Consider the following 56305-nt stretch of genomic DNA (forward strand, 5'->3'; position numbering starts at 1 on the left):
GCACGCACCTACTGGCACCGCCACACTGCAGGTCAGCTCATCGTGGCGACCCATGGTGCCGGCTTCGTCGGCGCCGAAGACGGCCACGGACTGGCGGTGGCGGCGGGGCAGAGCGTGTGGACGCCCGGCGGGGAGATCCACTGGCACGGCGCGGGCCCGGACAGCCTGCTGACGCACACGGCGTATTCCTTCGGCCCCACGGAATGGCTGGCCGAAGTGTCCGAAGAGGACTATCTACGCGCATTCGAGGAGTGCTCATGACGAGCACCACGGGCGGCGAGCTCACCGAGATCGGTCTCTACATCGACGGCCGGATCCAAGCGGCGGCGGGCGGCCGCACCTACGCGTCGGCCGACCCGTTCACGGGCCGGCCGTGGGCCGGCGTCGCCGACGGCACCGCAGAGGACGTCGACCGGGCCGTCGAATCCGCTCGGGCCGCACTGCACGGACCGTGGGGCGGGCTGACCCCGAGCGCGCGGGGCGCGCTGTTGTACGAGCTGGCGGCATTGATCGAGCGGGACGCGGACAAGCTCGCGGAGTGGGAGACCCGTGACAACGGCAAGCTGCTGCGGGAGATGAGCGGGCAGGTGCGCTCGCTTCCCGAGTGGTACCGCTACTTCGGCGGGCTGGCGGACAAGGTGCAGGGCGAGGTGATCCCGACCGCGAAGCGCGACTTTCTGGTCTACACCGAGCACGAGCCGGTCGGTGTGGTCGCCGCGATCACGCCGTGGAACTCGCCGCTGCTGTTGCTGACCTGGAAGCTGGCGCCCGCGCTGGCGGCGGGGTGCACCGTGGTGGTCAAGCCCAGCGACTACACCCCGGCGGCGACCGTGGCGCTGGCCGGACTCGTCAGCGAGGCCGGTTTCCCGCCGGGCGTGGTCAACGTGGTCACCGGCTCGGGCGCGGAGACGGGCCGGGCGCTAGCCGGGCACCCCGGCGTGGACAAGATCGCTTTCACCGGTTCGAACGAGGTGGGACGCGCGGTCGCGCACGCCGCAGCGGACCGGTTCGCCCGCATCTCACTGGAACTCGGCGGTAAGTCCGCGCAGATCGTCTACGACGACGCCGATCTGGAGGCGGCCGCGAACGGCGTGGTGGCCGGGATCTTCGCCGCGGCCGGGCAGACCTGCATGGCGGGTTCGCGGCTGCTGGTGCAGTCGGCCGTGGCCGACGAACTGGTCGCCCGGGTGGTAACCCGCGCCGAGTCCATCAGGATCGGCGACCCCAAGGACCCGCGCACCGAGATGGGCCCGCTGGCCAACGAGCGGCAGTACGAGAAGGTGCTCGGCCACTTCACCGCCGCCCGCACCTGCGGCGCGACGGTGCTGACCGGCGGCGAAGCGGTCGATGAGCTCGGCGGATTCTTCGTGAGGCCCACCGTGCTGCGCGATCTGCCGCCCGATGCCCGCGCCGTGAACGAGGAAATCTTCGGCCCGGTGTTGTCCGTCGTGACCTTCGACAGCGACGAGGAGGCGGTCGGGCTCGCCAACGGCACCGAGTTCGGCCTGGCCGCCTCGGTCTGGACCCGCGACGTCTACCGGGCCCATCGCACGGCGCGACAGCTGCGGGCCGGATCCGTGTGGATCAACGCCTACCGCACCGTCGCGCCCCAGGTGCCCTTCGGTGGTTTCGGCGCGTCCGGGATCGGGCGGGAGAGCGGAATCCACGCGATCGCCGACTACCAGGAGACCCGATCCGTGTGGGTGGAGCTCGGCGGGCACACCCGCGATCCCTTCACACTCGGCTGAAAGGACTGGAAATGCACGACGAAACCTATGAGCAGGGCCTGCGCATCCGCCGGGAGGTCGTGGGCGAGGACTACGTCGACGCGGCGCTGAAGGGCGCCGGCGAGCTGGGCGCCCCACTGCAGGATCTGGTCACGACGTTCTGCTGGGGCGCGGTCTGGGGGCGGCCCGGTCTTCCGCGCGCGACCCGGAGCCTGCTGAACATCGCGATGATCTCGGCGCTGAACCGGCCGAACGAGCTGCGAACCCACATCCGCGGCGCGCTCCGCAACGGGTGCGGCGAGCAGGACATCGTCGAGGTCCTCCTTCAGGTCGCCGCGTACTGCGGGTTTCCAGCCGCCTTGGACGGTTTCCGGACGGCACGGAAAGTGTTCGACGCGGAGACGCGGCGATGAGCGGCGCGCTCGGAATGCTCGGGCTGGGCCGGATGGGGTCGCGGATGGCGGACCGGCTCGTCGCTGCCGGGCATCGCGTCGTGGTCTACGACGTCGAAGCCGAGGCGGTGGCCCGGCTCGAGGCGCGTGGCGCGCTCGCCGCATCCTCACCCGCCGAGGTCGGGGACCGGGCCGCAACGGTACTCACGAGCCTGCCGACGCCCGCCGTCGTGCGGGACGCGGTACTCGGCGAAAACGGGCTCGTGCACGGGCGGGCGATCCGGCGGCTGGTGGAGTTGTCCACGACCGGGATGCCCACGGCGCAGCTGCTCGCGGGCGAGCTGGAGTCACGCGGGATCGCCGTGGTGGACGCCCCGGTGAGCGGGGGCACGGCGGGCGCGGAAAAGGGCACGCTGGCGGTGATGGCCGCGTGTTCCGCAGCGGATTTCACCGCTGTGGAGCCGATTCTCACGATCCTGGGCAGGGTGTTCCACGTCGGCACCGAACCGGGACTCGGCCAGGCGATGAAGCTGGTCAACAACTACCTGTCCGCGGCGGCGCTGGCGACGACGTCGGAGGCCGTGGTCGCCGGGGTCAAGGCCGGGCTCGAGCCGAGCGTCATGATCGAGGTCCTCAACAGCGGGTCGGGACGCAACAGCGCGACGCAGGACAAGTTCCCGCGCTCGGTGCTGCCGCGGACGTTCGACTTCGGATTCGCCACCGGGCTGATGGAAAAGGACCTCGGCCTGTTCGCCGAGCAGGCCGCCGGTTCCGGGGTGCCGCTCTGGGTGGGGTCGGCGGTGCACCGGCTGTGGCGGCAGGCGAAGGACGAGCTGGGTGGCGACTCGGACTTCAGCGGCATCGTCCGCCTGGTCGAGGCCTGGGCGCACGTCGAGGTCAGGGCCCGCGCGGCGGAGGATCGGTGACCCAGGACGGCTACCAGGTCTTCGCGATCCGGCACGGCCACGTGCACCGCACGGTCGCGGACAACTTCGCCGGCGGCTGCCCCGACGACCGGCCCATGCCGATGGACTACTTCATCTGGGTCGCGGCCAACGAGCGCCGCACGATCGTCATCGACACCGGTTTCGGCGCCGGCGAAGCCGCGCGTCGTGGCCGCAGCGTGACCCGGAGCGTCGCCGACGGCCTGCGCGCGATCGGGGTGGACCACGCGATCGTGACCGACGTGATCCTCACGCACCTGCACTGGGACCACGCCGGGAACCTCGACCTGTTCGGCGCGGCCCGGTTCCATCTGTCCGAACAGGAACTGCGGTTCGCGGCCGGAGCGGCGATGACCGACCCGGGCCGTTCGCTCGGCTATGCCGGGTCGGACGTGGCCGACGCGGTCCGGCTGGTGCACGAGGGCAGGGTGCGCTTCGCCGGGGAGGACGAAGAGCTGTTCCCCGGGATCAGCGTGCACCTGGTCGGCGGGCACACGGCGGGCACGCAGGTCGTGCGGATCGCCACCCGGCGCGGTCCGATCGTGCTGGCTTCCGACGCCGCCCACTTCTACGCGAACATGAGCCAGATGCGGGTCTTCCCGGTGACCGACGACCCCGACAAGCTGCTCAACGTGTACACACAACAGCTTCCGGCGCTAGTACAGTCCACTATAGACATAATTCCAGGGCACGATCCGCTCGTGCTCGAGCGGTACCGGCCCGCAGGGGTGGAGCTGCGCGGCTGGGTGGCCCGGCTCGATCAGCCTTTCGACGAAACAGTGAGGTGACGATGGATCAGCCCGCGCCGATCAGCGGTGAGAACGTCGGCCAGCAGGAACGGGACCTCCGGTACGAGCTCGCGACTCTGTCCTTTCCTCTGCTGGAGGGCGAAAAGGCGAGCGCGGGAGTGTTGCCGTGGGTCAACGCTCCCGAAGCGCGCGGACAGCTCCTGGGCTGCTGGCAGACGGAGAACGGCCCGCTCGGCAGGCTCGTCGTGTTGCGTGTCTTCGTCAATGACGCCGAGCTCGCGCGTGAGCGGCAGCGCGCCCGCGCGAGCAGCGAGCCGTTCGGCGCGGGGGAGCACCTGACCGACCTGACTCTGCAGAGTTTCGCGCCGTTCCCGTTCGTGCCACCGGTGCGGACAGGGCGGTTCGGACCGGTGTACGAGATCCGCGACTACCACCTGCGGCCGGGAGGCCTGCCCGCCACGATTCACGGCTGGCGGCAGGCTCTGCCGGCGCGGCACCGGATCGATCCGCTGACCATCGTGATGTATGCGCTCGACGGGCCCGACCGGATCATCCAGATCTGGCCGTTCCAGAGCCTCGACGAACGGGTCGCTCTTCGCAGGGATCTCTACGGTTCGGGTTTGTGGCCGCCTCCCGGCGCCCCTGAGCAGATCCTCGACGCGACCTCGATCATCGCGTGGCCCGCCGGGTTCTCCCCGCTCACCTGAGCGCTCGCCGGTGGTGCCACGGCGGCGGCGGGCCTTCGCACTCCGCGTCCGGCATGGCCGGCGGTCACGATGGGACGTCCTGGCCGAACTCGGCGCGCAGGGTGGCGTTGTGTTCGCCCAGCGCGGGCACCGGACGCATGAGTGCTTCTCTGCCTTCGACCTCGACCGGCGGCAACAGGGCGCGCATCGAACCGCCAGGGGTTTCGACCGCGCGCCAGCGGTCGCGCGCCTCCAGCTGGGGGTGCTCGGTGAACTCGGCCGGAGTGCGCAGGGTCGCGTTGGCGATCCCGGCGTCGTCGAGGAGCTCGATCGCCTTGCCGGCGGTGAGTGCGGCGAACACCGACTCGATCACCGCGGTCAGCTCGGCGTCGTGCGCGACCCTGTCCACATTGGATGCGAAGCGCGCGTCGTCCACCAGTTCGGGCCGTCTGAGCACGGTGCGGCACAGCGTGGCCCATTCGCGGTTGTTCTGCACGCCGAGGAACACCGTCCCGTCGCCGGTGCGGTACGGCCCGTAGGGCGAGATCGAGGGATGTTTCGCGCCGGTGCGTCGCGCGGGTTTCCCGCTGTAGCGCGAGAAGTAGGCGGGCTGGCTCATCCATTCGCCGAGCGCGTCGAGCATCGCGACGCTCAGCGTGGCGCCCCGCCCGGTGCGTTCCCGTTCATAGAGCGCGGTCAGGATGCCGCTGTAGGCGTACATCCCGGTGGCGATGTCGGCGATCGAGAACCCTGCCTTCGCGGGCGACTCCGGCGTGCCGGTGCCCATGACCAGGCCGGCTTCGCACTGCACCAGCAGGTCGTAGGCCTTCTTCGAGCGGTACGGGCCGTCCGCACCGTAGCCCGACACCGAGCAGTGGATCAGCTCCGGCCGCGCCGCGCGCAGCGTCGCGGCGCCGAGGCCGAGGCGGTCGGCCGCGCCCGGCGCGAGGTTCTGCACGAAGACGTCCGCGTGTTCGAGGATGGCGTCGAGCAACGCGCGGTCGCCGGAGTTCTTCACGTCGAGCTCGACGCTTTCCTTGCCGCGGTTGAGCCACACGAAGTAGCTCGACTGCCCGTGCACGGTGTGGTCGTAGCCGCGGGCGAAATCGCCGGCGTCGCGGCGCTCGACCTTGATGACACGGGCACCGAGGTCGGCGAGCTGGCGGGTGGCGAACGGCGCCGCCACCGCCTGTTCGAGCGAGACGACGGTGATGCCCTCGAGTGGATGAGACATCGCCGCCCCTCAGATCTTGTGGCGCTTGACGAGTGCGCGGGCGATCACGTTGCGCTGGATCTCGTTGGTGCCCTCACCGACGATCATCAGTGGCGCGTCCCGGAAATAGCGTTCGACGTCGAACTCGGTGGAGTAGCCGTAGCCGCCGTGGATGCGGACCGCGTCGAGCGCGACCTCCATCGCCGTCTCCGACGCGAACAGCTTCGCCATCCCCGCCTCCAGATCCGCGCGCTCGCCGGAGTCGTACTTGCGGGCAGCGAAGAGCACCAGCTGGCGGGCGGCTTCGAGCTTCGTGGCCATGTCCGCCAGGTAGTTGCCGATCGACTGGTGCTGCCAGATCGGCTGCCCGAAACTTTCGCGTTCCTGGGCGTAGCGCAACGCGTCCTCCAGCGCCGCACGGCCCACACCGAGTGCGCGGCATGCGACCTGGATGCGGCCGATCTCCAGACCCCGCATCATCTGCGCGAACCCGCGGCCCTCCTCGTCGCCGAGCAGCGCGGTCGCCGGCACCTGGAAATCGACGAAGGACAGCTCGCAGCTTTCGACGCCCTTGTAGCCCAGCTTCGGCAGGTCGCGCGACACCGAGAAGCCGGGGCCCTTCTCGACCAGCAGGATCGATACACCCCTGTGCGGGGGTGCGGCCTTCGGGTCCGTTTTGCACAGCAACGCCACCAGCTGCGAACGGCGGGCGTTGGTGATCCACGTCTTCGACCCGTTCACCACGTAGCGGTCACCGTCGCGGCGGGCGGTCGTGCGCATGGCCTGCAGGTCGGATCCACCGCCGGGCTCGGTCAGCGCCATCGTCGCGCGGATCTCGCCGGTGGCCATCCGCGGCAGGTACTTGTCCTGCTGTTCCTTCGTGCCGAAGGCGACGAGCAGTTTCGCGACGACGGTGTGCCCGCCCATCGCGCCGGCCAGGCTCATCCAGCCCCGCGCCAGCTCCTCGGTGACCGCCGCGTAGCACTGGGCGGACACCGCCGTCTCGCCCCACGGCTGCGGGACGGCGAGCCCGAAGATCCCCATCTCCTTCATCTGCTCGATGAGCTTGTCCGGATAGGTGTTGGTGTGGTCCAGCGCCTGCGCGACCGGTTTGACCTCCCGATCGACGAACTCGCCCACCAGCGAGACGATCGCGTTTTCCTCTTCGGTGAGCCCGTCCATGCTTCGTCCTCCACTTCACGAAATCGGTACTGCCATCATGGATCACAATGATCTAACGTGAGAAATACCTTTTCGTCATGGCGATATGCGGGAGCGCGATGGACCTCAAACAGCTGAAGGCACTCGTGACCGTCGCCGAGGTGGGCAGCGTGACCAGGGCAGCGGAGCTGCTCCACCTCGTCCAGCCGGCGGTGACCCGGCAGATCCGGGCTCTGGAGGACGAACTCGGCGTCGCGTTGTTCGAGCGCACCCGCACCGGAATGCGGGCCACGGAGGCCGGGACGTCGCTCGCCGAGCGTGCGCGGCGTGCGCTCACGGAGCTGGAGCGCGCCCGCGCGGAGCTCGCCCCGGCTCCCGGGGTGGTGACGGGCATCGTGACGCTGGGACTGCTGGAGAGCTCGGCCGATCTCCTCGCCGAGCCGCTCGTCGCCCGGCTTGCCCGCGACTACCCGGAGATCGAGCTGCGGCTGCAGACGGCCTACTCCGGGTACCTGCAACGGTGGCTCGACGAGGGCGACCTCGACCTCAGCCTGCTGTACAACCTGACCAGCTCGCCCTCGCTCAACGTGACACCGCTGGTCCGCGAACGGCTCTGGATCGCCGCGCCGCCGGACGAGGATCTGCGCCAGGACGCACCGATCCCGTTCGCCGGACTCGCCGGGCGGCAGCTCGTCCTGCCCGCGACGGGGCACGGCCTGCGCATCCTCATCGACGCGGGCGCGCGGCAGGCCGGTGTCCCGCTGCACAGCACCGTGAACACCAACTCGATGGCACTACAGAAGAAACTCGCGCGGGCCGGGCACGGCTGGACGATCCTGCCTGCGGTGGGCCTCGTCGACGAGATCGCCGCCGGGACGCTGTGCGTCGCGCCGCTGGGCGAGCCCGAGGTGTGGCGGTCGGTAGTGCTGGCGATGCCACGCACCGGGCGCGTCCCGGCCGCGGTCGACGTGGTCGCGCGCGAGCTGAACCGTCAGGTGCGCGTCGCCGTCGCCGCGAACCGCTGGCCCTCAGCCGAACTGTTGTGAGTCAAGACCGTTGTTCCCTTGGCGTTGCGGGGGTCCCTATGTGGTTGTCAAGCCGCTGCGGGCGTCGGAACACGGTCGGGATGCCGGTAGTAGGTCTTGTTGCGGAGCATGGCGTAGATGACGTCGCAGCGTCGTCGGGCCAGGCGGATCAGCGCGGCGTTGTGCTTCTTGCCTTCGGCCCTCTTGTGGTCGTAGTAGGACCTGCTGGTGGGGTCGGCCAGGGCAGCGAACGCGGCGAGGAAGAAGGCGCGTTTGAGCTTGCGGTTACCGGTGCGGGCAGGGTGCTCACCCTTGATCGACGAGCCGGAGGCGCGGGTGACCGGGGCGATGCCGGCGTAGGCAGCGAGGCACACCGAGGACGCGAAGGCCGAGGCGTCGCCGATCTCCAGCAGGATGCGGGCGGCGGTCCTGACGCCGATGCCGGGCATCGAGGTCAGGACCCCGGCGAGAGGGTGCGCATGGAGTATCTCCTCGACTTCGATGGCGACGTGTTTGCGTTGCGCGAGAACGGTCTTCAGGCTGTCGGCCAGCCGAGGCAGCACGGAGTCGGCTGCGCCCGTGCCCGGCACGGTCACCGTTTGTTCGTCGAGCGCAGCGAGGATCGCGGTGGCCAGCTTTGCGGATTCCGGCCGGCCCGCCGCAGCGGGAGAGGATTTCCAGCACGGCTGGGTGGCTGATCCGGGGGCAGATGGCGCGTTGCAAGCCGGGGTGAATGCCGGTGAGCAGGCCGCGGATGCGGTTGGCGATCCGAGTTGCCTCGCGGGCCAGGTCGTCGTCGAATCCGACCAGCACGTCGAGCTCGGCCAGTGCCTCATCGTCGACATCGACCGGGCGCAGGGTATGCGGCAGCGAGCGGGCGGCGATGATGAACGCATCCCGGGTGGCGGTTTTCGCGCGACCTGGATGGAGATCGGCGATACGGCGCATCGCCAGACCTGGCAGGTAGGCCACCTGGTGGCCAGCCGTACACGATGACGCGGAGGCCCTAGATGGCTGGTGTTTTAGGTTGTGAAGGATTTGGGTGTGTTGGTCATCCTGGTCGGGTGACCGGCTCGGCAGGATGACTGCCGTGGCCCTGGGACGCACACCTCGTCAGACCGGCTTGCTGCGCTCGACCGTGGACTACTGCGATGGCCGGGTCGCGCCGGATTCGATCTATGGGATCTTGCACCGGGAGTGTTTCGCGTTGTTCTCGGATGGGATGTTTGCGGACCTGTTCACCGATATCGGGCGTCGGTCGGTGCCGCCGATGATCGTGGCCGTGGTCATGGTGCTGCAACGGATTGAGGGCTTGTCGGATCGGGAAGCCGTGGACCGGTTCGCGTTTGATGCCCGGTGGAAGTACGCCGCCGGGGGTTTGGATTTCGACTATCCGGGGTTCGTGCACACCGTGCTGGTGGACATGCGCGCGAGGCTGGCTCGTTCGGATCGGCCGGACCGGATCTTTCAGGTCGTGCTGGATGTGGCGCACCAGGCGGGGTTGGTGGGGCGGCGGCGGGTGCTGGATTCCACGCCGATCTACGACGCGGTCGCCACGATGGACACCATGACCCTGATCCGCTCGGCGATCCGGGGTCTGCTCGCGGCCACCGACACCGGTCTGACCGGCGAGCTGCGCGCCGCGATCACCAGTGGGGATGACTACTCCAGCACCGCGAAACCGCAGATCGACTGGGACGACGCGGCCGCCCGGGAGGCATTGATCGACTCTCGGGCACGGGACGGGTTCGCGATCCTGGCGCTGGTGGAAGGCCGCCGCCTGGATGCCGGCGTGGATCAGGCCGCGAGGTTGCTGGCCACCGTGTTGGGCCAAGACCTCATCGACGACAACGGCGTGTTCCGCATCGCTCGCAAGGTGGCGGTGGATCGGGTCATCTCCACCGTTGATACCCAGACGCGCCATGGGCACAAGACCAACGCACGCAGCTTCGATGGCTACAAGGGGCACCTGGCCGCTGATCCCGACTCCGAGATCATCACTGCCACGACGGTGACACCTGGCAACACTGGTGACGCCGAGGTTGCCGAAAGACTTTTGGCTGACGTACTCCCACCCGAACCCGAACCCGAACCCGAAGATCGGCCTGCGGTCTACGGGGATGCCGCTTATGGCGCTGGGGATCTGTTGGCTCGACTGGACAATGCTAGCGTCTACAATGGACTAAAGGTGCAGCCGCCGGCGCGGGTGAAGGGCCATTACGGCAAGGACAGCTTCACCATTGATCTGGATGCTCAGACCGTGACCTGCCCGGCCGGGATCACCACGGGCATCCGCGCTCACGGTGGCCGCCACGCCGGGACCGCCGAGTTCGGTGCCGCGTGCGCGGACTGCCGGCTGCGCGGTGAATGCACCACCGCGGCAGCCGGTCGCACCATCAGCATCAGCCCGCACGAGGTGCACCTGGCCGCGGGGCGAGCCCGGCAGGCTGATCCGGTCTGGAAGGCCGATTACCGGGCCACCCGCCCGAAGGTGGAACGCAAGATCGGGCACCTGATGCGGCAGCGTCACGGCGGTCGACGCGCACGGGTTCGCGGACTGGTGAACGTGGCCGCCGACTTCTCATTGTTGGCAGCCGCAGTCAACCTCGCCCGGATGGGCAGGCTTGGGATCACCTCTGCCGGGAGCGGATGGGTCACGGCGGCCTGAGTACCCGACTCTGCCCATTCCGGGTTCACGGTCGGCTCTGACAGGCCCTGCTCGGCGCGTGACCGACCCATCAGCTCGCGACACTACGCTCACGACCACAGATGACGTGACCTATTCCGCCTGACATATCGCCACGTCAGCACCCCTCACGACCCCGTTCGACACCAGCCACCTAGGGCCTGTCTCAAAGTCGTAGCCATTCGTTGATCGCCGCGATGTGGATGGTTGCTTCGTAGCGGAGGGCGAGCTTGTCGTATCTCGTGGCCACGGCGCGGTTGCGTTTGAGCCGGTTGATGCCGCACTCAACGGCGTGGCGCTGTTTGTAGATCTCCGGCTCGAACGTCGGTGGTCGGCCGCCGAGGTGTCCCTTGGCCTTGCGGTGGCGCACCTGGTCGACCTTTTCCGGGATCGTGCACCGAATACCGCGGCTGCGCAGGTAAGCGCGGTTGGCTCGCGAACCATAGGCCTTGTCCGCCAACACCCGGTCCGGCCGGGTCCGCGGCCGACCACGGCCCGGTCGGGCCACGCGAATACGACTCAAGACGACCTGAAACTGTGGCGAATCCCCGCGTTGGCCCGCGGTGACCACCAGCGACAACGGTTTCTGCCCCTGCTCCGTGGCCAGATGCAGCTTGGTGGTCCACCCACCGCGCGATCGCCCCAGCGCGTGATCAGCCGGCTCCGGGTCCCCCACTCCGGCCGGAGGTTCTTTCTGAGCAGCCCCCTTTTGTGGCGCACCAGCCGCATGCTGGTGCGCACGGGCGATGGTCGAGTCCACACTGACATCCCAGGTGATCAACTCCGCCGCGTCCGCACAGGCCTGCAACCGAGACAGCACCGCCGCCCAGATCCCGGCCCGTTGCCAGCGCCGGAACAACCCATACACCGCCTGCCACGAACCATAGGCTGGTGGGACGTCCCGCCAGGGTGTCCCGGCCCGCACCCGCCACCGGATCCCGTCGATGAGCTGCCGTTTGCTCCACTGCGGCGGGCGACCCGGCTTCTTCCCGACAGGCAGCAGCGGCTCCAGGATCGCCCACTGTGCGTCGGTCAGGTCTGCCCGCCCCGCCACCGCTACGCGGCCACGAGGTCTCCGGTGTTCTTGATCGTCTTGGTCGATGATCGATCTACCGGAGACCTCACCTATTCGATCAACGACACGCCGACAACGACCTCACACAGCGACCTCAGCTGGTCAACACTTCGCGACACACCCTAGGCGCTGATTCCGCGTGAAATCATCTCGCGCTCCTCAACGCGGAGATGCTCCGTCCGGGCAACCCGTTTCTTGGGCGCGATCAGTCTCTTCCACCGAACGAGGGGACGCCCACGGTGTGACCACCGTCCACGGGGAGCACTGCGCCGGTGATGAAACTCGCGTCGTCCGAGAGCAGGAACGCGATGGCGGCGGCCACCTCGCGCGGTTCGCCTTCTCGTCCAATGGGGTGCGACGCGCGGATCCTCTCTACGTTGGCCGGATCAGCGAACATCGACGCGGTCATGGGCGTGCGGATCATGCCGGGCGCGACGACGTTGACGCGCACGTGCAGGTGGGCGAGTTCGAGGGCCATCGTCTGCGAGCTGCCGACGACCCCGAACTTCGAGGCGACGTAGCTGAGGCGATTCGGCACCGCACGAATTCCGGCCGCCGACGAGACATTCACGATCGCCGCCGCCTCACCAACCTGCGTAACGGTCCGGACGAATGCCTGGCACATGTTGAGCGTCCCGGCAAGGTTCACCGCCAGGACCTTGTCCAGTTCCTCGGGGCGCAGATCCAGGATGTTGCCGACACCCCGGATGCCCGCGCTGTTGACGAGCCCGTACAACGTGCCGAAACGCTTACCAGCGGCGCCGATCAACTCGGTGGTCTGAGCGCGGTCGGCGACGTCGACCGCCACCGCGTGGAGCCTGTCCTTGTCTACGTGCTCGCCGAAGACCTCCTCGATGTCCGGCAGACGAAGGTCCGCGGCCACGACCGAGGCGCCTTCGCTGTGGAGCCTCTTCGCCGTAGCGGCTCCGATGCCGCTGGCAGCACCGGTGACGATAATCGCCTTGTCCTGAAATCTGGTCATCAGACCCTCGCCTGTCGATGGAAATGCTTGCATGGAGCCGGCCACGTCCGGACGGCATTGGAGACGGACTAGCCGCGGACCGCGGTGATCATCGTCGTAGCGAGCGTGCACGGGCGATCCGACCTGTTGCGCCACGCATGGCGCGTGCCCCGCTGTACAAGGGTGTCGCCGGCCCGCAGGAGGGTCTCACCCTCCTCCAGCACCACCCAAATCTCGCCGTCGACCACAGTAACGACGTCGACCGTGTCGGTCCTGTGCATGCCGGGAATGGCGGCACTGCCGCCGGCATTGCCCTGGTCCCCGTAGATCTGGTGCATGGCCGCCTGGTAGGCGGCGGCTCCCGCTCCGTCGACGTCTTCGTCCGGGGGGAATACCGCCAGCCTCACGCACAGGCCGACGCGAGGTGGCACCAGCTGTGGCCCGTCGGTGTTCTCCTCATCGTCCACGCGGACGGGAAGTGCGCCGGTGGACCAGACGTCCATGATTACGCTACCGGTGGGACGTCGCACCCACCTCGGCGTTGCTCCGTCGGCGACGATGGTGGATCGCCCCTCGGCATTGAGGCCGGTGATGACCCGGCGAGCCAGCTTCGGCTCCGGCTCGGACGACATCCATGCTCCTTACTGCGCGATCAGGAATTGTGAAGGTTTTCGAGTTGGATCGCTCGGGCCTTGCGCTCGCGAGCCCGGGTGGTGAAGGTCGCGACGGCGACGCTGAACACGAGCGCTCCGCCGTTGAACATCTGCGTCACGCTCGCCGGCGCTCCCATGAGGGTGAATCCGTCCACCGCGACGGCGACGAGGAACAGCCCGAACATCGTTCCCCAGACGTTGTAGTGCCCGGGATCGATAGCGGTTCGACCAAGGAACACCGCGGCCAGGGCGGGGAACAGGTAGGAGATCGCGCTGCTGGAGTCGCCACCCCCGTTGCTCGAAGTCAGCAGAGCGCCGGCGATGCCCGCGAGCAGTCCCGAGAGCAGATAGGTGATGGCCACCGCGCGGCGGGTCCGGACCCCTGCCAGCTTCGCGGCCATCTCGTTGCTCCCGATGGCCGCCAGCCTGCGGCCGAAAGGCAACTGAGTCACGAAGAACCAGACGACGACCGCCACGATGATCAGGATCCAGAAAGGTGTCGGTACGCCGAGCCACTTCTCGGTCGTCCAAAGGGAGAAGTCAATGGGTATGCCATTCGAAATGGTCTTGCCGCGCGTGTAGAGGGCCAGCGTGCCGGCCCAGAAGATGTAGGTGCCGAGAGTGGTGATGAACGGGTCGAGGTTCAGGCCCGAGACCAGGAACGCGTTGAGCCCACCGGCGAGCACTCCGATCACGACGCCGGCGATCAGGCTCACGGCGACCGACTGGCCGTGCTGCGCGACGAGGCTGGCGACGGTGACGTTGGAGAGACCGGCGACCGCGGCGGCGGAGAGGTCGAAGTAGCCTGCGATCATGGGAATGACCATCGACAAGGCGATGAGGCCGGTCACCGACTGATTGGCCAGCACGTTGTTGATGTTCACGAGTGTCCGGAAGGCCGGTCCGGTCGCCGGGATCACCGCGAAGACCGCAATGATGATCACCAGGAAGATCGGCAGGCCGGCACGTTCCAGCTGTCCGAACTTCGGACGACGCGTGGCGGCAGGGGCGGTAGATTGTGCCGCGGTATCAGTCATGGCTTGTTCCGCTCTGCATGTGGACCAGTTGGTTTAGCCGGTGAGCTGTCAGTTCCTCGCACGGCACCTCGGCGACGAGTCGCCCGTTGCGCAGGACGATGGCGCGATCGACGAACTGCGCCAACTCCTCGAGATCCGAGGTGACGACTACGGCGGCGCCACCGGCTGCTGTGACGCGCCGGACGGCCGCGTAGATATCCGCACGAGCCCCGACGTCGACGCCTTGACTAGGTTCGTCGAGCAGCAGCAGGGAGGCGTCCCGCCGTAGCCACCGCGCGAGAATCGTCTTCTGCTGGTTGCCGCCGGACAGAGCCCGCATCTGAACCGTGCCTGACGGTGCCTTGACCGCGAACCTCGCGCGCAGCGCGTCGGCGTCCCGGCGCATCTGTGCACGGCGGAATCCCAGCCCTCGCCAGTAGCGGCCGAGTACGCCGATGTCCAGGTTCTCGTCGACGGTCATGTCGAGGAAGGCCCCGCCGCGGGAGCGGTCTTCCGGGATCATGACGACGCCCGCCTCGATGGCCTTGTCCATGCCGCGGAAGTTGGCGTTCCGGCCCCGCAGCCTGACCTCGCCGGCCTTCTTCTTCAGTCCGCCGTAGATGGCGCTGAGCAACTCGGTACGCCCCGAACCGAGCAAGCCGGCCACGCCGAGGACTTCACCGGCGTGCACGTCGAAGGTGACGTCTTGGACCGGACCGGCGGAGAGGCTGTGCACCGTGAGGATCGGTTCTCCCACTGCGGTGGTGGACCGCTGCGCCCTGATTTCCTCCGCCCGCCGCCCGAGAATGGACTCGATCAGCTCTGCCTCGGTGAGCGTCTCGGTGCGATGTTCCTTGAACACTCGGCCATCGCGCATGACTGTGACCCGGTCGGTGATCGACAGCACCTCGTCCAGCCGATGACTGACGAAGACGATGGCATGCCCCATCGCCGCGAGCTGCCGCACCGTCGACAGCAGCAGTTCGACCTCGGCGGCGGGCAGGGCGGCGGTGGGTTCGTCGAGCGCGACGATGCACCGGCCTTCCTGGACGTCCTGCAGCGCTGCGGCGATGGCGACCTGGGTCCTGACCGAGACCGGCAGGTGTTCGATCAAGCTGTCCGGTGTGGCCTGGATGTGGAAGCGGTCGAGCAGTTCCTGTGCCCGGCGCCGGACCTTGCTCCAGGCGATCCGTCGCGGCCACGTCATCGGATAGCTGCTGCCGAGCATCATGTTCTCGGCGACGGTCAGGTCCGGGTACAACGGCGGGTCCTGGTGGACGACCCGGAAGCCCAGCTCGAACGAGGTCTTGGGCGTCAGCTCGGCGGCATCGAGCTCACGGCCGTTGATCGCGAACCGTCCCGAGTCGGCGCCGACCACTCCGGAGATGATCTTTATCAAGGTCGATTTGCCGCAGCCGTTGCCACCGCACAGCGCGTGCACCTCGCCGTAGCGCACCTGCAGATCGACGTCCTTGAGAGCCTGCGTACCGGGATAGACCTTCCGTAAGGCCCGCACCGATAAGGCGACAGGCGCATCTGGGCTGTCGATGCCGCCGGGCACGTGCACGTGCTGACTCCCATCCGCGACGGAGTCCACGGCGGTGACGTCGCTGGATGACCGGCCGGTGCCGGCTGGGTTGGTGCCCACGGCACCGACCCAGCCGACACCCCCGTGATCGGGGTGGTCCGAACTCATCCTTGGCCCACTCCCCAGGCCTTCTTGTACATGGCCTGGTAGTCGACGGTCGTCTGATAGTTCGAACCTGGCTGTGATGGCAGGTTGTGAGTCTTGTCGAGCGAGACGAAGCCGAGCCCCTCCGGCACTGAGGGCTGCCCGTTGAAGTGGCGGTTCAGCTCGTCGATCGCCGCCCAGGATTCCCACTCGGAGGACTTCGCCGACGCCTCGGCGTAGAGCTGTCCCGATCGAATGAGGTCGAGGGCGTTGCCGGAGCCGCTGTTCGCGAGCACCTTCGCCTTGCTGCCACTCTGCAGAACGGCCTTGGCGCCTCCGCTCTCGACCGCGTTGAAGTCGAAGGGGAACCACACGTAGTCCGCATCAGCATTCTTGATCAACGCGTTGCGCAACGCGGTGACCCACGGTCCGTTCGGCGCCAGATCCGCCAACGTCCAGGGAACCTCGGTGACGATCGTGCACTTCGGACACTTCTGTGCCAGAGCGTCCTTGAAACCGGCATAGAGGAAGTCGTACTGCGGATCCCCTTGCCCGGGCGCCGCGATGATCTTCGCCTGACCACCGGAGTCCGCGGCGACGAAGTCACCCGACCACGTGCCCCATCCTGTCCACCAGGCCTTCTGCCCTGGATAGTTCTCGCCGTAGATCAGCGGGACAGTGAATAGCGATGGGCCGGTTCCCGCGTCCGAGCAGTCGGTGGTCTCGACGCCCATGACCGGGACGCCCTGCTGCTTGGCTTGCTGCAGCTCCGGCTGCAGGTTGGAACACGAGAACGCGTCCAGGATGATGGCGTCCGGATGCGCGGCCAAGGCCGTGCGAAATGCGGTGGCCTCCCCGTTGGCCTGGTTCAGATTGCCATCCGCGATATGAAAATCCCATCCGATCGCCTGTGCCGCCGCCTGGCCCGCCGCGGCATAGCCGGAGCAGGCCGCGGACACCTGCCCGCAGGAGATCCACCAAACGTTCTTACCCTTCGCCGCCGGCGGCGAAGACGTCGGCGGCGTTCCCTCGTCGCCCTTGAACAACTGTCCCAGCGAGGCCTTGTCCGCGCTGCTGGACCCGCTCGATGTGCCGCCCGATCCACCGCTACACGCGGTGAGCAGTAGTGTCGGCAGCGCGACGCCGATCGCCACTATCGCCAGACGTCGAAGCTTCAGTCGATTCACTGAACCTCCCAATGAGGACCACGGAGTGCACCGTTGCAACCCGTTGAAGCCTCCGGACCGACAATCGCCGGTTCGAACTCGGCACGCCAGTCCGGAGGGAATGTAGAATATACGATGCGTGATGTTTTGCAATCCCACGGATTTCCTGAGGCGACCTGTCCGGTCGCGATCAGCAATGCCTTATATCGCATCATATATTGTACTAGGGCGGGTAGGTAGGGCTGACGCGTCGCCCAAGTCCAAGGCCCGACCGCGACCCCTGGCCCGCCGGCGGCGCCGACCTGGGCTCAACCCTGGCCGCCGGGCGGGATGCGTTGTTCGAGCAGGGAGTGCACGGCCAGGCAGGCGCGGTGGGACTCGCCCCGCCGCGGGGCGTGGACAACACCGGTTGGCCCGTGGCCAACAACAACGCCACGAGCAGGCTCGCGACGCCGACCGTCAGATCCGCCGCCCGCACCACCTCGCCCGCCTTCGCCGCGGTCCGAATGATCAAGTGCTCGATCACAGCCTGCCCGCCTACTACCTTCCGGAGAACACCACCCGGCCGGTGTCATCCACTGCGTAGGCGTGATGACAGCCGTTACCGACATCGATTCCCGACCCACGTCGTGCGCGCCGCCACGCGGCCCGTCCTCCGTTACTCCGGCTCAACCCCGCCGACAGCTCCATAAACAGCGATCAAGCGCTGATTTCAATCGGCGGCCAGGGCGTCCAGGACACCGGGGCGGCCACGGCTTCGAAGTCACCCGACGGCAAGACACCATCAATCACACCCCGCCGCACCGGGGCATTCACGACCCTCCGTCCTAAACACCAACAACCTCGTGGAGACACCATGACTGCCTGGACTTCCGAAGACATCGACCTGCTCGGCGCCGCCGAGGAAGTGGAGATCACCACCGCGCGGCGCCGACGGCACGTTGCGGCTGTGGGCATCGATCTGGCTGGTGCGCACCGGACACGAGATCTATGTGCGGTCCTATCGCGGCACCAGCGGAGCCTGGTACCGCCACGCGAGCGCACAAGGCCGCGCCCGCATCCGTCCGGCCGGTGCCGAGCATGTGGTGACCGCCGAAAAGCCCGGCGTCGGCTCCCGCGAGGACATCGACGCGGCCTATCGCGAAAAGTACGCCCGCTACAGAACAACTACCTCAAGCGCATCCTCGCCGCCGCGGCGGCCGAGGCTACCCTGCGGCTCGAGCCAGGGTGTATGCCCAACGGGAAGCATAATATATTATGGTTTGAAATTAGGGTCGGAATGAGAGGTGCGCGGTGGTGGACAACGCAACGAAGGCCGAGCTGACCGGCAAGGTCGCGCTGATCACGGGCGCGACCAGCGGCGTGGGGCTGCTGAGCGCGTTGCGGCTCGCGGAGCGCGGAGCGACGGTGGTGGTCAACGGGCGGTCGGCCGAGCGCGGCGCCGAAGCCATGCGCAGGCTGGGCGAGGTGACGGACCGGGCGTCCTTCGCCGCGGGTGACTGCGCCGACTACGACAGCATCGCGGCTGTCGCCTCCCGTGTGGTCGACGATCAGGGCGCGATCGATCTGCTGATCAGCGCGGGCGCGCAGGGCGAGCACGGTCCGACGCCGTTCGCCGAGATGACCGGTGATGAGCTCACGCGGGCGTTCACGAGCCGCTTCTTTCCGCGCATCTACCCGGTGCACGCCGCCCTGCCGGGCTTGCGGGTGCGCGGGGGAGCGGTCGTCATGCTCACCACCGACGCGGCGCGGACGGCCACCAGCGGCGAGTCGATCATGGGAGCGTCGGGTGCCGGGGTCATCCTGATGACGAAAACGCTCGCCAAGGAACTGGCCCGGTGGAAGGTCCGCGTCAACAGTGTGGCGATGACGATCACCGCGGGAACTCCGTCTTGGGACCGTATTTTCGCCACGGAAAGCTTCCAGCAACGCCTGTTCGAGAAAGCAGTGGCGCGGTTTCCGTGGGGCAGTCCGCCGGACGCCGGAAACGTCGCAGATGCGGTCGTCTTCCTCGCCTCCGGCGCGGCGGGACAGGTCACCGGGCAGACGCTCAGTGTGAACGGCGGGCTGTCCTTCGGCGGCTGGTGACCCGGATGCCCGGATTCTCGATCCTCGACCACGTTCGTCCCGGCGACCACGTCACAGTCGGCGAGGCCGCGGCCGAACCGCGCGAGCTGGTAGCGCATCTTTTTGCGGCCGCAGGGGAACTCGAACCGATGACGGTGTTGTGTGGCTACAGCCTGAACGACGCGTGGCGGACCGTCCACCCGGGACGGCCGGCGGTCAAGTCCTATGCGGCGCACGGATCTCTTCGCAAACTCGCGGCCGCAGGCGCGCTGGAGATTCTGCCGTGTCATATTTCCAGTCTCGTCCGCTACATCCGGGACGGGACTGTGCCCGTCGACGTGGTCCTTGTCCAGCTTCCGCCTGCCGACGAGGACGGCTTTCACAGCCTCGGACCGTCCATCGGCTATCTCGGCGACGCGATGGACAGGGCGCGGGTGATTCTCGCCGAGATCAATCCGAACGTGCCGAAAACCGCAAGTTCACGGCGCATCCACCGGTCGCGGATCACCGCGGCGATCCACTCCGCAACCCCGCTGCCGACGTCGCCGTCGAGGCCGGCGGGTCCCGCCGAGAAGGCCATCGGGGCGACGGTGGCGGCTCTGGTGCCCGACGGTGCGAGCCTGCAACTCGGTATCGGGGCCGTGCCGGGGGAGATCGCCGGGGCGTTGCGAGACCGGTCCGGGCTGCGGGTGCGGTCGGCCCTCATCGGGGACTGGCTCCTGGAACTCGTGGACAGCGGCGCTCTCGACGTGAGCGTCCCCGGAGCCTGCGCCACCGGCATCGCTCTGGGCAGCCGCCGGTTGTATGACTTCATCGACCACAATCCGGGTGTCGAATTCGTTGCCCCTGGCGAACTTCTGAGCCCTGCCGCGCTCGCGTCCTGCGACCCGCTCGTCGTCGTCAACTCCGCGCTGCAGGTCGACCTGTACGGCCAGGTCAACGCCGAGGCGCTGGGCGGCAGGTATCTCGGCGCGGTCGGCGGGCAGGTCGACCTGTTCCGCGCGGCCCACCTCGCCAAGTCGGGGCTCGCCGTGGTCGCGCTGCCCGCCACCGACCCCTCCGGTGCGAGGAGCTCGATCGTGCCGCGGCTCGACGGGCCGACCACCTCGCTGCAAAGCGATATCGACGTCGTCGCGACCGAGCACGGGCTGGCGGATCTGCGCGCGACCACGGCCGCCGAACGGGCGCGCCGCCTGATCGCGATCGCCGCGCCGGAGCACCGGGATTCCTTGCGGGCTTAACCCGCCGGCCGGTTGGATTCCTCTGCCTGCAAGAAGTTGATCCGGTAGACGCGGGAGGCGAACCGCCAGCCTTCCGGGGTCAGCCGGAACTCGTCGGTGTACTCGGCCACGCTGCGCGGGGTCACCCGCGCGGAGAGGACGCCGGGCCGCGGGTCCGGCTCGCGGAACACCACCGCGTAGGACGTTCCCGTGGCGTGCTCGCGGTCGATGACCTCGACGACCTCGTTGGCGGACAGGTGCCGTCCCAGCCGGTGCTTCGGGTAGGCATGCGCCCACTCGAGGATCGCGGTCCTGCCGACGATCGGCTCCGACGCCGCCGCGGGTTTGTAGATGCCGTCCGGAGCCCACAGTCCCGCGAACTGGTCGAGCTCCAGATGGTCGAGATGCAGGCAGTAACGGGCCATCAGCTTCTGGCATCCGTGCTCGATCACGAGCCGCTGGAGATCCTCCATCGTGTTCCTTCCCCTATTCGTATGTCAGCGCAGCGAATCCGCGAACGTCGGCGGGAGTCCGTACGATTTCGGCTCCACATAGGACTCGAAGCCTTCACGGCCCGCCTCCCTGCCGATCCCGCTGGCCTTGACCCCGCCGAAGGGAGCGTGGAATCCGGCGGGACTGCCGTTGAGCTCGACCGTTCCCGTGCGGATCCGGCGAGCGAGCGCCAGCCCGTGGTCGAGGTCCTGGGTGAACACCGCGCCGCTGAGCCCGTAGGAGGAGTTGTTGGCGATGGCGACGGCTTCGTCTTCGTCGGCATAGGGGATGACTGCGAGCACCGGGCCGAAGATTTCCTCCTGCGCGATCCGCATGTCCGGCTTCACGTCCGTGAAGATCGTCGGGTCGACGAACCAACCGTGCGGCTGCTCCGGCTCGCCGCCACCGGCCACCACGGTGGCCCCTTCTTCCTTGCCGATACGGATGTAGTCGCTGACGCGGTCGCGTTGCCGCGCGGTCACCATCGGGCCGATCTGGGTTGCCGGATCATGCGGATCGCCGACCGGCATGGAGCAGATCAGCCCGCGGAGGCGGTCCACGAACTCGTCGTGCCGACGGCGCGACACGAGCAGCCGGGTCTTGAGCGTGCAGATCTGCCCGCTGTTGCGCAGCGACCCGAGCCGCAGGGCCTCGGCTGTCTGCTCGAAATCGGCGTCGTCGAGGACCACGGCGGCGGATTTGCCGCCCAGCTCCAGCGTGACCCGCGTCAGGTTGCCGCCGCAGATGGAAGCGATCCGCCTGCCCGCGGCGGTCGATCCCGTGAAGGTCACCTTGTCGACCCCCGGATGCCCCACGAGGTATTCGCTGACGTCCCGGTCGGCAGGAACCACGTTGAGCACGCCGGCGGGCAGCCCGGCCTGCCGGAAGAGCTCGGTGAGAGCGTAGACGCTCAGTGGCGTTTCGGGTGCGGGCTTGAGCACGACGGTGCAGCCGGTCAGCAGAGCCGGGGCCAGTTTCTGGACCGTGACGGTCAGCGGGACGTTCCACGGCACCACGGCGGCGACTACGCCGACCGGCTCGTGGGTGACGAGCGCGCTTCCCGACGCGGCTGTCCGGATCTCCTCGAACGGGTAGCTCGCGGCCAGTTCGGTGTAGGTGTCGAGCAGAGCGAGCGGGGCGCCGACCTGGATCGGCCCGGATTGGGCGATGGGGGAGCCCATCTCGTCGGTGACCAGTGCCGCGAACTCGTCCTGCCGTGCGGCCAGCGCCGTGCGGACCCGCCGGAGCAAGGCGATCCGCTCGGCGAGACCGGTGCTGCTCCAGCGGCCCTCGTCGAAGGCGCGCCGGGCCGCCGCCACCGCGCGGTCGACGTCCCCGGTCGTCGCGGCGGGGACGGTGCCGACGATTTCCTCGCTCGATGGTGAGATCACGTCGATCTTTCCGGTGCCCTCGGACGGGATCCACTCGCCGCCGATGAACAGGGTGGTGTGCGACTTCATCGTTCCCCTTGTGATGCGATCGGATTGTGCCTGGTTTCCGCTGCCCGCTCCCAGTCGAGATCGTCGCGCATGGTCTCCCGCAGGCAGAACGTGCACACCGCGGCGACGGCGGACAGCGCCGCCAGCACGATGCCGAAGACGGCGGTGCCCTGGGCGGAAATGATCACCGGGGCGAGCAGGGGTGCGACGCCACCGCCGATCACGCCCGTGATCTGATAGGCGATACCGGCGGCTGTGTAGCGGTAGCTGGTGTGGAACTGCTCGGGTACGAAGGCACCGATGGCGCCGTACCCGAGCCCGGCGATCGCCATCGTGAGACACATCGCGAGCCCGTACGCGGCGACCGAGCCGGTGCCGAGCAGGGGGAACAGCACCAGGCCCCACACCACGCCAAGGATCTGCGACCCACCGATGACCGGCCGCCTGCCCAGCCGGTCGGACAGCACCGCGCTCAGCACCGTGAACCCCGCGAACGCCAGGCCTGACAACGCACCCATCGCGAGGACCGCGTTGCGTGACAGCCCAAGGGATTCGACCCCATAGTTGGCGACGAAGGCGTTGCCGACGTAGACGAAGGTGAGTGCGGTGAGCGGAACCCCCGCCGTGATCAGGATCGTCCGCGGCTGCTTGCGGAAAGCCTGGAACAGCGGGACTCCGGACGCGCCGCCACGCTTGCGCTGTTTCTCGAAAACGGGAGTTTCCTCGACCTTGAGCCGGATGTAGAGGCTGAAGGCGAGGAGCAGGATACTGGCGATGAACGGGACGCGCCAGCCCCACGCGAGGAACGTCTCGGGGCTCACCAGCAGGCCGACGAGCAGGAAGGTGCCAGCGGAGAGTGCGTTGGGCATCGAGTGCCCGAGCTGGGGGAACATCGCGTACAACCCGCGGCGCCGCTTTGGCGCGTGCTCGGTCACGAACAGCACGGCCCCGGCCCATTCACCGCCGATCGCGACGCCCTGGACCGCCCGCAGCACAACGATGAGAATCGGCGCCGCGACGCCGATGGTGTCCGCGGAGGGAATCAGGCCCATCAGTGTCGTCCCGAGGCCCATCCCGGTGACGGTGGCGATCAGGGTTCGTTTGCGGCCAAGCCGATCACCGAAGTGTCCGAAAAGGATCGCGCCGACGGGCCTGCCGACGAACGCGACGCCGAGCGTCGCGAGCGAGGCGATCGTGCCCGCCGCTGGCCCCAGCGAGGGGAAGAACACCTTCGGGAAGACGAGTGCGGCGGCCAGACTGTAGAGGACGAAATCGTAGCCTTCGATCAGGGTACCGACGAGGCTGGCGATGGCGATCCGCCGGAATCCTCGTTGTTCTTCGGGCATCGTGCCCGCTTCGGATTGGACGGGGCTGCGATCTTCGCTGATCGGCATGGCCGGGTTCCTGTCTGCTCGGCATGGTCAGAGATGAACTTAATATATGATATTTGCAACGAAGGTCAAGAGAACTTGGGGGACCATTATATATTAAGCGTGATAGCGTGCCGGGTGTGAATCACGCCTATTTCGAGGTGGCGCCGGGTGCGGGCGACACCCTGGTCCCGCGTCCGTCGGCGGGTAGCCTGTGGGGCGGCGGCACCGGGCAGATGCGGGGGAGCGCGGTCAGCGGGGCACTGGCCCGCGCGGTCGAACGGGCGGTGCCACCAGGCCCGGACGGGGTGTCGCGGCGGCCGGTGCGATGGCGGGTCGACCTGTTCCGCCCCGCCGCGATGGCACCCTGTATGGCGGAGGCGACCGTGGTCCGGGCGGGCAGGCAGCTGTGCTTGGTCGACGCGGTGTTGCGCCAGGACGGCCGTGCGGTCGCCCGCGCCGGAGCGGCGTTCCTCACCGAGGCAGCCGCTCCGGAGGGCAAAGTCTTCTCGCCGCGGCTGGATTTCGTCCCCCCGCCGCCTGGCATGCGGCCGGGAACAACCGAGGACCGGCTGTACTACAGCGAGACGGTCGGCTGGACCCCGCTTCCCGATCCGCACCAGAACGAGCACCGCAAACAGATATGGCTCGCCCCGGTCCGGCTCGTGGCCGGCGAGGAAGGGACCGCCTTCCAGTTCACCGCCATGGCCACCGATGTGGTGAACATGGTTGCCAACTGGGGCGCGCTCGGCGTGGAGTTCATCAATGCCGACGCCAGCCTCGTCATGAGCAGGCTGCCCGCGCCGGGGGAGGGGCTTGGGCTGGCCGCCGAGCACCGTTTCGCCGAAGCCGGGATCGCGACCGGGACGGCGGTGATGTTCGACCGCGCGGGCGCGTTCGGCGCCGTGACGGTGTCCGCCGTGGCGAGTCCGGGTGGCGCCATCGATCCGCGGCTGATCGGCGTACGCCGGTAGCGCCACCCGGCTCGTTCAGCGGGTCGTGGCCAGTCCGCAGTCGACCGGGATGACCACGCCGGTCAGTCCGGATCCCGCCGTCGACGCCAGGTAGAGCGCGGCGCCGGCGACATCGGACGGGCCGACGAAACGGCCCAGCGGCACCTCGGCGAGCACGGCCGGATCCCGGCGGTACTCCTTGCCCTCCCTGCGCAACCCGGTCACGAACATCCCCGGCGCGAGGACGTTCACGGTGATGCCGGGCGCGAGCCTGGCCGCCAGATGCGTGCTCAGATGGTGCGCGGCCGCCTTCGACGACGAGTAGGCGTACACGTCCCGCTTCGCCACGCGCAGGGCGTTGACCGAGCCGACGGTGATCACCCGTGCGGGCTCATCGGCGGAACCCGTCGCCTCCAGAAGCGGCAGTAACGCCTGGACGAGGAAGAACGGTGCCTTGACGTTGACATCGTGCACGTGGTCCCAGCCGTCCTCGGAGAATTCGGGAAGTGGCTGCTCGTGCTGCGCGCCCGCGTTGTTGACCAGTACGTCCAGCGCGGGAAACAGCGAGCCGATCGTCGCCGCGAACTCCCGGCAACCCGCCACCGTGGACAGATCGGCGGGGACGGCCCTGCAGGTGCCCGACGCGCCGAGTTCGTCTTCCGCCCGTGCGCAGTCCTCAGCACTGCGCGACGTCACCACGACCTCCGCCCCGCCCTCCACGAAGCCTTGCGCGATCGCGCGGCCTATTCCGCGGACGCCGCCGGTCACGACGACGCGTTTGCCGCGGACGCCGAACAGCCGCTCGATGTAGGAGGTCTCCCGGGGCATCTGCTCTTCCTCTCTGATACGAAGATGGACCTGACGATCCTCTCATGTTTAATATATTGTGCGTGACCACAATCCGGTAGTAAGAGGAGAACCGTGACAACCACCTTGTCCACGCCCGTTGGATATCTCGGCGCGGCCGGCCATGTCGTGCCCGGCGACGGTCAGTACTTCGACATAGAGAACCCGGCCACGGGTGTGACGATAGGTCAGGCTCACGAGGCCCGTCCATCCGAAGTGGACAGTGTTGTTGGGCAGGCGGAACAGGCGTTCAACGGTACCTGGAGGGACACCGCCCCCGACGTCCGTGGTGCTCTGCTGCGATCCTGGGCCGAGCGGATTACCGCACACCGTGAGGAGCTCGCGGCGCTCGAGCTCGCCGAGGTCGGGCACGTGCGTGCGGAGGTGCTGGGCGATATCGACACCGCCGCCAGGGTGCTCACCTATTATGGCGGCCTCGCGGACAAGCTCGAAGGCACCACATTCTCGCAGTATCCACACCGTGTGGCCTACGGGATGGATGAGCCTTTCGGTGTGGTCGCGGGGATCAACGCCTACAACGCCAACATGGTCTTCGTGGCGGTCAAGGGCGGGCCCGCGCTGATCGCGGGCAACTGCATCGTGTTCAAGGCGGCTGAGCTGGCCCCGCGGTCGACCTTCCGGATGGCCGAACTCGCGCTCGAAGCGGGGATACCGCCCGGCGTGGTCGGCGTGGTGACCGGTCGCGGTGAGACGGTCGGCTCGCTGCTGTCGGAGCACCCCGCGGTGGGGATGGTCTCGTTCACCGGCAGTCCCGGTGCCGGGCGCGCCGTGATCGGGCAGTCGGCGCGCAACATCGCTCCGGTGGTACTGGAGCTCGGCGGCAAGAGTCCCGCGATCCTGTTGCCTGACGCGGATCTTGACCTGGCCCTGCCTTCGGTGCTGCATTCGAACTTCGTCAAGAGCGGCCAGAGCTGCATCGCCGGATCGCGGATCCTGGTCCACGAGTCCCGGTATGCCGACGTGGCGCAGGAACTCGCCAAGCGCGCCGCCGCGGTGCGGGTCGGCCTGCCTGCGGACGAGCGTTCCGAGATGGGCACGCTGATCAGCAGGCGACAACGCGAGCACGTACACGGGCTCGTCGGGCGAGCGGTCGCCGGCGGAGCCACGTTGCTGACGGGAGGGGCACCCGCGCAGGACGGGCCGCTGGCCGCGGGCTCGTTCTACCAGCCGACCGTGCTCGCCGACGTCGCCGACGACAACCCCGCCGCCACCACCGAGGCATTCGGCCCGATGGCGAGCGTGCTTTCCTACTCGGACATCGACGAGGCCCTGGCAAGGGCGAACGCCACGAGTTTCGGCCTGAGCTCACAGATCTGGGGCAACGACGCCCGGACGATTCACTACCTGGCGCAGCATCTCGTCGCGGGGACGGTCTGGGTCAATGCCCACCGTGCCCTGCATCCGACGGTGCCCTCCGGAGGAATGAAACGCAGCGGTTTCGGCCGTGAGTTCGGCATCGCGGCGGTCCGGGAGTTCACGCGCCACAAGTCCGTCGTGTGGGACCTCACGACCGATCGCGCGCTGCCCTACACCTGACCATCGCCGCCGACGGCGATGACCGAGGAACTCCCGAGAGGTTGGTGACATGAAGGTTCAGGCATCGGTACTCACGGCGCCGCTGACAGACTGGACGACCGCGACACTGGAGGTCGAGCCGCCCCGCGCGGAAGAGGTGCTGGTCCGGGTGCACTACGCGGGTCTGTGCCGTTCGGATGAGCACCGGCGGCACGGCGGGACGGGCAGCGGGGGCCGGTACCCCCTGATCGGCGGGCACGAGGGCTCGGGGATCGTCGAGGCCGTCGGTCCGGGCGTCACCCGGTTCGCGCCCGGCGACCACGTGATCCTCTCCGTGCTCCCGCAGTGCGGCGTGTGCCGGTATTGCACATCGGGGCGATCGCGGATGTGTGATTACACCGTGCACGTTCCGACCGGAGCGATGCCGGACGGGACATTCCGGGCCTCACTCGACGGGGAACCGCTGGGCGGGTTCTGCATGCTCGGGACCTTCGCCGACCACATCGTCGTGTCGCAGGCATCGTGCGTCAAGATCCCCGAGTGGTTCCCGATGGACGTCGCCGCGCTGCTCAGTTGCGGTGTGCCAACGGGGTGGGGTTCGGCGGAGTACGTCGGCGAGGTGCGGGCGGGCGACACGGTGATCGTCGCGGGAATCGGTGGTGTCGGGATCAACGCGGTACAGGGGGCGGCGTTCAAGGGGGCGAGCCACGTCGTGGCCGTCGATCCCGTCGAGTGGAAGCGCGAGTTCGCCCGCTCCGTTGGCGCCACGCACACGGCGGCGAACCTTGAGGAGGCGGGGGAACTCGGCAGGCACCTCTCGCGTGGGTCCGGCGCGGATGTCGTCATCGTGACCGTCGGTGTGCTGCGCCCGGAGATCACCTTGGGTGCGCTGGAGGCGACCGGCAAGGGCGCCCGCATGGTACTCACCGCGACCGCGGACGAGGCGTCGGACGTGAACGTGCGAGTCCCGGGCAACCGCGTGACGTTCTTCGACGTCAGCGTGCGCGGGGCGCTGCTCGGCGGTTGCAACGCGCACTACGACATTCCACGCCTGGCCCGGCTTTACGAGGAGGGCAGGCTCAAGCTCGACGAGCTGATCACCAAGAGGTACACAGTGGACGGTATCGCCGGGGCCTATGCCGATGTGCGCGACGGAAACGTGATCAGGGCATTGGTCGAACACCGGCACTAGCCGAGCCGATCACCCCCGCGTCGGCGAGTTTCGCGATCTCGGATTCGGACAGGCCCAGCTCCTCGCGGAGCACTTCCGGGGTGTGCTGGCCGACGCCGGGGGCTGGTCGTGCGGGCGCCTGGTGGCCGTCGACGGTGATGGGTGAGCCCGGAGCCAGATGTTCGCCGACACCGGGCTGGTCGAGCCGGCTCAGCAACGGGCTTTCGTGCGATGCCAGGTCCGAAAAGGACCGGTACGGCGACCACAGGAGCCTGGTACGGCTCAACGCTTCGGTGACCTCGGCGGCGGTGCGCGTTTCGAACCAGCCCTCGAAGACTCCGCCGAGCAGCCGCCGGTGCCGGTAGCGGTCCGCCTCGTCCTCGAAGTTCGCGGGCAGGCTCGCGGCGAGCGCGGCCACCACGGCGCCGGCGCCCGTCACCTCGACGAGGTCGCGCCAGTGCCGTGTGGTCAGGGCGACCACCATCACGCGCTGCCCGTCGCGGGTGCCGAAGTCGCGGCCGAACGTGCCGTAGACGTGGTTGCCGTCAGCGGCACGTGGCACCTCGCCCAGCTGCGCCTCGGCCAGATAACCCAGGTTGCCGGCCGTGGCCAGTGCGATGTCGGCCAGCGCGACGCGGATCTGCTGCGGCTGTCCGGTGAGCTGCCTGCGCCGGTCGGCGGACAGCAGGCCGACGGCGAGGTAGAGGCCCGCGGCGATGTCCCAGACCGGCACCGCGTGATTCACCGGTCCCGACCCGGCGCGACCGGTGATGTGCGGGAAGCCGCTCGCCGCGTTGACGGTGTAGTCGACGGCCGGTGAGCCGTCGCGGCCACCGGTCAGCACCACGCGCACGACGTCCGGGCGAGCGCGGCGCAGAGTCTCGAACGGCAGGATCCGCTCGGAGTTGGTGAGCGCGATGCCGCGTTCGGCGACGAGACCGGTGACGAGATCCTGGCCCTCGGCAGAGGTCAGGTCGACCTCGATGGCGCGCTTTCCCTTGTTCAGCCCGGTCCAGTACAGGCTGGTGCCGCTGCCCGCGCGCGGCAGCCTGGTGCGGTCGGGGGCCCCGCCGACCGGCTCGACCCGGATGACGTCGGCGCCGAGCTGCGCGAGCGTCATACCGCACAGCGGAGTGGCGACATAGCCGGAGATTTCCACGATGCGCAGACCGGCCAGCGGTTGACCGGCATCGGTAACAGCATGATGCACTATATATTTTTATCATGGGAATGTGCGACGGTCGGCGTGGTCATCGCAACAGTGTTTCGCCCGGCAGGCAGGAGTACGGACGGTCCCGGCAACGCGGTCGCGTCCGGAAGGGCCATTCCGCCATGGCGGAGGCTCCCGGTATATATGATGTGACGGCGGTGGTCGACGGGTGCGCGTGAACCGGAACGAGCGCGCACGGCCAGGCCCGTGGTGCTCGCGGAGAGGCGGAAGAGATGACCTACGACCCGGCTTTCGGCAGGGGCTTCGTGGCCGGGCGGACGCACCTTCCAGGGGAAGTGGCTGGCCACGCGCGCGAAATGATCATTTCCGGCGAGGTCCGGCCGGGTGACTACCTGCGTGTGGACGTGCTCCGGGACGCGCTCGGGGTGAGCAACACGCCGGTTCGTGAGGGATTGTTCATCCTGCAGAGCGAGGGTTTCGTGCGCCGCGTCCCGCGCCGAGGGTTCGTCGTCGAGTCGTTCACCCGCGAAGATCTGCGTGACCTGTTCTGGGCGCAGTCACAGCTTGCCGGTGAGCTCGCGGCGCGGGCGGCGAAGCGGATCACCTCCGAGCAGCTTGCCCGGCTGGAAGCCAACCTCGAACACTACGAAAAGGCGTACGCGTCTTCCGACAGCGAGGCGCTCGCTCACCTTGGACACCTGTTCCACCGTGAGATCAACCTCGCGGCGGATTCGCACCGGCTGGCACTATTGCTCGGCTCGATCGTGAAGCAGTTACCCAATCGCTTCTATACGGCCATCACAGGGCAGGTGGAGGGCACCAGGCAAGCACACCCGGAGCTGCTCGCCGCATTGCGGAACAGGCAATCGCAGAAGGTGCGGACGCTGATGGCCGACCATCTGCTCGAGGGCGCCGATCACCTCATCGAGAGCCTGGAGCAGCGGGGGGTCTGGAACCCGTAGCCGCCGCCGGTCCGGCCGTCAGGAGGCGGTCTGCGCCTCCGCCCACATACCGCGCTCCTCGAGCATCGCGACGAGCTGATCGCCACCCTCGCGGAGGTGCTCGGAGATCAGCGACCGGGCCTGACGGGACGCGCGCTTGCGGATCGCGTCGAGGATCAGCGGGTGCGCCTGCCTTGTGCCGCCGACGTGTCCTTCGATCTGGGCGTAGAACCGGTTGGGCAGTTGGCTGACGACCGTGCCGAGCAGCAACGCCAGCCGGTGCGAGTCCGCCGCGAGGTTGATCTGCCGGTGGAACTGATGCCCGAGGTCGGCGACCTGTTCCTGGTCACCGGCGGCGAAGGCCTTCTCGTAATCCGCGACGTTGGCCTCGAGTACCGCGAGCTGGTCCGGTGTGATGGCCTTGGCCGCGCGGGCGGCCAGTTCACCCGCGAGCTGCGCCTGCGCCCAGAACAGGTCGCGCACGTCCTGCCGGGTGAAGGACGCGACGACGAAGCCACGGCGGGGGACCAGCTCGACGAAACCTTCGCTGCGCAGGGAAAGCAGACCCTCACGGACCGGTGTGTTGCTGACCCCGACGGCTTCGGCGATCGGCTCCATCCGCAGGAACTCGCCCGGCCGGACCTCACCGGAGATGATCAGCTCGCGGACGTAGGCGGCCACTTCCTCGGGAAGTTGCTGCCGCCTCGCCCCAGCCCCGCGGACCGCGCTCACCTCGACCATCGTTCTCCCTATACTCAATGTGATATGGGATATGTTCCGTCCATTATACGGATTCCGGGATAGGGGTCACGGTAGCCGGGGTGCGTGTTACCAGAGGCCGCGGTCGGCGAGGAGCACGGTGAGGCTTTCGGCCCGTTCGGCGATGTGGTCCTCCATGATCGCACGTGCCTGGCGAGGCTGTCGCCGGCGCAGCGCGTCGAGTATCAGCGGGTGCTCGTCCCGGGTGGCGGCGACCTGGCCTTCGATCCCCGCGTAGAACCGGTTCGGGAACTGTTTGACGATCGAGCCCAGCACAAGGGTGAGGCGGTGCGAACCCGCGGCGAGGTTGACCTCACGGTGGAACTGGTGCCCCAGCATGGCCAGCTTGCCCCGGTCGCCGGCCTCGTTCGCCCGCTCGTACTCCTCCAGGTTCGCATCGAGCCTTGCCAGCTGCTCGCCGGTGATGACCTGGGCCGCCCGTGACGCCAGCTCCCCGGCGAGGCGGGCCTGCGCCCAGAACAGGTCGCGCACGTCCTGCGGCGTGAAGGGTGCGACGACGAAGCCACGGCGGGGGACCAGCTGCACGAATCCTTCGCTGCGCAAGGTCAGCAGGCCTTCTCTGACCGGGGTGTTGCTGATGCCGACCGCCTGGGCGATGCCTTCCAGCCGCAGGAATTCGCCCGGCCGGACCGCGCCCGAGATGATCAGTTCGCGGGCGTAGGAGGCGGCCTCCTCGGGCAATTGCCGTCTGTGGGTGTGGCTTTCGACCGGGGCGAGGCAGCCAGCTCCCGTCCACTGCGCGGGCCGGCCGGTGTTCACCGCGGCTCCGTCGGTGGCCTGTGGTCCGGCATGGCCAGCGCGTAGGGCGACGAGCTCGCCTTGCGCTGGTCCATCCCGAACGCGTCCGAGGTGGACACCCGGAACACGACCCGCCCGGCGGAGAGCCAGATCCGGTCGTGCTCGGCCTGATCCTCGATACCGGGTTTGGGGTAGCGGCGGTGCATCTTCATGCTGAGCACGTCGCCGGGGTCCTCGATCTCCTCCGCCACGGTATGCACGAGGACATAGCCGTGGATGGGCTCATGGTCGAAGACGGCCACCGACACCCGGGGGTCACGCCGCAGCCGCGCTGTGAGCCCCCGGGTGGGAGTGGTGGAGAAATACAAGTGGCCGCCGTCGTAGTAATAGCCCATCGGGATGGTGAACGGGGAGCCGTCCTTGCGCAGGGACGAAACCGCCGCGAACCGCCCGGGGGCGCGCAGATACGCGTCGATCTCGTCCCTGGTCATGGTGGTCTCACCGAGGTCGATCATGGGTGTTCCCGGCCGCCCAGGGCACGCAGGAGCTGGCGGATGTCGCCGACCTTCTCCAGGTCGAGCAAGGAATCGAGCACACCCTCGACTTCGGACTCGGGGATGACATCCTCGGCGTTGACCCGGAATTTCGCTACGAGCTCGTCGGTGGTGAGCAGCGTCGAGGGGTCCGGGGACGGGCTGCCCTTCGGGAACCGGCGTTCGGCGCTGAAGGTCGTGCCGCGTGCGTCGACCTCGATACGGGTCGGGCGGCTGGACGGGTGTTTCTCGATCTCGGTGCCCCAGTCCGGGTGTGGCTTGAAGGTCGTCTTGTCCATCAGTTCCCGCACCGAGCTGCCGAACACGAGGTCCGGATCCTGCCACGCCTTGCCGGGGGTGACCCGGTGCGCGCCGACGGCGAGGCCGTGGGCGATGGAGAACTGCGCGTCATGGACGTGGGAGATCTCGCGGTTCAGCCAGACCGGATGCAGCACCCAGGCCTCGCCCCAGGCCCGGATCGCGTCGATTTCGTCCGGTTTGATGTCGTTGGTCTCGACGATCTCGGTGAGCGCGTCCAGCGGCGCGTGCAGGATCCGGCAGTGCGGATAGGGCTTCAACGTGGATTCGGCGGGGAAGCGCCATTCGGTGCCCAGCCCGTCGGTGATCTGTTCCGGCACCCAGCGGCCGGTGCCGATGAACCGCCGGTAGCCGTAGTCGGCGTCGTCGAGCACCTGCAGGTCGCCGCGGTGCCCCAATTCGGCGAAGTGCGCCGCGGTCAGCGCCGACTGGACCAGCACGCCCGCGTTGAGGTACTTGATGGTGGAGCTGGGGGAGTGGGCCAGCCAGGAGCGGTGGGAGTTGACGGGGGAGATGTTGGCCGCGATCGCGAGTGCGTTCGCGAGCATCCCGGCGTCGTAACCCTTGACCTTGCCGATGGCCGCGGTCGCGCCGAACACGGTACTGCTGAACCCCAGAATCGGGGAGAGCGCGACCTCGCCGTTCTTGGTGTCGCGCAGGTAGTCCATGGCCTTGCCGAAGCGGTAGCTCATCTCGTGGGAGAGCGCGACGGCCGCGATGAGGTCGCTGCCGGAGATCCCGCGGCTTTCGCCGAAGGCGAGCGCGCCGGGCAGGACGTAGGGCGAGACGTGACCGGGTGGCAGCACGGCGTCGAAGTCGAGCGCGTTCATCAGCTCGCCGTTGGCGAAAGCGGCGCCGAAGACCGAGCTGCGGGAGCCGGTACCGAGGATCGTGGCCTCGCCGTCCGTCCCGCCGATCATCCGGCCGTAGTCGACGCCGATGCGTCCCCGTGGTTCCCCGGTCCCGGCCAGCGCGCAGCCGATCGAGTCCAGGACGAGTCGTTTGCTTTCTTCCACCACCGTGCCGGGAAGGCTCCCGGTCTCGGTGGTGGCGGTGAACCGGGCGAGCTGCTCGGCGAGCGTGTCAGGCACTGGCTTTCCTTTCCGCGGCGGGCTTTTCGAAGCGGTCTTCGGTGAACAGGACCCCGGCGGCGACGAGTTCGTCCACACGGGACTCGTCGTATACCTCGGCCGCGATTTCCCTGGTGTGCTGGCCGACGCGGGGTGTCGTGCGGCCACGGTCCGGGCGGGTGCCGGAGAACCGCCACGGCGGGCGCACGAGCGCCAGATCGTCGGTCTCCGGCTCGGTCAGCTTCAGCCACTCGGTCTGCGGATGCGACAGATAACCGCCCATCCCCAGCACCGGCGCGAACGGGACATCCGCCTCACTGAGCAGTTTTTCCCATTCGTCAGCCGGTTTCGTCATGAACTCGGCCTGCACGATGTCGACGAGCTCGAAGTAGTTGTCCCATCGCTGTGTGTAGGTGGTGAACCGAGGATCGTCGGCGAGGTCGCGGCGGTCCATCGCGTCCAGCAGTGCGAGCCAGAATTTCTGGGAGGAGGACAGATGCAGCGTGATGTCCTGGCCGGAGGCGGTCTTGAGGCAGAAGTTCTGTGCCTGGGGATGACGGCTCTGCCTGCTGGGATCGGTGTGCCCGTCGTCGAAGAACTGGGTGATGGCGTCGATGGTGACGGTGCTGACCGCCTCCATCATCGAGGTCTCCACGTGTTCACCGAGCCCCGAGCTGCCGCGCCCGACCAGCGCGGCGAGAATGCCGGTCGCCGTGGACAGGCCGGTGACCAGGTCGGCCAGGCAGGTGCCCGAGATCTGCGCGGCGCCGGCGTTGCTCATGATCGAATAGATGCCGCCGACGGCCTGGCCGATGGAATCGTAGGCCGCGCGGGCGCGCAGCGGCCCGCCATCACCGAACCCGGTGACCGAGGTGTACACCAGATCCGGGCGCAGCTCCCGGCAGACCTGCGGGCCGAGGCCCAGCGCGGCCAGCTTGCCGGGGCGCAGGTTTTCCAGCAGCACGTCGAAGCGCGGCAGCACCGCCTTGACCAGTTCGACGCCGCGCGGGTCCTTGAGATCGACGGCGAAGCTGCGCTTTCCCGCGTTGTACTGGCGGAAATACGGGCTCTGATCGTTCTTCGCGCGGCGGAAGTCCTCTCCGATGCCCGGCCGCTCGACTTTCACGACATCCGCTCCGAGCGCGGCGAGCAGCGAGCTCGCGTATGGCGCGGAGATATAGCCTCCGAACTCGAGGACACGGATGTTCTGAAGTGGCTTTCGCCGCATCTGCTCACCTTCTCCTCCGGCGCACCATCGTTGTGCACGTGCTTTCGTTCCTATCACGTCATTTTGCCGATGGGAACCCTTCGGCAAGCATCATATATTTAACTGAGAGGACAAAGGTGCAGCTAGGGTCTGCCTTCGCGCCGGGCACCCTTGTCTTAACATCATATATTGTGTACTCTCACCGCCAGCTGCCGCGACGAGGAGGTATCGTGAGGCCACTGCGTTCATTGTTGTTCGTGCCGGGCCACCGGGGTCACTGGGCCGAGAAGGGGGTGGCCGCCGGTGCGGACGGGCTGATCCTCGATCTGGAGGATTCGGTCCCGCTCGATCTCAAGGCCAAGGGCCGCGCCGAGGTCGCCGCGACGATCACCCGGCTGCGGGAGTCCGGTTCGAAGGTCGCGCTGTACGTGCGGCTGAACTCGCTGGACACCGGTATGTCCGGGGACGATATCGAGGCGGTGGCCATCCAGGGCCTCGACGGTTTCGTGCTGCCCAAGACCTACGGCCCCGACGACATCGTCGGCTTCGATGCGCTGGTGACGCACTTCGAACGGCGCAACGGCGTGGCACCCGGGACGTTCGAGTTCATCTGCTCGCTGGAGACCGCCGGGGCGTACGCGACCTGCGACCGGATCGCCACGGCCTCGCCCAGGGTGGCGACGCTGTTCGCCGGTACGGCAAGGGACGCGGATGTCTCGCGGTCGATCGGGTTCCAGTTCACCCCGGCGGGCGCGGAAACGATGTACCTGCGCAGCAAGGCGGTGCTCGCGGCGCGGGCGGCAGGGCTGGAGTTCCCGATCGTCGGGGTGTGGCAGGACCTGACCGACGCCGACGGGGCGCGCAAGTTCTCCGAGCAGAACCGCGAACTCGGTTTCCGCGGCCAGGTGCTGATCCATCCCTCGCACGTCGCCGTGGCCAACGAGGTGTTCAGCCCGTCGAAGTTCGAAATCGAGTTCTACACGGGCATGATCTCCGCCTTCGAGAAGGCGGAGGCCGAGGGCGCCGCCGCGGTGCGCTACGAGGACATGCACATCGACTACGCGCACATCAAGACCGCGCGCGAGGTGCTCGACTACAGCCGCCAACTCGCCGGCGACGGCGCGGCGAAGTGACGAGGAGCCGATGATGAAGGGACCGGGGCCGTCCGCGGCAGCGGCCGAACCGGCGTGGGTGCCGGATGAGAGCGTGCGTGCGCGCAGCCGTTTTCTGCGAGCGATGAAGAGCTGGGGGTTCGGCACGCCGGCGGAACTGCACGAGGCCTCCGTGGCCGATCCGGAGTGGTTCTGGCGCGCCGTGGTGGAGGATCTGGACATCACGTTCACCACGCCGTTCGAGCGCGTCGTCGACGAGAGCGCGGGAAGGCTGTTCCCGCGGTGGTTTCCCGGCGGCCGGATCAACGCGGCGACCCTGTGCGCGCATCGCCATGCGGAGAGTGAACTGGCGACGAAGGAAGCCGTGGTCTATGAGGGTGATGGCGGCCAACGGCGTGCGCTGACCTACGGGGAGCTGAGCGAGCGGGTGCGCCGGTTCGCCGCGAACCTCGCCCAGCTCGGTGTCGGGCGTGGCGACCGGGTGGTGCTGTTCCTGCCCGTCGTTCCCGAGGCCGTCGTGGCGTTCCTCGGCTGCGCGATGCTCGGCGCCATCTCGGTACCGGCCTTCACCGGCTACGGCCCGGACGCGCTGGCCGCGCGCCTCAACGACTCCGGGGCGGTGGCACTGGTGACGGCCGACGGCACCACGCGCCGCGGCAAGCGGGTCGCATTGAAGGACACCGCGGATCGGGCCGTGGCGGAATCGCCCGGGGTCCGGCACGTGGTCGTGGTCCGGCACCTCGCGGACGACGTGCCGATGACCGCCGGCCGCGACGTCTACTGGGACGAGCTGCCCGCGGACCCGCCGGAAATCCGGACCGCGGACACCGAATCGAACGATCCGCTGACCATCATCTACACCTCCGGCACCACCGGTAAGCCGAAGGGCATCCTGCACTCGCACGCCGGTTTCACGGTGAAGGCCGCGACCGATTTCGCCTACGGTTTCGACATCCACGCCGACGACGTCATCGCGTGGATCGCCGATCTGGGCTGGATGCTGGGACCGTTGCTGATCCTGGGCGGGCTTCAGCTCGGCGCGACGATCGTGCTCACCGAGGGCGTGCCCGACTATCCCAGTCCGGGCCGGCTGTGGGAGCTCGCCGAACGCGACGGCGTGACCTTCCAGGGCATCGCGCCCACCGCCGCGCGGGCGCTGATGGCCCGTGGGCAGCGGGATTTCGGTGACCTGAGCCGGCTGCGCGCCTTCGCCTCCACGGGAGAGGCGTGGGACGAACCGACGTGGCACTGGCTGTTCGACCAGGTCGGGCAGGCGAAGCGGCCGATCGTGAACTACAGCGGCGGCACCGAGACCGGCGGCGGCATCCTCGTGGCCTATCCGTTCCTGCCGATGGAACCGGCCTCGTTCAACGGGCCGCTGCCCGGGATGGACGTCGCCGTGCTCGACGCCGACGGCAAGCCGGTGACCGGGCAGGTCGGCGAGCTGACCGTGCACAACACCTGGCCGGGCATGACGCACGCGTTCTGGCAGGACCGCGAGCGCTACGTCGAAACGTACTGGAGCAAATGGGACGGAGTCTGGCTGCACGGCGACCTCACCGCCGTCGACGCGTCCGGCACCTGGCGGATCCACGGCCGCTCCGACGACACGATCAAGGTGTCCGGACGGCGGGTCGGCCCCGCCGAGATCGAGGCCGCGCTGCTCAAGGACCGCCGCATCGCCGAGGCCGCGGTGATCGGCGTGCCCGACGCCCAGCGCGGTCAGCGCGTGGTGGCCTTCGTGGTCCCGCGCGAGGGGAACACGGGCGGCGACGACCTCGTGGAGACCGCGCTGGCCAATGTGGGCAAGGCTTTCGCCCCGTCACTGCACCTCGTGACCACTCTGCCCAAGACGAAGAACGGGAAGATCATGCGCCGCGCCATCCGAGCGCGTCATCTCGGCGAGCCGGTGGGCGATATGTCCTCGCTCGACCCGGCCACCCCGCTGGAGGCCATCCCCGCCGCGGACCACACCGGGGTGCGGGAGTGACCGCGGTGGACCGCGATCTGGATCTGGTTCGCCGCAGCGCGCGGGAACTGGCCCGGAAGTTCGACCTGGACTATTGGCGCGAGAAGGACCGGAAAGCCGAATACCCATGGGAGTTCGTGCGGGCCTTCGCGGACGCGGGCTGGCTCGGCTCGATGATCCCGAAGAAGTACGGCGGACTCGGCCTCGGCCTGACCGAGGCAGCGATCATGCTCTCCGAGGTTGCCGCGTCCGGCGCGGGCGCGTCCGGTGCTTCGGCCATCCACTTCTACATCTTCCCGCCGGGGCCGGTGCTGCGGCACGGTTCGGAGGAGATGAAGCGTGCGTACCTGCCCAAGATCGCCGAAGGCGAGCTGCTGCTCGCCTTCGGGGTGACCGAGCCGGGCGCGGGTGTGGACACGTCCAGGATCACCACTCGCGCGAAGAAGACCGACGGCGGCTGGGTGGTCAACGGGCAGAAAGTGTGGATCACCAACGCGCAGAACGCGAAACGGATCCTGCTGCTGGCCCGCACCTCACCGCGCCGTGACGACAAGCCGCTGGACGGCATGACGCTGTTCTTCACCGATCTGGACCGCGAGCGGATCACGGTGCGCGAGATCGAGAAGGCCGGCCGCTCGGCGGTGGACTCCAACGAGCTGTTCATCGACAACCTCGAGGTGCGCGACGACGAGGTGGTCGGTGATGTCGGCCGCGGGTTCTACTATCTGCTCGACGGGCTCAACCCGGAACGCATCGTGGTCGGCATGGAACAGCTTGGCCTCGGCAGGGCCGCGCTGGAGCTGGCGGTGAAGTACGCCAGCGAACGTGTGGTGTTCGGCCGCCCGATCGGCAAGAACCAGGCGGTCGCGCATCCGCTGGCCGATTCGTGGATCCGGCTGGAGGGCGCCGAGCTGATGGGCATGAAGGCGGCGGGACTGTTCGACGCGCGCAAACCGTGCGGCCCGGAGGCAAACGCGGCGAAGTTCCTTGGCAGTGAAGCAGGTTTCGAGGCGTGCGACCGCGCGATGCAGACGCACGGCGGGTACGCCTACGCCAAGGAGTACCACATCGAGCGGTTCTGGCGGGAATCGCGGCTGCTCAAGATCGCGCCGGTGTCCCAGGAGATGGTGCTGAACTACGTCTCCACCAAGGTACTGGGCCTGCCGAAATCGTACTGATGGTGAAACAGGAGGAATTCGTGGGACTGTTGCGGGACCAGGTCGCCATCGTGACCGGTGGCGGGCAGGGCATCGGGCTGGCGATCGCGGAGGCGTTCAGCGCGCAGGGCGCACGCGTGCTCATCGCGGACGTGGACGGCGACAAGGCGAAAGCCGCGGCCGGCTCGCTCGATGGCGAAGCCGAAGGACGCCAGTGCGACGTGATGTCCGAAGTGGACCAGACCGAGCTGGTGCAGGCGTGCGTCGACCGGTTCGGCAGGCTGGACATCCTGGTCAACAACGCGGGCGTGACCAGGGACGGCTACCTGACCAAGCTCAGCGAGGCCGACTTCGATCTCGTGCTCGACGTCAGCCTGAAGGGAGCGTGGCTGGGCACGCGCGCGGTCGCGCCGCTGTTCCGCTCGCAGAAGGGCGGATGCGTGATCAACATGTCCTCGCTGTCGGGCAAGATCGGCAACCCCGGCCAGACGAACTACAGCGCGGCGAAGGCCGGGCTGGTCGGGCTCACGAAGGCCGCGGCCAAGGAACTCGGGCCCTCCGGGGTGCGTGTCAACGCGGTGCAGCCTGGCCTGGTGCGCACCGCGATGACGCTGGCGATGAAACCGGAGATTTTCGCCGCCAAGGAAGCGGAAGTACCGTTGGGCCGCGCGGGCGAACCCGGGGAAGTGGCGGGCGCCACGGTCTTCCTCGCCTCCCCGCTCGCGTCCTATGTGAACGGTGCCGTACTGGAAGTCACCGGTGGCCGCGGCATCTAGCCCGCCGCCATCGTGCGAACCGATTACCGATCCGACCGAAAGCAGGAGCGAGGATGCTTGAGAAATACCAGGAGTTTTCGGGCCTGACGTTCGAGAACAACCAGCCCGGGGTGCTCGAGGTGGTGTTCGACGGCCCCAATCTCAATGCCGTTGACGAGACGGTGCACACCCAGATCGCGCGGATCTGGCCGGTCATCGACGCCGACCCCGACGTTCGTGCCGTGGTGGTCCGCGGCGCGGGCAAGGCCTTCTCGGCGGGCGGCAGCTTCGATCTGATCGAGGCGCAGATCGCCGACTACGGGGTACGGATGCGGGTCATGCGCGAGTCGCGGGACCTGTTCTACAACGTGCTCAACTGCAACAAGCCGATCATCTCCGCGATTCACGGCCCCGCGGTGGGTGCCGGGCTGGTGGTCGCGCTCATGGCCGACATCTCCATCGCCGCCCGTACCGCGCGGATCATCGACGGGCACACCCGGCTCGGTGTCGCCGCTGGCGATCACGCGTCGATGGTGTGGCCGTTGCTGTGCGGGATGGCCAAGGCCAAGTACCTGCTGCTGACGTGCGACAAGATCAGCGGTGAGGAGGCCGAACGGGCAGGCCTCGTGTCGCTGACGGTGGACGAGGACGACCTGCTCGGCACCGCCCGCGAGATCGCGGGGAAGCTGTCGAGCGGGGCACAGGAGGCGATCCGCTGGACGAAGTACTCGCTCAACCAGTGGTACCGGCAGGCGGGGCCGCTGTTCGACGCGTCGCTCGGGCTGGAGTTCCTCGGGTTCGGCGGGCCGGACGTGGTCGAGGGGGTCGCCTCGCACCGGGAACGGCGCGCGCCGGTGTTCAAGGGTGAAGTGCATTCATGAGCCGTCCCGTCGCCGATCTGCTGTTCCGGCCGGAAAGCGTGCTGGTGTACGGCGCGTCCTCGGATCCGGACAAGCTCTCCGGCCGTCCGCTGGATTACCTGAAGAAATACGGTTATCGCGGGCGGATCTACGCGATCAACCCCCGCCACCACGAGGTACAGGGGGTGCCCACCTACCGTGATCTCGCCGAGGTGCCCGGTCCGGTCGACCTGGCCATCATCGTGGTACCGGCTGAGTCGGTGGAAACGGCTGTCCGGCGCTGCGCCGACGCCGGGGTCGGGGCCGCGATCATCTTCGCCTCGGGGTTTTCCGAGATCGGCGAGGCGGGACAGCCCGCGCAGCAGCGTCTGCTGGAGCTGGCTCGGCGCGGCGGGATGCGGCTGATCGGGCCGAACTGCCTCGGCACCTTCTCCGCGGCGCACGGCGCGTTCGCCACCTTCTCCACCGCGTTCGACACCGAGGGTGAACGCCCCGAGTCGCCGGTCGCGCTGGTCTCCCAGAGCGGCGCGGTCGGCACGTTCACCTACAGCGCGATGACCGCGCTCGGGCTCGGGGTGCGCTACTTCGCCAACACCGGGAACCAGCCCGACGTCACGGTGATCGAACTGCTCACCGAGCTGGCCGCACTGTCCGATGTGGACGTCCTGCTCGGGCATTTCGAGGACGGGGACGATCCGGGGGCGCTGGAGAAGCTGCTCGGCGCCGCGGAAGAACACCGCAAACCGTTGGTACTGCTGAAATCCGGCCGCACTCCTTCCGGTGCCAGAGCGATCGGGGCGCACACCGCGAGTGCCGCGGGGGATGACGAGGCGTTCTCGCGTGCCGTCGCCGAGCACGGCGCCGTGCGGGTGGAGAGCATGGAGGAGATGGCCGACACCGCGCTGGCCTTCACCACGGGCCGCCGTGCCGCAGGGCGCAGGCTGACGATCGTGACCCTCAGCGGCGGCGCTGGCGCGCTGGCCACCGACGCGGCCGTCGACGCCGGACTCGTGGTCGAGCCGTGGCAACCCGCCGACCGCGAGCGGGTGGCGGAACTGCTGCCCTACTTCGGTTCCACGGCCAACCCGATCGACGTGACCGGCTCGATGATCAACGACATCGGCATCCTCGCGAAGACACTGCGGGTGGTCCGCGACAACGACGAGACCGACGCGGTGCTTGTCGTGCTCGGCAACGCCGACAGGGGAGCGGAGGAGATCGTGACGACACTGAAGGCCGCGTATCCGGAAACGGACCGGCCCTTCTTCGTCGCGTGGACCGGGGGCAGCGGCCGGCCGCGCGAAGAGCTGCTGACCTCCGGTATTCCCGCCTTCACCGACCCGCGCCGTGCGGTGCGGGCGCTGGGCCGGCTCGTGGAGCACAGCCTCCGCACGGGTAAGGCGTGACCAGCGTGGGGCAGCGGCTGGCGGGGAAGGCGGCGATCGTGGTCGGCGCGGGTCAGCTGCCCGGGGCGACCGTGGGCAACGGCCGTGCGGCGGCGGTCCTCTACGCCCGTGAGGGCGCGAAGGTCGTCGCCGCGGACCGTGACCTCGCCGCGGCGGAGGACACCGTCAAGGAGATCACCGCCGCCGGTGGCGACGCGATCGCCGTGCGAGCCGACGTCACGAGCGAAGACGACCTGGTCGCGATGGTCCGCGCCTGCGTCGGACAGTGGGGCCGCGTCGACGTGCTGCACAACAACGTCGGCGTGGCGCGGGCCGCCGGGGACGCGCCGGTCACCGAAATCGAGGCCGGCGCGTTCGCGAGGATCATGGCGATCAACCTCGAGGGCATGGTGCTGGCCTGCAAACACGTGCTGCCCGTGATGCGCGACCAGGGCGCGGGGGTGATCACGAACATCGCCTCCAACGCCGTGCTCACCGACTACCCGACCGTCGGCTACCGCACGTCGAAGGCCGGGGTCGTGTCGCTGACCGAGCATCTGGCGATCCGCAATGCCGAGTACGGCATCCGCGCGAACACGATCCTGCCCGGCCTGATGGAGACGCCGATGGCGGTGGAGGTCAAGGTGGGCCAGGGTGGCGCCACCCGCGACGACATCGTGGCGCAGCGCAACGCGCGGGTGCCGCTGCGGCGCCGCGGGGGCAGCGCGTGGGACGTGGCCAACGCGGCGCTTTTCCTTGCCTCCGAAGAGGCTTCGTTCATCACCGGGACCGCGCTCGTCGTGGACGGAGGGCAGCATCTCGTGGCGGGTTAGCTGCCGAACGAGAGCACGACCCGACCCCCGAAGCCCACCGCGCTCGACGAGCCGGTGGGCTTCGGTCGTGTCACAGCGCGTTCCAGGCCGTGAGCCGGTCCTGGTCGGCCCGCAGCGGCCGCTGGTAGGACAGGTCCCCGGCGTCGCGCCGCGGGCCGGGGGCGGTGTTCATGAAGTCCCGGATGTGCTCCGGCAGCAGCGCCCTGGTCGAGGTGAACGACGCCTGCTGGGCCATGTCGGGCCGTTCGTCCATCAGCCCCCAGTCGCGGACGCAGGTGCGGTAGGCGATCGCCCACACGCCGTCGCGCTTCTCGAACCGGTCGAGGTAGCGCCCGCCGTTGAGCACCAGCGGCGGGCCCTGCCGGTTCATCCCGGCGAACATGAAGTAGGTCTCGGTGTGCGCGACGGCGCCGTCGAGCTCGCAGCGGTGCTGGAACAGGCAGTGCTGGTGGCTCAGGTGCGCCTCGGTGTGCTGCTTGAACGCCCAGTCGGCGAACTCGGCCGGGGTGCCGATGAACTTGCCGTGGTCGTCGATCGCGTTGGGGTGGTAGGCCGAGAGCAGCAGTTCGCGGTCGAACCGGTCGATACCGCGGGAGTAGCGGGTCAGGCACTCCCGGATGGCTTCGCGATCGCGGAGCTCGGTCACCTGGGCTTCGAGTTCGGCCAGGGAAGCGGACACGGGTGTTTCCTCGCTTTCAGCGTGCGGACGGGACTACAACGTGGTGGCGGTGCCGCCGTCCACGGGCAGAATCGCGCCGGTGACGTACGAGCCGGCGTGCGAGGCGAGGTAGATCGCCGCCCCCGCCATGTCCGCGGGCTCGACGAACCGCTTGAGCGGAACGGGCGCCAGCACGGCCTCCTCGCCCCGCCGCTCGACCGTGCCCTTGAGCATCTTGCTCTGGAACATCCCCGGGGCGATCACGTTGACGGTGATCTTCTCCGGCGCGAGCTGCGCGGCGAGGTGGCGGCTGAGCTGGTGGACGGCGGCCTTGGACGAGGAGTAGGCGTAGGTCTCGTGATGCGGCACGTGGAAACCGTCGATGGAGCCGATGTTGATGATCCGCGCCGGGTCGTGCGCGGTCGCCGCCTTGCGCAGCAGCGGCACGAGCGCCTGCACGAGGAAGAACGAGCCCTTGACGTTGAGGTCGAAGACCTTGTCCCAGCCCGATTCCGGGTAGTCAGCGAGGGTTTCCGCCCAGATCGCGCCCGCGTTGTTGATCAGGACGTCGAGCCGGTCCTCGCGGGCGGTGATCGCGTCGGCGAGCGACCGGCGGCCCTCGGATGTACCGAGATCGGCGGGAATGGCGTGTGCCTCGCCGTATTGGGAGAGTTCCTTCTCGGCGAGCGCGCAGGCCTCGGCATCGCGTGAGCAGAGGTACACGCGCGCACCGCAGCGCACGAACCCTTCGGCGATGGCGAGGCCGATCCCGCGGCTTCCGCCGGTCACCAGCACCACCTTGCCCGCCACACCGAACAATTCCTCGAGCACCGTTTCCGTCCTTCCTTCGTGGGTCTTCACGGCCAGCTGCGCGCCGCGACGCGTTCGAGCGTGGCCACCGCACCGGCGAGCCCGCCGGTGTCGTAGGGCATTTCGAGGATCGCCTCGCGGAACCCCAGCTCCGCGTAGGCCGCGAGGGAGTCCTTGTCGATCCCGCCCGCATCCGGGTCAGGGCCGGGCCCGGGTTTGACGACGAGCTTCAGTTCGCCGAAGTCGCGGTGCGCGTCGTCGCAGGCGCTCTTGAGCCGCCGCACATGCCCCGCCAGCTCGTCGGGACTCTGCTTGGCGGGAAGCCAGCCATCGCAGGACGAGGCGATCAGGCGCAGCGCGGCCGGGCTGAAGCCGCCCCAGAGGAACTCGACCGGCGCCGGCGCGGTGGGCGCCATGACGAAGCTCGTCGTGCGTGGTTCGTCGTCCTGCCCGCGCACCACGTAGTCGCGCCTGCCGCCGGTGAGCAGTTCCCTGATCTCGGCGATGGCCTTTTTCGCCCTGGTGGCGCGGTGTTCGAAGGGGACACCCAGTGCGTCGTACTCCTCGCGCAGCCAGCCGCTGCCGACGCCGAGTGATACCGGGCGCCCGGTCAGCCAGGACATCGTGGCGAGCTGCTTGGCGATCAGGGCGGGATTGCGCAGTGTCAGGATGAGGACGCTGGTCCCGAACCGTGCGGTCGGCAACTGCCCGGCCAGCCAGGTCAGCTGGAGCAGCGGGTCGAGCCAGGGCGTGTCCGCGCGGAACGGCCGGATGCCGTCGCCGGTATGCGGATAGGGCGAAGAACTGGCCTCGGGCAACAGCACGTGATCGCCGACCCACAGTCCGTCGTAGCCGAGTTCCAGCGCCCGCCTGCTCAGCTCCAGCAGAGCGGCGGGCGCGAACTCCGGCCCCGCCAGTGGCAGGCGGACGCCGACGGGAATGGGGGAGGAGCTGGGCATACGAGATTCCTCCGGTTGGTTGCGGGGTAGCGCGGACGAACACACACTCAAGCGAACATTATATATGATCGGTGATCGCGGAAAAAGGGTGGAACCGGGCTTCCTTACAAGGTTCACGCATTATATATTGGTGCGCACCCCATCCGGGCCGGCCGGAGCAGGCGCACGAGAGGCGATTTCACGGACCGGCCCGTGTGAAGGCCGTGCGGCGTGGTTCTTCTCCGCGCGGCCCACAACCCAGGCGCCACAGCTCGCACGGGCTCGCGCAGGTCCTCCCCGGCAGGGAACCGTTGGTCAGCGGCAATCCCGGCCTTCACAAACGACCATTTCCCGCTGCGGCGCGAGGTGGCCGTCCCACCCCTGAATGAGGCACAGATGAGCATACAAGGACGTATCTCACCCGCCGCCGCGACGACGGCCGCGCCCCACCGGCGCAGGGTCCTGATGGCGTCGGTGGCGGCCCAGTCAATCGAGTTCTACGACTTCCTGATCTACGGCACCGCCGCTTCCCTGATCCTCAACAGTCATTTCTTCCCCTCGGTCAATCCGGTCGCCGGGGTGCTCGCGTCGTTCGCGACCTTCGCCGTGGGCTTCGCGGGCCGCCCGGCGGGCGCGGCGATCTTCGGCCACTTCGGGGACAAGATCGGCCGCAAGCCAGCACTGCTGGCCGCGCTGATCCTGATGGCCGTGTCGTCGACGCTGATCGGCCTGCTGCCGACGTTCTCCACCATCGGCGTGGCGGCCCCGATCCTCCTGGTGCTCCTGCGAATCTGCCAGGGCATCGCGGTCGGCGGGCAGTGGGGCGGCTCCACGCTGCTGTCACTGGAACACGCGCCGGCGGGCCGGCGCGGACTGTTCGGCGCCATCCCGCAAATGGGGGTGTTCGTCGGGATGATCAGCGGCACACTGGTGTTCCTGCTGATGACGAACGTCACGACGGCCCAGCAGTTCTCGTCGTGGGGATGGCGGGTGCCGTTCCTGCTGACCGTCGTGATGTTCCCGGTCGCCTACTACATCCATCGCTACATCGAGGAGACCCCGGAGTTCCGGCAGGTCGAGGCGGCCGCGGCGGAGCAGGGCGGGAAGAAGCGCTCGTCCGTTGTGACCGTGCTGCGCCATCCGAAGCAGATGCTGCTGGTGGCGTTCACCTACGTGTCCGCCACGATCAGCTTCTATGTGATCGTCACCGGGATGCTCGATTACGCCACCCGGGATCTGCACATCGGCAAGGGCACGATGCTCACCGCGGTGATGCTGTCCATGATCGCATGGGCGCTGAGCACACTCCTGTTCGCCTGGCTGTCGGACATCATAGGGCGACGGGCGATCTTCGCGGGCGGTGTCGTTTTGTCCGGCGCCTGGGTCTTCGCCCTGTTCCCGCTGGTGGAAACCCGGAGCTTCCCCTTGATCCTGCTCGGCGCCTCGGTCGGGCAGATCGGCGTCGGGGCCATGTTCGGCCCGGGCATCACGATGTTCAACGAGATGTTCCCGTCCGGCACGCGCTACTCCGGCGCGTCGATGGGCTATCAGTTCGCCAACGTCATCGGTGGCGGGCTCGCGCCGTTCATCATGGTCGCGCTGCTCGAGGGAACCCACACCACCGCGGCGGTGTCGGTCTACGTCGCCGCCGCGTCGCTGGTCAGCGTGATCGCGGTCTCGCTGATCCGGATTCCCAAGCCGGACACGGCATCCGCCGCCGCCGAGGTCAGCGGATGACGGACGCTCGCGTCGCGCTGGTGACCGGCGGAGCCGGCGGGCTCGGCGTGGCGATCGCGGAAAGCCTGGCACGGGAAGGAAGTTCCGTCGTGCTGGCCGATCTCGATCGCGACGCCGTCACCCGCGAGGCGGAAGCCATCGTTCAGCGAACCGGTGCGCGAGTCGCCGGATGGTGCTGTGACGTCTCCTCGGATGAGGAAAACCGTGCTCTCATCGAGAGAATCGGCGAGACCTACGGTCGCCTCGACCAGCTGGTGAACAACGCGGGGCGGGCCCAGCGCGGCCGGTTCGGCGCGATCGGGGCGCGGGACTGGCGCGAGGTCATGGCGGTCAACGTCTGGGGCGCCGCGTCGCTGTGCCAGGCCGCGGCGGGGCTGTGGCGGGAGTCGGGCGAGGGCGCTCAGATCGTCAACATCTCGTCGCGTACCTGGCTTGCGGGCGGCCCGCTCGCCTACGCCTCGTCGAAGGCGGGGATCGTCGGGCTGACCCGGGCGCTCGCGGTCGAACTCGCGCCCATGGGGGTCACCGTGAACGCGGTCGCCCCCAGCACGGTGGTGACGCCCATGGTGTGCGACGGGAAGACCGAACAGGAGCTGGAGCGTCATCTCGCCCGGGGCCGCGCGCGTACGCTGCTGCCCCGGTTGGCGACACCCGAGGACGTCGCCGAGGCAGTGGCTTTCCTCGCCTCACCGCGTGCAAGTTTCATCACCGGCGAAGTGCTCCACGTCTGTGGTGGCGCGCAGCTGCCATCCACGACATGATAAAACAGGTCGGATTCCCAAAGCAGGCAAGGAAATACGTGAAAGCGATCGGACTGACCGAATTCGGCGGACCGGAAGTACTGAAGCCGCTCGAACTGCCCGAGCCCCAGGCCGGAGCCGGGCAGGTGCGGATCCGGGTATACGCCGCGGCGGTGAATCCCACGGACACGATGACCCGTGCGGGCACGCGAAGCCAGCAGGATCCGCCGCCGTATGTCCCGGGCATGGACGCCGCGGGTGTGATCGACCAGATCGGTCCCGGCGCGGAAGGCCGGTTCGCACCGGGGGAGGCCGTGGTGGCGCTGGTGGCGCCGCACGGCTCGCACGGCGCTTACGCCGAACGCATCGTGGTTCCCGCCGAGTCGGTGGTGCCCGCCCCTGAGGGGGTCGATTTCGTGCGGGCGGCCACCTTCCTGATGAACTCCATGACCGCGCGGCTCGCACTGGACGCGATGGGACTGTCCACTGGGGACACTGTCGCCGTCACCGGTGCCGCCGGCGCGTTCGGCGCTGCGGTGGTTCAGCTCGCGAAGGCGGACGGTCTGCGCGTCATCGCCGACGCCAAGGACAGCGACCGGGAACTGGTCCGGGAGCTGGGCGCCGACGAGATCGTCGAGCGCGGGGACGAGGTGGCCGTGCGCATCCGCGAACTCGTGCCCGGCGGTGTGCCCGGCCTGGCCGACGGTGCGCTGCTGAACGAACGCGTGGTGGAGGCGGTGGCCGACGGCGGCACGCTGGCCACGGTGCGCGGCTGGCAGGGACCTGCCGGACGCGGAATCAGGGTGCGTCCGGTCTCGGTTCGCACCGCGGTCGGCGATACGGCGGGCCTGGCTCGGCTGGCGCGGCAGGCGGAGCAGGGGGTGCTGAGCCTGCGCGTGGCCAAGGTTTTCCCGGCCGAGCAGGCCGCGGAAGCTCATCGGATACTCGAAGCGGGCGGTGTGCGCGGGCGGCTCGTGCTCGACTTCGGGTGACGCCGGGGATCAGGCCGAGGTCTCCTGCGACCACACGCCGCGCTGTTCGAGCAGGTCGATGAGCACGTCCGCACCTTCCAGCATGTGCTCGGCCATAAGCGATTGCGCCTTACGCGCGGAGCGCGTGCGGATGGCATCGAGAATCCGAGCGTGCGCTTGGTGGGTGTGGGCCGTGCGTCCCTCGAACCGCGCGTAAAAACGGTTGGGGAGCTGGCTGACCACGCCGCCGAGCAGCAGCGCGAGCCGGCGTGACTCCGCGGCGATGTTGACCTGCCGGTGGAACAGGTGGCCCGCGTTCGCGATGCGTTCCTCGTCGCGCACGGCGACGGCCTTGCCGTAGTCCTCGACGTGCGCCTCGAGACCGGCGAGCTGCTCGCGTGTGATGTTCTTGGCGGCGCGGCCCGCCAGTTCGCCCGCCAGCTGGGCCTGCACCCAGAACAGGTCGCGGATATCCTGTCGGGTGAAGGACACGACGGTGAAACCGCGGCGGGGGACCAGCTCGACGAAGCCCTCGCTGCGCAACGCGAGCAGGCCCTCCCGCACCGGGGTGTTGCTGACGCCGACCGCTTCGGCGATCGGTTCCACGCGAAGGAACTCGCCCGGCTTCACCTCTCCGGAGATGATCCGCTCGCGGACATAGGAGGCGACTTCCTCGGGAAGCTGCTGATGCCTCGCGGTGCGACCGCGAACCGGAACCGGGCCAGTCATCGTTCCTCCCGCTTGCGAGCGGATATCGAATATCGTATGTCCGCCACCTTACCGAAGCCGGTTCACGGCCTCGTCGAGTATTCGCGCAGAAGACCCTTGCTGATAATGGTCTTCTGGATTTCGCTGGTGCCCTCGCCGATGAGCAGGAACGGCGCCTCACGCATGAGGCGCTCGATTTCGTATTCCTTGGAGTAGCCGTAGCCGCCGTGGATACGGAACGCTTCCTGGGTCACTTCCGCGCAGTACTCGGAGGCGAGCAGCTTCGCCATACCGGCCTCGACGTCGTTGCGGTTGCCCGCGTCCTTGAGCCGCGCGGCGTTGACCATCATGAGGTGGGCGGCCTCGACCTTGGTGGCCATGTCGGCGAGTTTGAACGCGATGGCCTGATGTCCGGCGATCGGCTTGCCGAAGGTCGTGCGCTGCTGGGCGTAGTCGATGGCCAGTTCGAACGAGCGGATCGCGATCCCGCACGCGCGTGCCGCCACGTTGACCCGGCCGACTTCCACACCGTCCATCATGTACGAGAAGCCCTTGCCGGGAGCCTCGCCGAGGACTTTGTCCGCGCCGATGCGGAAGCCGTCGAACACCGCCTCGGTGGTGTCCACGCCCTTGTAGCCCATCTTGTCGAGTTTGCCGGGGATGGTCAGTCCGGGCGCGACCTCGCCGTAGCCTTCGGGTTTCTCGACCAGGAACGTGGTCAGGTTGCGGTACGGCTTCTCGGCGCCTTCGTCGGTCCGCGCGAGCAGTGCGATCAGGTTCGACGTGCCGCCGTTGGTCAGCCACATCTTGGCGCCGTCGATGACGTAGCCGTCGCCGTCGCGCTTGGCGCGGGTCTTGATCGCGGCCACGTCCGAGCCGAGGTCGGGTTCGGACATCGAGAAGGCGCCGCGGATCTCGCCGGCGGCCATCTTGGGCAGGTAGTGCTGTTTCTGTGCTTCGGTGCCGTGCTGGCGCAGCAGGTAGGCCACGATGAAGTGAGTGTTGATCACGCCGGACACGCTCATCCAGCCGCGCGCGATCTCCTCGACGACGAGTGCGTAGGTCAGCAGCGACTCGCCGAGCCCGCCGTAGTCCTCGGGGATCATCAGGCCGAACAGGCCCATTTCCTTCATCCCCTCGACGATGTCGGCGGGATAGGTGTCGGCGTGCTCGAGCGCCTGGGCGTGCGGGATGATCTCCTTGTCCACAAAGGATCGTACGGTCGACAGGATTTCCCGCTGGACGTCGGTGAGTCCGGCGGTCTGGGCGAGGCGGGTCACGATGGATTCTCCACAGGGCTGGTGGTCAGGGCAGCAGCAGGGTCAGCATCTCGGCGACGCAGGCGGGTTTGGCCGCATTGTCCAGTTCGATCGTGTAGCGCGTGGTGAGCTGCGTTCCCGCCGGGACCGGGCGCAGTTCGAGGAACTCCGCGCGAGCGCGCAGCCGGCTGCCCACCGGCACCGGCGCTGGGAACCGGACCTTGTTCAGGCCGTAGTTCAGTCGTGCGCTGCCGAAGTCGAGCCGGAACAACTCGCCGCCGAACCGCGGGATCAACGACAGGGTCAGGTATCCGTGCGCGATGGTGCGGCCGTAGGGGCCCTCGGCCGCGCGGCCCGGATCGACGTGGATCCACTGGTGGTCGCCGGTGGCCTCGGCGAAGGCGTCGATGCGGTCCTGTTCGATGGTGCACCACGCGGTGGGCCCGACCGTGGTGCCGAGCGCGGCCTCCAGATCGCCGATCGCCGGGAACACGGTGGTCATGCGGTGATCCGCTCGAAGATCGCGGTGAGGCCCTGGCCACCGCCGATGCACATGGTTTCCAGGCCGTAGCGGGCCTCGCGCCGCTGCATCTCGCGTGCGAGCGTGGCCAGGATGCGGGTGCCGGTGGCGCCCACCGGATGGCCGAGCGAGATGCCGGAGCCGTGGACGTTCAGGCGCTCGAAGTCGGCTTCGCCGAAGCCCCATTCCCTGGTGCAGGCGAGCGCCTGTGCCGCGAACGCCTCGTTCAGCTCGATCAGGTCCATATCGGACATCTTGAGCCCGGCCCGCTCCAGCGCGGCTTCCGACGAGGGGACGGGGCCGATGCCCATGATCTTGGGCTGCACACCGGCGACCGCCCAGGACACGAGCCGGACGAGCGGGCGCAGGCCGAGCTGCTCGGCACGGTCGCGATAGGTGACAACGCACAGCGCGGCAGCGTCGTTCTGGCCGCTGGCGTTGCCCGCGGTCACGGTCGCCTCGGGATCCTGTTTGGCCAGCACGGGACGCAGCTTGCCCAACGACTCCAGTGAGGCGTCGGCGCGCGGGTGCTCGTCGGTGTCCACAATGGTCTCGCTCTTGCGCCTCTTCACGGTGACCGGGATGATCTCGTCGGCGAACACACCGGAGCGCTGCGCGGCGACCGCGCGCAGGTGGGAGGTCAGTGCCAGCCGGTCCTGTTCTTCGCGGCTGATCGAGTACTCCCGGCGCAGGTTCTCCGCTGTCTCCAGCATGCCGCCGGGCACAGGGTGATCCCGTCCGCCCGCGGTGACGCGCCCGCGCGCGAGCCCGTCGTGCAGTTGCACGCCATTGCCCTTGATGTCCCAGCGCATGCTGGTCGAATAGAACGCGACGTTGCTCATGCTCTCGGCGCCACCGGCGATGACGACCTCGTTCACGCCCGCGGACACCTGCAGCCCCGCCTGCAACACGGCCTGCAGGCCTGAGCCGCAGCGGCGGTCGACCTGCATGCCGGGTACGGTCACCGGAAGCCCGGCGTTGAGCGCGACCACCCTGCCGATCGCCGGTGCGTCGCTGTTGGGATAGCAGTGCCCGAGAATCACGTCGTCGACGGCTTCCGGTGCGAGCCCGGTGCGCTCCAGCAGGCCGCGCAGGGCCACTTCCCCGAGTTCCGCGGCGGTCAACGGCTGGAGACTGCCGCCATACCGGCCGATCGGGGTACGGACCGGTTCGCAGATCACGACTTCACGCATGTATTCAGTCCTTCTTCTCGGCCCGGATCAGCGAGCCACCGATGATCAGGCGCTGGATTTCACTGGTGCCCTCGTACAGCCGCAGCAGGCGGACGTCGCGGTAGACGCGCTCGACCGGGACCTCGCGCATGTAGCCGGTGCCGCCGTGCACCTGGACCGCGAGGTCCGCGACACGGCCCGCCATCTCGGTGCAGTACAGCTTCGCCGCGGACGGCGCGATCCGGCGGTCGGCGCCGCTGTCGTAGGCCGCGGCGGCGTCGCGGACCAGCGCACGGCCCGCTGCGACACCCGTGTACTGATCGGCGAGCATCGCCTGCACGAGCTGGTGGTCTCCGATCGGCACCCCGCCCTGGGTGTTGGCCGCGGCGTAGGCGACCGACTCGTCGAGCGCGCGCTGTGCCGAACCGACCGCCAGCGCCGCGATGTGCACGCGGCCGCGGGCCAGTGAGGTCATCGCCGCCCGGTAACCGACCTCTTCGGAACCGCCGACGAGCGCGGCCGCGGGCACGCGTACCGAGTCGAAGTGCACGTCAGCGGTCCAGGCGCCTTCCTGTCCCATCTTCGCGTCCTTCGGGCCGACGCTGACCCCGGGTGCGTCGGCCGGTATCAGGAACACCGCGATACCGGGGTCCTTGCCCGCGGGCTCCCTGGTGCGGGCGAAGGCGATGAACAAATCCGCGACCGGCGCGTTGGTGATGAACCGCTTCTGCCCGTCGAGCACCCAGTCCTCGCCATCGCGGCGAGCGCGTGTGCGCAGCTCCGCCGGGTTTGACCCGGCGCCCGGCTCGGTGAGCGCGAAGGAGGCCACCACCTCACCCGAGGCGATGCGTTCCAGCCAGAGCTTCCGCTGCTCGTCGGTGCCGAAGTTGACCAGCACCTGACCCGCGATGCCGTTGTTGGTGCCGAACATCGACCGCAGCGCGAGGGTGGTGTACCCGAACTCCATCGCGAGTTCGGCGTCCTGCCGCAGGTTCAGCCCGAGGCCACCCCATTGCTGGGGGATCGCGTATCCGAACAGGCCCATGTCCGCGGCGGCCGCCCGCAGATCGTCCGGCATCCGGTCCGCGGCCATGATCTCGTTCTCCCTGGGCACGACGTCGTCCCGGACGAAACGCCGTACCTGGGCCAGGATTTCCGCGAAGTCCTCGTTGCCGACCTGTTCGCTCATGGCCATCGGATCCCGGCCCCTTTCGAATGCGTGCTCCCTCGAGAGCTGAGGATATAGGATAGATAATATATTAACAATCGGAATGGTAGGAGCGGATATGCGGGCCGTGTCCCGGCTGGTGACGATCGAAGCGGCGCTGGCGAGAGTGGGCGCCGTGGTGCTGCCCGACCTCGCGCCGGTCTCGCCAGGCCCAGATACGGTGGCGGAGGCGCTGGCGCGCACCGCGCGACCGCACGCGGTGGAGGCGGCCCTGGGTGCGATCCCGCTCCGTGGCGTGCGCGAGCATCTGCGCGTGCTCCGGGACTCAAGGCCGGATGAGTTCGAACTGGTGCGGTCGTTCGTGTTGGCCGCCTATCTCGCCTGTCCCGCCACATGGCGCGTGCCCGGGCCGGGCACGCGCCGCTGAGACCTCAATGACTCGGCGTCGTGGCGGAGGCGGTGAGCTGAAGTTCGTGCGTCCAGCACGACCGGTCCTGGCGATGCAGATAGTGGAACGCCTCCGCGATCGCACCTGGATCGATCAGCCGCTCGGGATGCTCGGCGAACTGGCCGAGGGCGCGGGTGCCGGGGGAGTCGATGAAGCCGTCAACGACCACGTTGGCGACGTGCACGCCGAACGGCGAATACTCTTCGGTGAGCGCCTGGGCCAGCGCGCGCATCATCGTCCGGGGATAGTAGAGCGATTCCCCGGTCGCGCGCCGCCGTCCGCGCAGCGAGTACTGGTTGTTGGAGAAGAACACCGAGCCATGGCCCCGCTCGCGCATCGCGGGCAGTACCTGCTTGACGACCAGGAACGGTCCCTTGCAGGCGGTCGCGAGCGCCACGTCGAAGAGATCGTTCGGAAAGTGTTCGAGCAGTTCCTGTTCGGGCGGGAGTTCCCGGCCTGCCATGTAGCCCGCGTTGTAGATCAGCACGTCCACATCGCCGGCCTGCTCGCGGATCGCGGCGAAGGCGCCGGACACCGACTCCGGCGAACCCACGTCGAGCCGGACGGACATGCACCGGCCACCGGCCTCGGCGATCGCGTCCGCCAAGTCCCTGGTGTTTTCCGGGTTGCGGCTGGTGAGCACGACGAAATGCCCGGATCGCGCGAATTTCTGGGCCAGCGCGCCGCCGAGCCCCCAGCGTGTCATGGCCGGGATGCCGGCCTCGTCGATGTCGTGGCCGTGAATGAAGCGCGTGTTCCTGCCATTGGACTGCCATTTGGAGGTCGCGCCCACGATGACCGCGACGGGTAGCCGGTCCGGGTTCGAGTTTTCGCTCACCTGGTACTCCAGTGTCCGGTTTCGATGATCTCCCGCACCAGTCTGCCGCGGGATCGGTCTTGACTGCGATCTTCAGTATTATATATTAAGCATGCTTTTCGAGCTTCGTCCGGTGCCGTCGGAACCGGGAAGTCGCACGTAACGCGTCCCGTTCGTCAGAGCGGCTCAGCGTCGAGAGATAAGGATCTGGATCAATGTCGATCTCGGAAGACGGCGGTTCGATGCGGCAAGCCGAACCGGTAGGGGACGAATCGGCGGCCGCGCGCTCAGGTGGTCGGTCGTTCGGCCGCATCGCGTTCGCGAGTCTCATCGGGACATTGATCGACGGCTACGACTTCGTGTTGTACAGCGTGGCCGCCGCACTGGTGTTCCCGAAGGTGTTCTTCCCTTCGCTGGGCGGCGCGGCGGGCACGATCGCCTCGCTGGCCACGCTCGGCGTCGCGTTCGTGGCGCGGCCGATCGGCGCGCTGCTGTTCGGGCACTTCGGTGACCGGCTCGGCAGGAAGCGGACGCTGATCTGGGCCATTCTCGGCATGGGGATCGGCACCACGCTGATGGGGGTGATCCCCTCGGCGAACACGATCGGTGTCGCGGCGCCCATCATCATCGTGATCCTGCGGGCGGTGCAGGGGCTCGCGGTCGGCGGCGAATGGGCGGGCTCGGTCCTGTTCGTCACCGAGCACGCACCCCTGCGGCGGCGCGGTCTCTACTCGATGTTCCCCCAGCTGGGCCACTCGCTGCCCACCGCGTTGGCGCCGGCGATCCTGCTGCTCGTCGGTGTCCTGTCGACTCCGGAGACGTTCATCGCCTGGGGCTGGCGCGTGCCGTTCCTCGCCAGCGCGGTCCTGGTCGTCATCGGGCTCTACATCCGGCTCAAGGTGGAGGAGACGCCGGTCTTCGCGAAGAGCAGGGAGCGCGGCCAGAGCGGCGTTCCGGTACTGGAGGCGTTCAAGCACCAGTCCTGGACGATGGTGCGCGGCATCGGGGTTTCGCTCACCACGATCACCTTCGTCTACGTCGCGCAGTCCTTCGTGGCGAACTACGGTGTCGAGCACATTCACCTCTCGCGCAACCAGGTGCTGGCGGTCAGTGCGCTGTCCGGGCTTTTCTACGCCGTCTTCACCGTGCTGAGCGCGTTCATCTCCGACCGTATCGGGCGGCGGAGGATGATCGGCGGCGCGCATGTGCTCGGCGTGGTGTGGGGTCTGCTGCTGTTTCCCGTGCTGAACTTCGGCACGTTCCCCATCTATGCCGCGGCGCTGTGCGTGACGATGACGATCGCCGGCCTG

Annotated in this window: 54 protein-coding genes and 1 pseudogene (2 of these 55 only partly in view); 27 read left to right on the plus strand and 28 right to left on the minus strand. The window is 68.4% G+C overall.

Features of this window, described 5'->3' with window-relative positions; translation table 11 throughout:
- The 6 genes in view from HFP15_RS21645 to HFP15_RS21670 are tightly spaced (at most 11 nt apart) and all read left to right on the plus strand, a layout consistent with a single transcriptional unit that may run on beyond the window.
- Positions 1-261: the 3' portion of a cupin domain-containing protein gene (locus HFP15_RS21645; RefSeq protein ID WP_168518506.1), read on the plus strand. It extends 135 nt beyond the left edge of the window; the window shows 261 of its 396 coding nt (coding positions 136-396); its start codon lies beyond the left edge, outside the window; the stop codon is at positions 259-261.
- Positions 258-1748, plus strand: coding sequence for an aldehyde dehydrogenase (locus HFP15_RS21650; RefSeq protein ID WP_168518508.1), 1491 nt, complete (start codon positions 258-260; stop codon positions 1746-1748). Before HFP15_RS21645 ends, HFP15_RS21650 begins: the two co-directional genes overlap by 4 nt.
- Before the next feature lie 11 nt (positions 1749-1759).
- Entirely contained in the window at positions 1760-2140 is a 381-nt protein-coding gene (locus HFP15_RS21655) for a carboxymuconolactone decarboxylase family protein (protein WP_168518510.1), read from the plus strand.
- The gene (locus tag HFP15_RS21660; protein WP_168518512.1) at positions 2137-3045 is read left to right on the plus strand and encodes an NAD(P)-dependent oxidoreductase; all 909 of its coding nucleotides are present in this window, start codon (positions 2137-2139) and stop codon (positions 3043-3045) included. The genes HFP15_RS21655 and HFP15_RS21660 overlap by 4 nt, the downstream gene beginning before the upstream one ends.
- Complete coding sequence (locus HFP15_RS21665; protein ID WP_168518514.1) at positions 3042-3851, plus strand: N-acyl homoserine lactonase family protein; 810 nt, start codon at positions 3042-3044, stop codon at positions 3849-3851. Before HFP15_RS21660 ends, HFP15_RS21665 begins: the two co-directional genes overlap by 4 nt.
- A 2-nt stretch (positions 3852-3853) precedes the next feature.
- Positions 3854-4519: an NIPSNAP family protein gene (locus HFP15_RS21670; RefSeq protein WP_168518516.1), complete on the plus strand. Its 666-nt coding sequence runs from the start codon at positions 3854-3856 to the stop codon at positions 4517-4519.
- 64 nt (positions 4520-4583) lie between these two features.
- On the opposite strand, the gene HFP15_RS21675 is transcribed toward HFP15_RS21670, so the two are convergent.
- A complete protein-coding gene (locus tag HFP15_RS21675; RefSeq protein ID WP_168518518.1) occupies positions 4584-5732 on the minus strand; it encodes a CaiB/BaiF CoA transferase family protein in 1149 nt (382 codons plus the stop codon).
- 9 nt (positions 5733-5741) lie between these two features.
- Positions 5742-6893: an acyl-CoA dehydrogenase family protein gene (locus HFP15_RS21680; protein WP_168518520.1), complete on the minus strand. Its 1152-nt coding sequence runs from the start codon at positions 6891-6893 to the stop codon at positions 5742-5744.
- Positions 6894-6970: 77 nt separating this feature from the next.
- Between HFP15_RS21680 and HFP15_RS21685 the strand changes: the two genes are divergently transcribed.
- Positions 6971-7918 carry a LysR family transcriptional regulator gene (locus HFP15_RS21685; RefSeq protein WP_246271913.1) on the plus strand — a complete coding sequence of 316 codons (948 nt, stop codon included), beginning with the start codon at positions 6971-6973 and terminating at the stop codon, positions 7916-7918.
- Positions 7919-7965: 47 nt separating this feature from the next.
- Here HFP15_RS21685 and HFP15_RS21690 read toward each other — a convergent pair.
- A pseudogene (locus tag HFP15_RS21690) lies at positions 7966-8878 on the minus strand (IS110 family RNA-guided transposase); the annotation flags it as partial.
- Positions 8879-8987: 109 nt separating this feature from the next.
- Between HFP15_RS21690 and HFP15_RS21695 the strand changes: the two are divergent.
- Positions 8988-10565 carry an IS1182 family transposase gene (locus tag HFP15_RS21695; RefSeq protein WP_446680250.1) on the plus strand — a complete coding sequence of 526 codons (1578 nt, stop codon included), beginning with the start codon at positions 8988-8990 and terminating at the stop codon, positions 10563-10565.
- 184 nt (positions 10566-10749) lie between these two features.
- Here HFP15_RS21695 and HFP15_RS21700 read toward each other — a convergent pair whose 3' ends face one another.
- The 6 genes from HFP15_RS21700 to HFP15_RS21725 form a co-directional block, all read right to left on the minus strand.
- Complete coding sequence (locus HFP15_RS21700; RefSeq protein ID WP_312871681.1) at positions 10750-11637, minus strand: IS5 family transposase; 888 nt, start codon at positions 11635-11637, stop codon at positions 10750-10752.
- A 226-nt stretch (positions 11638-11863) separates the two neighbouring features.
- A complete protein-coding gene (locus HFP15_RS21705) occupies positions 11864-12640 on the minus strand; it encodes an SDR family NAD(P)-dependent oxidoreductase (RefSeq protein ID WP_168518524.1) in 777 nt (258 codons plus the stop codon).
- A gap of 68 nt (positions 12641-12708) precedes the next feature.
- The gene (locus tag HFP15_RS21710; protein WP_168518526.1) at positions 12709-13251 is read right to left on the minus strand and encodes a cupin domain-containing protein; all 543 of its coding nucleotides are present in this window, start codon (positions 13249-13251) and stop codon (positions 12709-12711) included.
- Positions 13252-13271: 20 nt separating this feature from the next.
- Positions 13272-14309, minus strand: coding sequence for an ABC transporter permease (locus HFP15_RS21715; protein WP_168518528.1), 1038 nt, complete (start codon positions 14307-14309; stop codon positions 13272-13274).
- The gene (locus HFP15_RS21720) at positions 14302-15984 is read right to left on the minus strand and encodes a sugar ABC transporter ATP-binding protein (protein ID WP_168518530.1); all 1683 of its coding nucleotides are present in this window, start codon (positions 15982-15984) and stop codon (positions 14302-14304) included. The genes HFP15_RS21715 and HFP15_RS21720 overlap by 8 nt, the downstream gene beginning before the upstream one ends.
- On the minus strand, positions 15981-17147 hold the full coding sequence (locus HFP15_RS21725) for a substrate-binding domain-containing protein (RefSeq protein WP_168518532.1): 1167 nt from the start codon (positions 17145-17147) through the stop codon (positions 15981-15983). Before HFP15_RS21725 ends, HFP15_RS21720 begins: the two co-directional genes overlap by 4 nt.
- Before the next feature lie 839 nt (positions 17148-17986).
- On the opposite strand from HFP15_RS21725, the gene HFP15_RS44175 reads away from it, so the two are divergent.
- Genes HFP15_RS44175 through HFP15_RS21740 form a run of 3 tightly spaced genes read left to right on the plus strand, consistent with a single transcriptional unit; the run spans position 17987 to position 20434 of the window.
- Complete coding sequence (locus tag HFP15_RS44175) at positions 17987-18409, plus strand: DUF2255 family protein (RefSeq protein WP_376768886.1); 423 nt, start codon at positions 17987-17989, stop codon at positions 18407-18409.
- 13 nt (positions 18410-18422) lie between these two features.
- Positions 18423-19214 carry an SDR family NAD(P)-dependent oxidoreductase gene (locus tag HFP15_RS21735; RefSeq protein ID WP_168518534.1) on the plus strand — a complete coding sequence of 264 codons (792 nt, stop codon included), beginning with the start codon at positions 18423-18425 and terminating at the stop codon, positions 19212-19214.
- A gap of 5 nt (positions 19215-19219) precedes the next feature.
- Entirely contained in the window at positions 19220-20434 is a 1215-nt protein-coding gene (locus HFP15_RS21740) for an acetyl-CoA hydrolase/transferase family protein (protein WP_168518536.1), read from the plus strand.
- On the opposite strand, the gene HFP15_RS21745 is transcribed toward HFP15_RS21740, so the two are convergent.
- Genes HFP15_RS21745 through HFP15_RS21755 form a run of 3 tightly spaced genes read right to left on the minus strand, consistent with a single transcriptional unit; the run spans position 20431 to position 23738 of the window.
- On the minus strand, positions 20431-20886 hold the full coding sequence (locus tag HFP15_RS21745) for a nuclear transport factor 2 family protein (RefSeq protein ID WP_168518538.1): 456 nt from the start codon (positions 20884-20886) through the stop codon (positions 20431-20433). The two genes, HFP15_RS21740 and HFP15_RS21745, sit on opposite strands and share 4 nt — an antisense overlap.
- 24 nt (positions 20887-20910) lie before the next feature.
- Complete coding sequence (locus tag HFP15_RS21750; RefSeq protein WP_168518540.1) at positions 20911-22365, minus strand: aldehyde dehydrogenase; 1455 nt, start codon at positions 22363-22365, stop codon at positions 20911-20913.
- Positions 22362-23738, minus strand: a complete 1377-nt coding sequence (locus HFP15_RS21755) for an MFS transporter (protein WP_168518542.1) — start codon at positions 23736-23738, stop codon at positions 22362-22364. Before HFP15_RS21755 ends, HFP15_RS21750 begins: the two co-directional genes overlap by 4 nt.
- Positions 23739-23854: 116 nt before the next feature.
- Between HFP15_RS21755 and HFP15_RS21760 the strand changes: the two genes are divergently transcribed.
- Positions 23855-24688: an acyl-CoA thioesterase domain-containing protein gene (locus tag HFP15_RS21760; protein WP_168518544.1), complete on the plus strand. Its 834-nt coding sequence runs from the start codon at positions 23855-23857 to the stop codon at positions 24686-24688.
- Positions 24689-24703: 15 nt separating this feature from the next.
- Here HFP15_RS21760 and HFP15_RS21765 read toward each other — a convergent pair whose 3' ends face one another.
- Positions 24704-25495, minus strand: coding sequence for an SDR family oxidoreductase (locus tag HFP15_RS21765; RefSeq protein ID WP_168518546.1), 792 nt, complete (start codon positions 25493-25495; stop codon positions 24704-24706).
- Positions 25496-25588: 93 nt separating this feature from the next.
- Here HFP15_RS21765 and HFP15_RS21770 point away from each other — a divergent pair, with 93 nt between their 5' ends.
- Positions 25589-27070, plus strand: coding sequence for an aldehyde dehydrogenase family protein (locus HFP15_RS21770; RefSeq protein WP_168518548.1), 1482 nt, complete (start codon positions 25589-25591; stop codon positions 27068-27070).
- 49 nt (positions 27071-27119) lie between these two features.
- The gene (locus HFP15_RS21775; RefSeq protein ID WP_168518550.1) at positions 27120-28241 is read left to right on the plus strand and encodes an NDMA-dependent alcohol dehydrogenase; all 1122 of its coding nucleotides are present in this window, start codon (positions 27120-27122) and stop codon (positions 28239-28241) included.
- Here the strand turns inward: HFP15_RS21775 and HFP15_RS21780 are convergent.
- A complete protein-coding gene (locus tag HFP15_RS21780; protein ID WP_312871682.1) occupies positions 28213-29430 on the minus strand; it encodes a CoA transferase in 1218 nt (405 codons plus the stop codon). The genes HFP15_RS21775 and HFP15_RS21780 overlap by 29 nt on opposite strands.
- A 233-nt stretch (positions 29431-29663) precedes the next feature.
- Here HFP15_RS21780 and HFP15_RS21785 point away from each other — a divergent pair, with 233 nt between their 5' ends.
- A complete protein-coding gene (locus HFP15_RS21785) occupies positions 29664-30353 on the plus strand; it encodes a GntR family transcriptional regulator (protein WP_168518552.1) in 690 nt (229 codons plus the stop codon).
- A gap of 18 nt (positions 30354-30371) precedes the next feature.
- Here the strand turns inward: HFP15_RS21785 and HFP15_RS21790 are convergent, their stop codons facing one another.
- The 5 genes from HFP15_RS21790 to HFP15_RS21810 form a co-directional block, all read right to left on the minus strand.
- Positions 30372-31073: a GntR family transcriptional regulator gene (locus HFP15_RS21790; RefSeq protein ID WP_168518554.1), complete on the minus strand. Its 702-nt coding sequence runs from the start codon at positions 31071-31073 to the stop codon at positions 30372-30374.
- Positions 31074-31160: 87 nt separating this feature from the next.
- Positions 31161-31871, minus strand: a complete 711-nt coding sequence (locus HFP15_RS21795; RefSeq protein WP_168518556.1) for a GntR family transcriptional regulator — start codon at positions 31869-31871, stop codon at positions 31161-31163.
- Positions 31868-32365, minus strand: coding sequence for a pyridoxamine 5'-phosphate oxidase family protein (locus HFP15_RS21800; protein ID WP_168518558.1), 498 nt, complete (start codon positions 32363-32365; stop codon positions 31868-31870). Before HFP15_RS21800 ends, HFP15_RS21795 begins: the two co-directional genes overlap by 4 nt.
- Entirely contained in the window at positions 32362-33792 is a 1431-nt protein-coding gene (locus HFP15_RS43915) for an MmgE/PrpD family protein (RefSeq protein ID WP_168518560.1), read from the minus strand. The genes HFP15_RS21800 and HFP15_RS43915 overlap by 4 nt, the downstream gene beginning before the upstream one ends.
- Positions 33785-34999, minus strand: coding sequence for a CaiB/BaiF CoA transferase family protein (locus HFP15_RS21810; protein ID WP_168518562.1), 1215 nt, complete (start codon positions 34997-34999; stop codon positions 33785-33787). The genes HFP15_RS43915 and HFP15_RS21810 overlap by 8 nt, the downstream gene beginning before the upstream one ends.
- 209 nt (positions 35000-35208) lie before the next feature.
- Here HFP15_RS21810 and HFP15_RS21815 point away from each other — a divergent pair, with 209 nt between their 5' ends.
- The 7 genes from HFP15_RS21815 to HFP15_RS21845 are packed head-to-tail and all read left to right on the plus strand — an operon-like array spanning position 35209 to position 43049.
- Positions 35209-36111 (plus strand): HpcH/HpaI aldolase/citrate lyase family protein, encoded by a 903-nt coding sequence (locus HFP15_RS21815; RefSeq protein WP_168518564.1) that lies wholly within the window; start codon positions 35209-35211, stop codon positions 36109-36111.
- 13 nt (positions 36112-36124) lie between these two features.
- Positions 36125-38080: an AMP-binding protein gene (locus HFP15_RS21820; RefSeq protein ID WP_168518566.1), complete on the plus strand. Its 1956-nt coding sequence runs from the start codon at positions 36125-36127 to the stop codon at positions 38078-38080.
- Positions 38077-39237 (plus strand): acyl-CoA dehydrogenase family protein, encoded by a 1161-nt coding sequence (locus tag HFP15_RS21825; protein WP_168518568.1) that lies wholly within the window; start codon positions 38077-38079, stop codon positions 39235-39237. Before HFP15_RS21820 ends, HFP15_RS21825 begins: the two co-directional genes overlap by 4 nt.
- Positions 39237-39992 (plus strand): 3-oxoacyl-ACP reductase FabG, encoded by a 756-nt coding sequence (fabG, locus tag HFP15_RS21830; protein ID WP_168518570.1) that lies wholly within the window; start codon positions 39237-39239, stop codon positions 39990-39992. The genes HFP15_RS21825 and fabG overlap by 1 nt, the downstream gene beginning before the upstream one ends.
- Before the next feature lie 53 nt (positions 39993-40045).
- On the plus strand, positions 40046-40852 hold the full coding sequence (locus tag HFP15_RS21835) for an enoyl-CoA hydratase/isomerase family protein (RefSeq protein ID WP_168518573.1): 807 nt from the start codon (positions 40046-40048) through the stop codon (positions 40850-40852).
- Entirely contained in the window at positions 40849-42237 is a 1389-nt protein-coding gene (locus HFP15_RS21840) for an acetate--CoA ligase family protein (protein WP_168518574.1), read from the plus strand. Before HFP15_RS21835 ends, HFP15_RS21840 begins: the two co-directional genes overlap by 4 nt.
- Entirely contained in the window at positions 42234-43049 is an 816-nt protein-coding gene (locus HFP15_RS21845) for an SDR family NAD(P)-dependent oxidoreductase (protein ID WP_312871683.1), read from the plus strand. Before HFP15_RS21840 ends, HFP15_RS21845 begins: the two co-directional genes overlap by 4 nt.
- 70 nt (positions 43050-43119) lie before the next feature.
- Here HFP15_RS21845 and HFP15_RS21850 read toward each other — a convergent pair whose 3' ends face one another.
- From HFP15_RS21850 to HFP15_RS21860, 3 genes are read right to left on the minus strand one after another with little or no spacing between them, the layout of a single operon-like run.
- A complete protein-coding gene (locus HFP15_RS21850) occupies positions 43120-43728 on the minus strand; it encodes a nuclear transport factor 2 family protein (protein WP_210717670.1) in 609 nt (202 codons plus the stop codon).
- Positions 43729-43761: 33 nt separating this feature from the next.
- Entirely contained in the window at positions 43762-44538 is a 777-nt protein-coding gene (locus HFP15_RS21855) for an SDR family oxidoreductase (protein WP_168518575.1), read from the minus strand.
- 26 nt (positions 44539-44564) lie between these two features.
- The gene (locus HFP15_RS21860; protein WP_168518576.1) at positions 44565-45476 is read right to left on the minus strand and encodes an LLM class flavin-dependent oxidoreductase; all 912 of its coding nucleotides are present in this window, start codon (positions 45474-45476) and stop codon (positions 44565-44567) included.
- Between the two features lie 375 nt (positions 45477-45851).
- Here HFP15_RS21860 and HFP15_RS21865 point away from each other — a divergent pair, with 375 nt between their 5' ends.
- From HFP15_RS21865 to HFP15_RS21875, 3 genes are read left to right on the plus strand one after another with little or no spacing between them, the layout of a single operon-like run.
- A complete protein-coding gene (locus HFP15_RS21865; protein WP_168518577.1) occupies positions 45852-47192 on the plus strand; it encodes an MFS transporter in 1341 nt (446 codons plus the stop codon).
- Positions 47189-47953, plus strand: coding sequence for an SDR family NAD(P)-dependent oxidoreductase (locus tag HFP15_RS21870; RefSeq protein WP_168518578.1), 765 nt, complete (start codon positions 47189-47191; stop codon positions 47951-47953). Before HFP15_RS21865 ends, HFP15_RS21870 begins: the two co-directional genes overlap by 4 nt.
- Positions 47954-47991: 38 nt before the next feature.
- Positions 47992-48924: a quinone oxidoreductase family protein gene (locus HFP15_RS21875; RefSeq protein ID WP_168518579.1), complete on the plus strand. Its 933-nt coding sequence runs from the start codon at positions 47992-47994 to the stop codon at positions 48922-48924.
- 9 nt (positions 48925-48933) lie between these two features.
- On the opposite strand, the gene HFP15_RS21880 is transcribed toward HFP15_RS21875, so the two are convergent.
- The 5 genes from HFP15_RS21880 to HFP15_RS21900 all read right to left on the minus strand — a co-directional run bounded on the left by HFP15_RS21880 (position 48934) and on the right by HFP15_RS21900 (position 53751).
- Positions 48934-49632, minus strand: coding sequence for a GntR family transcriptional regulator (locus HFP15_RS21880; protein WP_168518580.1), 699 nt, complete (start codon positions 49630-49632; stop codon positions 48934-48936).
- Between the two features lie 62 nt (positions 49633-49694).
- Positions 49695-50891, minus strand: coding sequence for an acyl-CoA dehydrogenase family protein (locus HFP15_RS21885; protein WP_168518581.1), 1197 nt, complete (start codon positions 50889-50891; stop codon positions 49695-49697).
- Positions 50892-50916: 25 nt separating this feature from the next.
- Positions 50917-51372 carry a MaoC family dehydratase gene (locus tag HFP15_RS21890; protein ID WP_168518582.1) on the minus strand — a complete coding sequence of 152 codons (456 nt, stop codon included), beginning with the start codon at positions 51370-51372 and terminating at the stop codon, positions 50917-50919.
- The gene (locus HFP15_RS21895) at positions 51369-52583 is read right to left on the minus strand and encodes an acetyl-CoA C-acetyltransferase (protein ID WP_168518583.1); all 1215 of its coding nucleotides are present in this window, start codon (positions 52581-52583) and stop codon (positions 51369-51371) included. The genes HFP15_RS21890 and HFP15_RS21895 overlap by 4 nt, the downstream gene beginning before the upstream one ends.
- 4 nt (positions 52584-52587) lie before the next feature.
- A complete protein-coding gene (locus tag HFP15_RS21900; RefSeq protein ID WP_210717672.1) occupies positions 52588-53751 on the minus strand; it encodes an acyl-CoA dehydrogenase family protein in 1164 nt (387 codons plus the stop codon).
- Positions 53752-53848: 97 nt separating this feature from the next.
- Between HFP15_RS21900 and HFP15_RS21905 the strand changes: the two genes are divergently transcribed.
- The gene (locus HFP15_RS21905) at positions 53849-54157 is read left to right on the plus strand and encodes a hypothetical protein (RefSeq protein ID WP_168518585.1); all 309 of its coding nucleotides are present in this window, start codon (positions 53849-53851) and stop codon (positions 54155-54157) included.
- Positions 54158-54161: 4 nt separating this feature from the next.
- On the opposite strand, the gene HFP15_RS21910 is transcribed toward HFP15_RS21905, so the two are convergent.
- Positions 54162-55016, minus strand: coding sequence for an SDR family oxidoreductase (locus HFP15_RS21910; protein WP_168518586.1), 855 nt, complete (start codon positions 55014-55016; stop codon positions 54162-54164).
- Positions 55017-55210: 194 nt separating this feature from the next.
- Between HFP15_RS21910 and HFP15_RS21915 the strand changes: the two genes are divergently transcribed.
- Positions 55211-56305, plus strand: the 5' portion of a protein-coding gene (locus tag HFP15_RS21915; RefSeq protein ID WP_210717673.1) for an MFS transporter. 264 nt of this gene lie beyond the right edge of the window; the window shows 1095 of its 1359 coding nt (coding positions 1-1095); it begins with the start codon at positions 55211-55213; its stop codon lies off the right edge, out of view.

The sequence above is a fragment of the Amycolatopsis acididurans genome (assembly GCF_012328925.1).
Classification (GTDB): Bacteria; Actinomycetota; Actinomycetes; order Mycobacteriales; family Pseudonocardiaceae; genus Amycolatopsis_E; species Amycolatopsis_E acididurans.

Coding starts and splice junctions, on each gene's coding strand:
- HFP15_RS21650 (WP_168518508.1), top strand. CDS start 258: ATGACGAGCACCACGGGCGGCGAGCTCACCGAGATCGGTCTCTACATC.
- HFP15_RS21655 (WP_168518510.1), top strand. CDS start 1,760: ATGCACGACGAAACCTATGAGCAGGGCCTGCGCATCCGCCGGGAGGTC.
- HFP15_RS21660 (WP_168518512.1), top strand. CDS start 2,137: ATGAGCGGCGCGCTCGGAATGCTCGGGCTGGGCCGGATGGGGTCGCGG.
- HFP15_RS21670 (WP_168518516.1), top strand. CDS start 3,854: ATGGATCAGCCCGCGCCGATCAGCGGTGAGAACGTCGGCCAGCAGGAA.
- HFP15_RS21675 (WP_168518518.1), bottom strand. CDS start 5,732: ATGTCTCATCCACTCGAGGGCATCACCGTCGTCTCGCTCGAACAGGCG.
- HFP15_RS21680 (WP_168518520.1), bottom strand. CDS start 6,893: ATGGACGGGCTCACCGAAGAGGAAAACGCGATCGTCTCGCTGGTGGGC.
- HFP15_RS21685 (WP_246271913.1), top strand. CDS start 6,971: ATGGCGATATGCGGGAGCGCGATGGACCTCAAACAGCTGAAGGCACTC.
- HFP15_RS21705 (WP_168518524.1), bottom strand. CDS start 12,640: ATGACCAGATTTCAGGACAAGGCGATTATCGTCACCGGTGCTGCCAGC.
- HFP15_RS21710 (WP_168518526.1), bottom strand. CDS start 13,251: ATGTCGTCCGAGCCGGAGCCGAAGCTGGCTCGCCGGGTCATCACCGGC.
- HFP15_RS21715 (WP_168518528.1), bottom strand. CDS start 14,309: ATGACTGATACCGCGGCACAATCTACCGCCCCTGCCGCCACGCGTCGT.
- HFP15_RS21720 (WP_168518530.1), bottom strand. CDS start 15,984: ATGAGTTCGGACCACCCCGATCACGGGGGTGTCGGCTGGGTCGGTGCC.
- HFP15_RS21740 (WP_168518536.1), top strand. CDS start 19,220: ATGCCCGGATTCTCGATCCTCGACCACGTTCGTCCCGGCGACCACGTC.
- HFP15_RS21745 (WP_168518538.1), bottom strand. CDS start 20,886: ATGGAGGATCTCCAGCGGCTCGTGATCGAGCACGGATGCCAGAAGCTG.
- HFP15_RS21750 (WP_168518540.1), bottom strand. CDS start 22,365: ATGAAGTCGCACACCACCCTGTTCATCGGCGGCGAGTGGATCCCGTCC.
- HFP15_RS21755 (WP_168518542.1), bottom strand. CDS start 23,738: ATGCCGATCAGCGAAGATCGCAGCCCCGTCCAATCCGAAGCGGGCACG.
- HFP15_RS21765 (WP_168518546.1), bottom strand. CDS start 25,495: ATGCCCCGGGAGACCTCCTACATCGAGCGGCTGTTCGGCGTCCGCGGC.
- HFP15_RS21775 (WP_168518550.1), top strand. CDS start 27,120: ATGAAGGTTCAGGCATCGGTACTCACGGCGCCGCTGACAGACTGGACG.
- HFP15_RS21785 (WP_168518552.1), top strand. CDS start 29,664: ATGACCTACGACCCGGCTTTCGGCAGGGGCTTCGTGGCCGGGCGGACG.
- HFP15_RS21790 (WP_168518554.1), bottom strand. CDS start 31,073: ATGGTCGAGGTGAGCGCGGTCCGCGGGGCTGGGGCGAGGCGGCAGCAA.
- HFP15_RS21800 (WP_168518558.1), bottom strand. CDS start 32,365: ATGATCGACCTCGGTGAGACCACCATGACCAGGGACGAGATCGACGCG.
- HFP15_RS21810 (WP_168518562.1), bottom strand. CDS start 34,999: ATGCGGCGAAAGCCACTTCAGAACATCCGTGTCCTCGAGTTCGGAGGC.
- HFP15_RS21820 (WP_168518566.1), top strand. CDS start 36,125: ATGAAGGGACCGGGGCCGTCCGCGGCAGCGGCCGAACCGGCGTGGGTG.
- fabG (WP_168518570.1), top strand. CDS start 39,237: ATGGTGAAACAGGAGGAATTCGTGGGACTGTTGCGGGACCAGGTCGCC.
- HFP15_RS21835 (WP_168518573.1), top strand. CDS start 40,046: ATGCTTGAGAAATACCAGGAGTTTTCGGGCCTGACGTTCGAGAACAAC.
- HFP15_RS21840 (WP_168518574.1), top strand. CDS start 40,849: ATGAGCCGTCCCGTCGCCGATCTGCTGTTCCGGCCGGAAAGCGTGCTG.
- HFP15_RS21860 (WP_168518576.1), bottom strand. CDS start 45,476: ATGCCCAGCTCCTCCCCCATTCCCGTCGGCGTCCGCCTGCCACTGGCG.
- HFP15_RS21865 (WP_168518577.1), top strand. CDS start 45,852: ATGAGCATACAAGGACGTATCTCACCCGCCGCCGCGACGACGGCCGCG.
- HFP15_RS21870 (WP_168518578.1), top strand. CDS start 47,189: ATGACGGACGCTCGCGTCGCGCTGGTGACCGGCGGAGCCGGCGGGCTC.
- HFP15_RS21880 (WP_168518580.1), bottom strand. CDS start 49,632: ATGACTGGCCCGGTTCCGGTTCGCGGTCGCACCGCGAGGCATCAGCAG.
- HFP15_RS21890 (WP_168518582.1), bottom strand. CDS start 51,372: ATGACCACCGTGTTCCCGGCGATCGGCGATCTGGAGGCCGCGCTCGGC.
- HFP15_RS21895 (WP_168518583.1), bottom strand. CDS start 52,583: ATGCGTGAAGTCGTGATCTGCGAACCGGTCCGTACCCCGATCGGCCGG.
- HFP15_RS21900 (WP_210717672.1), bottom strand. CDS start 53,751: ATGAGCGAACAGGTCGGCAACGAGGACTTCGCGGAAATCCTGGCCCAG.
- HFP15_RS21905 (WP_168518585.1), top strand. CDS start 53,849: ATGCGGGCCGTGTCCCGGCTGGTGACGATCGAAGCGGCGCTGGCGAGA.